The organism is Bradyrhizobium sp. USDA 372, assembly GCF_053629095.1.
This window is the reverse complement of the sequence record NZ_JBRJHR010000001.1, coordinates 4,963,485-5,020,834: the sequence shown is the minus strand read 5'-3', so window position 1 is coordinate 5,020,834 and position 57,350 is coordinate 4,963,485. Positions and strand designations below refer to the sequence as shown.

Annotated in this window: 47 protein-coding genes, 1 tRNA gene and 2 pseudogenes (1 of these 50 only partly in view); 25 read left to right on the top strand and 25 right to left on the bottom strand. The window is 62.3% G+C overall.

Annotated features, from left to right (window positions below; genetic code table 11):
- Positions 1-1,845: 1,845 nt before the first annotated feature.
- The 3 genes from AB7M16_RS23675 (at position 1,846) to AB7M16_RS23665 (ending at position 5,676) form a co-directional block, all read left to right on the top strand.
- The gene (locus AB7M16_RS23675; protein WP_453945371.1) at positions 1,846-3,528 is read left to right on the top strand and encodes a recombinase family protein; all 1,683 of its coding nucleotides are present in this window, start codon (positions 1,846-1,848) and stop codon (positions 3,526-3,528) included.
- 163 nt (positions 3,529-3,691) lie between these two features.
- Positions 3,692-4,663, top strand: a complete 972-nt coding sequence (locus tag AB7M16_RS23670) for a DGQHR domain-containing protein (protein ID WP_124163220.1) — start codon at positions 3,692-3,694, stop codon at positions 4,661-4,663.
- Positions 4,663-5,676: a hypothetical protein gene (locus AB7M16_RS23665; protein WP_124163221.1), complete on the top strand. Its 1,014-nt coding sequence runs from the start codon at positions 4,663-4,665 to the stop codon at positions 5,674-5,676. Before AB7M16_RS23670 ends, AB7M16_RS23665 begins: the two co-directional genes overlap by 1 nt.
- Before the next feature lie 380 nt (positions 5,677-6,056).
- Here the strand turns inward: AB7M16_RS23665 and AB7M16_RS23660 are convergent, their stop codons facing one another.
- Together AB7M16_RS23660 and AB7M16_RS23655 are read right to left on the bottom strand one after the other, a co-directional pair.
- Positions 6,057-6,323: a hypothetical protein gene (locus AB7M16_RS23660; protein ID WP_124163222.1), complete on the bottom strand. Its 267-nt coding sequence runs from the start codon at positions 6,321-6,323 to the stop codon at positions 6,057-6,059.
- Positions 6,324-6,679: 356 nt separating this feature from the next.
- Positions 6,680-6,787 (bottom strand): CsbD family protein, encoded by a 108-nt coding sequence (locus AB7M16_RS23655; RefSeq protein ID WP_370137847.1) that lies wholly within the window; start codon positions 6,785-6,787, stop codon positions 6,680-6,682.
- A gap of 370 nt (positions 6,788-7,157) precedes the next feature.
- Between AB7M16_RS23655 and AB7M16_RS23650 the strand changes: the two genes are divergently transcribed.
- Entirely contained in the window at positions 7,158-7,358 is a 201-nt protein-coding gene (locus AB7M16_RS23650; RefSeq protein ID WP_124163223.1) for a hypothetical protein, read from the top strand.
- An 18-nt stretch (positions 7,359-7,376) separates the two neighbouring features.
- On the opposite strand, the gene AB7M16_RS23645 is transcribed toward AB7M16_RS23650, so the two are convergent.
- On the bottom strand, positions 7,377-7,589 hold the full coding sequence (locus tag AB7M16_RS23645; protein ID WP_158670231.1) for a hypothetical protein: 213 nt from the start codon (positions 7,587-7,589) through the stop codon (positions 7,377-7,379).
- A 2,644-nt stretch (positions 7,590-10,233) separates the two neighbouring features.
- Here AB7M16_RS23645 and AB7M16_RS23640 point away from each other — a divergent pair.
- Complete coding sequence (locus AB7M16_RS23640) at positions 10,234-10,881, top strand: tetratricopeptide repeat protein (RefSeq protein ID WP_124163225.1); 648 nt, start codon at positions 10,234-10,236, stop codon at positions 10,879-10,881.
- A gap of 191 nt (positions 10,882-11,072) precedes the next feature.
- Here the strand turns inward: AB7M16_RS23640 and AB7M16_RS23635 are convergent.
- The 3 genes and pseudogenes from AB7M16_RS23635 to AB7M16_RS23625 form a co-directional block, all read right to left on the bottom strand.
- A pseudogene (locus AB7M16_RS23635) lies at positions 11,073-12,513 on the bottom strand (IS1182 family transposase).
- 225 nt (positions 12,514-12,738) lie between these two features.
- Positions 12,739-13,428, bottom strand: coding sequence for a GDSL-type esterase/lipase family protein (locus AB7M16_RS23630; RefSeq protein WP_124163226.1), 690 nt, complete (start codon positions 13,426-13,428; stop codon positions 12,739-12,741).
- 18 nt (positions 13,429-13,446) lie between these two features.
- Positions 13,447-13,893, bottom strand: a complete 447-nt coding sequence (locus AB7M16_RS23625; protein ID WP_199752273.1) for a hypothetical protein — start codon at positions 13,891-13,893, stop codon at positions 13,447-13,449.
- Between the two features lie 956 nt (positions 13,894-14,849).
- Between AB7M16_RS23625 and AB7M16_RS23620 the strand changes: the two genes are divergently transcribed.
- The 3 genes from AB7M16_RS23620 (at position 14,850) to AB7M16_RS23610 (ending at position 16,414) form a co-directional block, all read left to right on the top strand.
- Positions 14,850-15,404: an SDR family oxidoreductase gene (locus AB7M16_RS23620; RefSeq protein WP_124163227.1), complete on the top strand. Its 555-nt coding sequence runs from the start codon at positions 14,850-14,852 to the stop codon at positions 15,402-15,404.
- A gap of 115 nt (positions 15,405-15,519) precedes the next feature.
- Complete coding sequence (locus tag AB7M16_RS23615) at positions 15,520-15,801, top strand: response regulator (RefSeq protein WP_124163228.1); 282 nt, start codon at positions 15,520-15,522, stop codon at positions 15,799-15,801.
- Positions 15,802-15,811: 10 nt separating this feature from the next.
- Complete coding sequence (locus AB7M16_RS23610) at positions 15,812-16,414, top strand: LuxR C-terminal-related transcriptional regulator (protein ID WP_124163229.1); 603 nt, start codon at positions 15,812-15,814, stop codon at positions 16,412-16,414.
- A 10-nt stretch (positions 16,415-16,424) separates the two neighbouring features.
- Here the strand turns inward: AB7M16_RS23610 and AB7M16_RS23605 are convergent, their stop codons facing one another.
- Positions 16,425-16,658: a helix-turn-helix domain-containing protein gene (locus AB7M16_RS23605; RefSeq protein ID WP_124163230.1), complete on the bottom strand. Its 234-nt coding sequence runs from the start codon at positions 16,656-16,658 to the stop codon at positions 16,425-16,427.
- A gap of 92 nt (positions 16,659-16,750) precedes the next feature.
- On the opposite strand from AB7M16_RS23605, the gene AB7M16_RS23600 reads away from it, so the two are divergent.
- From AB7M16_RS23600 to AB7M16_RS23585, 4 genes are all read left to right on the top strand, one after another.
- On the top strand, positions 16,751-17,611 hold the full coding sequence (locus tag AB7M16_RS23600; protein WP_124163231.1) for a hypothetical protein: 861 nt from the start codon (positions 16,751-16,753) through the stop codon (positions 17,609-17,611).
- A gap of 23 nt (positions 17,612-17,634) precedes the next feature.
- Complete coding sequence (locus AB7M16_RS23595) at positions 17,635-18,135, top strand: hypothetical protein (RefSeq protein ID WP_148090218.1); 501 nt, start codon at positions 17,635-17,637, stop codon at positions 18,133-18,135.
- Complete coding sequence (locus AB7M16_RS23590) at positions 18,132-19,709, top strand: AAA family ATPase (RefSeq protein ID WP_245333864.1); 1,578 nt, start codon at positions 18,132-18,134, stop codon at positions 19,707-19,709. The genes AB7M16_RS23595 and AB7M16_RS23590 overlap by 4 nt, the downstream gene beginning before the upstream one ends.
- A gap of 140 nt (positions 19,710-19,849) precedes the next feature.
- Positions 19,850-21,124: a DUF2130 domain-containing protein gene (locus AB7M16_RS23585; protein WP_453947253.1), complete on the top strand. Its 1,275-nt coding sequence runs from the start codon at positions 19,850-19,852 to the stop codon at positions 21,122-21,124.
- Positions 21,125-21,244: 120 nt separating this feature from the next.
- On the opposite strand, the pseudogene AB7M16_RS23580 reads toward AB7M16_RS23585, so the two are convergent.
- From AB7M16_RS23580 to cpdR, 4 genes and pseudogenes are all read right to left on the bottom strand, one after another.
- A pseudogene (locus AB7M16_RS23580) lies at positions 21,245-21,994 on the bottom strand (ABC-three component system protein); the annotation flags it as partial.
- An 897-nt stretch (positions 21,995-22,891) separates the two neighbouring features.
- Positions 22,892-23,458 (bottom strand): hypothetical protein, encoded by a 567-nt coding sequence (locus AB7M16_RS23575; protein ID WP_453945370.1) that lies wholly within the window; start codon positions 23,456-23,458, stop codon positions 22,892-22,894.
- Positions 23,459-23,886: 428 nt separating this feature from the next.
- Positions 23,887-23,961, bottom strand: a tRNA-Val gene (locus AB7M16_RS23570).
- 72 nt (positions 23,962-24,033) lie between these two features.
- Positions 24,034-24,393: a cell cycle two-component system response regulator CpdR gene (gene cpdR / locus AB7M16_RS23565; protein ID WP_007597092.1), complete on the bottom strand. Its 360-nt coding sequence runs from the start codon at positions 24,391-24,393 to the stop codon at positions 24,034-24,036.
- A gap of 333 nt (positions 24,394-24,726) precedes the next feature.
- Here cpdR and AB7M16_RS23560 point away from each other — a divergent pair, with 333 nt between their 5' ends.
- The 3 genes from AB7M16_RS23560 (at position 24,727) to AB7M16_RS23550 (ending at position 27,925) form a co-directional block, all read left to right on the top strand.
- A complete protein-coding gene (locus AB7M16_RS23560; RefSeq protein WP_172784984.1) occupies positions 24,727-25,617 on the top strand; it encodes an N-formylglutamate amidohydrolase in 891 nt (296 codons plus the stop codon).
- 526 nt (positions 25,618-26,143) lie between these two features.
- Positions 26,144-26,926: a histidinol-phosphatase gene (gene hisN / locus AB7M16_RS23555; protein ID WP_172784985.1), complete on the top strand. Its 783-nt coding sequence runs from the start codon at positions 26,144-26,146 to the stop codon at positions 26,924-26,926.
- Between the two features lie 21 nt (positions 26,927-26,947).
- Positions 26,948-27,925 (top strand): Bug family tripartite tricarboxylate transporter substrate binding protein, encoded by a 978-nt coding sequence (locus tag AB7M16_RS23550; protein WP_453945369.1) that lies wholly within the window; start codon positions 26,948-26,950, stop codon positions 27,923-27,925.
- Positions 27,926-28,103: 178 nt separating this feature from the next.
- On the opposite strand, the gene AB7M16_RS23545 is transcribed toward AB7M16_RS23550, so the two are convergent.
- Positions 28,104-28,994 (bottom strand): LysR substrate-binding domain-containing protein, encoded by an 891-nt coding sequence (locus AB7M16_RS23545; protein WP_212254094.1) that lies wholly within the window; start codon positions 28,992-28,994, stop codon positions 28,104-28,106.
- A gap of 149 nt (positions 28,995-29,143) precedes the next feature.
- Here AB7M16_RS23545 and AB7M16_RS23540 point away from each other — a divergent pair, with 149 nt between their 5' ends.
- Positions 29,144-29,896, top strand: a complete 753-nt coding sequence (locus AB7M16_RS23540) for a sulfite exporter TauE/SafE family protein (protein ID WP_212254093.1) — start codon at positions 29,144-29,146, stop codon at positions 29,894-29,896.
- Between the two features lie 152 nt (positions 29,897-30,048).
- Here AB7M16_RS23540 and AB7M16_RS23535 read toward each other — a convergent pair whose 3' ends face one another.
- Positions 30,049-30,681, bottom strand: a complete 633-nt coding sequence (locus tag AB7M16_RS23535) for a LysE family translocator (RefSeq protein WP_453945368.1) — start codon at positions 30,679-30,681, stop codon at positions 30,049-30,051.
- A gap of 234 nt (positions 30,682-30,915) precedes the next feature.
- Between AB7M16_RS23535 and AB7M16_RS23530 the strand changes: the two genes are divergently transcribed.
- Positions 30,916-32,712 carry an adenylate/guanylate cyclase domain-containing protein gene (locus AB7M16_RS23530; protein ID WP_453945367.1) on the top strand — a complete coding sequence of 599 codons (1,797 nt, stop codon included), beginning with the start codon at positions 30,916-30,918 and terminating at the stop codon, positions 32,710-32,712.
- A gap of 150 nt (positions 32,713-32,862) precedes the next feature.
- On the top strand, positions 32,863-35,637 hold the full coding sequence (locus tag AB7M16_RS23525) for a di-heme-cytochrome C peroxidase (protein ID WP_453945366.1): 2,775 nt from the start codon (positions 32,863-32,865) through the stop codon (positions 35,635-35,637).
- 133 nt (positions 35,638-35,770) lie between these two features.
- On the opposite strand, the gene AB7M16_RS23520 is transcribed toward AB7M16_RS23525, so the two are convergent.
- Positions 35,771-36,718: an alpha/beta fold hydrolase gene (locus tag AB7M16_RS23520; RefSeq protein WP_172784992.1), complete on the bottom strand. Its 948-nt coding sequence runs from the start codon at positions 36,716-36,718 to the stop codon at positions 35,771-35,773.
- A 217-nt stretch (positions 36,719-36,935) separates the two neighbouring features.
- On the opposite strand from AB7M16_RS23520, the gene AB7M16_RS23515 reads away from it, so the two are divergent.
- Both AB7M16_RS23515 and AB7M16_RS23510 read left to right on the top strand, forming a co-directional pair.
- Positions 36,936-37,400, top strand: coding sequence for an Hsp20 family protein (locus AB7M16_RS23515; RefSeq protein WP_035997846.1), 465 nt, complete (start codon positions 36,936-36,938; stop codon positions 37,398-37,400).
- 156 nt (positions 37,401-37,556) lie between these two features.
- A complete protein-coding gene (locus AB7M16_RS23510; RefSeq protein ID WP_453945365.1) occupies positions 37,557-38,327 on the top strand; it encodes an alpha/beta fold hydrolase in 771 nt (256 codons plus the stop codon).
- Between the two features lie 62 nt (positions 38,328-38,389).
- On the opposite strand, the gene AB7M16_RS23505 is transcribed toward AB7M16_RS23510, so the two are convergent.
- Entirely contained in the window at positions 38,390-39,106 is a 717-nt protein-coding gene (locus AB7M16_RS23505; protein WP_453945364.1) for a hypothetical protein, read from the bottom strand.
- A 488-nt stretch (positions 39,107-39,594) separates the two neighbouring features.
- On the opposite strand from AB7M16_RS23505, the gene gltB reads away from it, so the two are divergent.
- Entirely contained in the window at positions 39,595-44,340 is a 4,746-nt protein-coding gene (gltB, locus tag AB7M16_RS23500; RefSeq protein ID WP_453945363.1) for a glutamate synthase large subunit, read from the top strand.
- 146 nt (positions 44,341-44,486) lie between these two features.
- Positions 44,487-45,938: a glutamate synthase subunit beta gene (locus AB7M16_RS23495; protein ID WP_453945361.1), complete on the top strand. Its 1,452-nt coding sequence runs from the start codon at positions 44,487-44,489 to the stop codon at positions 45,936-45,938.
- A gap of 187 nt (positions 45,939-46,125) precedes the next feature.
- On the opposite strand, the gene AB7M16_RS23490 is transcribed toward AB7M16_RS23495, so the two are convergent.
- A complete protein-coding gene (locus AB7M16_RS23490) occupies positions 46,126-47,868 on the bottom strand; it encodes an outer membrane beta-barrel protein (protein ID WP_453945360.1) in 1,743 nt (580 codons plus the stop codon).
- Positions 47,869-48,059: 191 nt separating this feature from the next.
- Between AB7M16_RS23490 and AB7M16_RS23485 the strand changes: the two genes are divergently transcribed.
- Positions 48,060-49,067 carry a KpsF/GutQ family sugar-phosphate isomerase gene (locus tag AB7M16_RS23485; protein ID WP_439365628.1) on the top strand — a complete coding sequence of 336 codons (1,008 nt, stop codon included), beginning with the start codon at positions 48,060-48,062 and terminating at the stop codon, positions 49,065-49,067.
- Between the two features lie 116 nt (positions 49,068-49,183).
- Here the strand turns inward: AB7M16_RS23485 and AB7M16_RS23480 are convergent, their stop codons facing one another.
- Positions 49,184-49,735 (bottom strand): carboxymuconolactone decarboxylase family protein, encoded by a 552-nt coding sequence (locus AB7M16_RS23480; RefSeq protein WP_453945359.1) that lies wholly within the window; start codon positions 49,733-49,735, stop codon positions 49,184-49,186.
- Positions 49,736-49,807: 72 nt separating this feature from the next.
- Between AB7M16_RS23480 and AB7M16_RS23475 the strand changes: the two genes are divergently transcribed.
- Complete coding sequence (locus AB7M16_RS23475) at positions 49,808-50,146, top strand: winged helix-turn-helix transcriptional regulator (RefSeq protein WP_212254081.1); 339 nt, start codon at positions 49,808-49,810, stop codon at positions 50,144-50,146.
- A gap of 117 nt (positions 50,147-50,263) precedes the next feature.
- Here AB7M16_RS23475 and AB7M16_RS23470 read toward each other — a convergent pair whose 3' ends face one another.
- From AB7M16_RS23470 to hemH, 4 genes are all read right to left on the bottom strand, one after another.
- A complete protein-coding gene (locus tag AB7M16_RS23470) occupies positions 50,264-50,707 on the bottom strand; it encodes an NfeD family protein (protein WP_172785001.1) in 444 nt (147 codons plus the stop codon).
- Between the two features lie 25 nt (positions 50,708-50,732).
- On the bottom strand, positions 50,733-51,731 hold the full coding sequence (locus tag AB7M16_RS23465) for an SPFH domain-containing protein (protein WP_453945358.1): 999 nt from the start codon (positions 51,729-51,731) through the stop codon (positions 50,733-50,735).
- A gap of 229 nt (positions 51,732-51,960) precedes the next feature.
- Positions 51,961-52,938: an ABC transporter substrate binding protein gene (locus AB7M16_RS23460; RefSeq protein WP_439365626.1), complete on the bottom strand. Its 978-nt coding sequence runs from the start codon at positions 52,936-52,938 to the stop codon at positions 51,961-51,963.
- A 10-nt stretch (positions 52,939-52,948) separates the two neighbouring features.
- Complete coding sequence (gene hemH, locus AB7M16_RS23455) at positions 52,949-53,986, bottom strand: ferrochelatase (RefSeq protein ID WP_172785004.1); 1,038 nt, start codon at positions 53,984-53,986, stop codon at positions 52,949-52,951.
- An 80-nt stretch (positions 53,987-54,066) separates the two neighbouring features.
- Here hemH and AB7M16_RS23450 point away from each other — a divergent pair, with 80 nt between their 5' ends.
- Positions 54,067-54,465 (top strand): MAPEG family protein, encoded by a 399-nt coding sequence (locus AB7M16_RS23450; RefSeq protein ID WP_172785005.1) that lies wholly within the window; start codon positions 54,067-54,069, stop codon positions 54,463-54,465.
- Positions 54,466-54,472: 7 nt separating this feature from the next.
- Here AB7M16_RS23450 and AB7M16_RS23445 read toward each other — a convergent pair whose 3' ends face one another.
- From AB7M16_RS23445 to AB7M16_RS23430, 4 genes are all read right to left on the bottom strand, one after another.
- Positions 54,473-54,910, bottom strand: a complete 438-nt coding sequence (locus AB7M16_RS23445) for a YbgC/FadM family acyl-CoA thioesterase (RefSeq protein ID WP_439402175.1) — start codon at positions 54,908-54,910, stop codon at positions 54,473-54,475.
- Between the two features lie 171 nt (positions 54,911-55,081).
- Entirely contained in the window at positions 55,082-56,203 is a 1,122-nt protein-coding gene (locus AB7M16_RS23440) for a nickel/cobalt transporter (protein ID WP_453945357.1), read from the bottom strand.
- On the bottom strand, positions 56,200-56,838 hold the full coding sequence (locus AB7M16_RS23435; RefSeq protein ID WP_453945356.1) for a DUF1007 family protein: 639 nt from the start codon (positions 56,836-56,838) through the stop codon (positions 56,200-56,202). Before AB7M16_RS23435 ends, AB7M16_RS23440 begins: the two co-directional genes overlap by 4 nt.
- On the bottom strand, positions 56,838-57,350 hold the 3' end of the coding sequence (locus AB7M16_RS23430; RefSeq protein ID WP_453945355.1) for a M3 family metallopeptidase. It continues 1,569 nt past the right edge of the window; the window shows 513 of its 2,082 coding nt (coding positions 1,570-2,082); the start codon falls outside the window, past its right edge — the gene reads right to left on this strand; the stop codon is at positions 56,838-56,840. Before AB7M16_RS23430 ends, AB7M16_RS23435 begins: the two co-directional genes overlap by 1 nt.

Here is a 57,350-nt window from a genome sequence, read left to right as displayed (position 1 = left end):
AAGAGAAGTGCTGCCGCCGTCGTCGAGCGACCTGCCATGATCTGTTCGGCGAGGACGATCGGAAAGGACCTTGTAGCTGCGCAATGCTCAGGTAGACCATCTGATTTGCGCGTTTGCCTCTTCGCTCTCGCCAAAAATCTCGACTCATCTGCGATATCTAGTACGCGCGGCAAAGATTCCTCGCCTGCCGAACCGCAATGGGCGGCGTTTGGCGCACCAGCATTGGGCCTCCTCTGCAGCTTAAGCGAGGTCAAGGAAGCTATGACCTATCGGATCTAAGAGGGCGCAAAAGACGTCGCTGATCGAGATCAGAGAAACCGTCCATGGTGACAAAAGCGATCTCAGCGGCGCTCCGGCATGGGCAGCCGCCTCGACTCATGCTGACGCTTGCCAAGGAACGTGTCCGTCCGCTATGCAGCAGATCGCGAAAGCATCTCAAGGTTCTGGCTAACTGCAATCGACGAGCAGGATCGGGCATGGCTCACCCGTTAGTGTGTCGAAGTATTCCGAGGCCCAGAAGGTCTAGAATTAGAGGGGAGGCAGCGCGGGCCGGGCGTCCGCGCTGTTCAAAGCTCTGAAACTACCAACTCCGCGCTGCCAGCGGAGTTAAATGACGTGTGACTCGGCGCTCGTCGGAGAGGCCCTTGGAAAGCGCTGTCCCTATCACGTGCGCCACTAACTTCGCTCGCCAGCGTCGCGGTACTGCAACGCTGCCGCCTCGCACCCTTGGGGCGGCTGCCCCGAGGGCGCCCTGCCTTCTATCGTCGAGACGTCCCGCAAGGCACCTGCCAGATTTGGTAGGTTGAGCTGTCTTACATGGGAGAAACTGAAGCGTTGTGCCGACCACTCCTGCCCCCCGCGCCCAATCCTGAAGCCGCTTATCGCGAGGGAGCAATTATGAGCTTCTGGCTTGTGCACCGTAGCAACGCATCTGATTCCCGACCCCGCATCATTGGAGCGCGCGTGAAAACACCGGCCATCTCACGGGAATATCAAAATGTCAGAACCTGAAGGCATTTCGCAGAATTCGCTACGTATGCGCGTCCTTCATCTGAGACAAAATTCGGCAGACGATCGTACCTGGCCATATGCTTATTGCGGTTGCGCCAATGCCGTATGAGAGTCTTTCTAAATGGATCTTCGAAACCGGTTCCACATGGCAGCTGACAGATTTGATGGGTAGGCTCCCCGTCACACGACGTTAGCCATCAGGAGTCGCAGCAACATGCGCACGAGGGTCGTGCGCCAGCGAAGCGCATCGATTTCGTCAAAGATGCAATATCCAGGCCATAGGTCGAGCCATAGCAGTCTGTCTGATGGTTGCGAGAACCGCGAAGGCTATTTCCGCTCGCTGGGTAGACCTGCCTAAGGACGATTGAACCATCCACCGCCTCCTCGCCCACGGTCTAGCTAACGGCTCCAATCAGGCCGAACTGGTGGCGAATTCGACAGCTGGAATAGAGTCCTTTGGCGAGGCCCGGAGTTTCCACTTCGGTATTCGCTAGATGGGAGAGGTTGTGCGCTTCCCAGCAGTATCAATTCCATGCACGCAAAGCCGTTCGCTCCTTGTCCTTTTCTTCGCCTAGGCATCCAATTTCACGACGAGTTCATAGCGGCCGTTGCACTTAGTCATCATCCGAGCAGGATGCTCGAGATGATCAGTTCCCCCCACGTCGTCTTGTCGACTGACGCCAGCGTAGGTGCGTGCACCTCGTTGAGCTGCGCGATTGCCTAGAGGTTCGATCGTGCGGGAAGCCGATCGCAAATTTTCCTTGCAGGCGAATCCAGATAGGGCGATCTTACGCCTCGCGCGAGTACTTGCCCGTGTGGCCGCGAGGGAAGATCATGAAAGACAGCTCATCGAGCGAAGCGGGGAAAAGAGCGACGATCTATGCTCGATTCTCAACCGATCTTCAGAACGAGCGATCGATTGAGGATCAGCTTTCACTTTGTCAGAGCTATGCCGAGCGCGAAGGATTAATTGTTGTCAGTACCCATGAAGATCGGGCTCGTTCGGGCGGGTCTGTCATGGGCCGCGAAGGCCTTCTACGGATGTTGGACCAAGCGCGGGAGAGATCCTTTGACGTGGTGATCGTCGAAGCGCTCGATCGCCTCTCTCGCGACATGGAAGATCTGGCTGGCATTCATCAGCGGCTGTCATTTCTCGGGATCGAGATCCGGGCGGTCCACGAGGGCGTCGTTAACACCGTGCTGGTGGGCCTTCGCGGCTCGGTCGGACAACTTTATCGCGAGGACAATGCGCACAAAGTGCGTCGCGGCCAAGCGGGGCGGGTCAAGCAAGGTTTGGCTGGCGGGGGCCTGACGTACGGATACGCAGCGGTACCTGGAAGAAGTGGTGAACGAGTGGTTGTCGAGGCCGAGGCACAAGTGATCCGGCGCATCTTTCAGGAATACGTGGACGGTCGTACGCCTCGGGAAATCGCGCATGATCTCAACAACGAGGGCGTACCACCTCCGCGGGGGCGAGGCTGGAATGCGTCAACAATCAATGGCAATCATGAGAGGCGCGCCGGCATTCTGCCAAACGAACTTTATGTGGGGCGCCTTGTCTGGAACAAAGTCAGGATGGTGAAGGACCCCGACTCGGGAAAACGCCTGTCACGACCAAATCCGAAGAGTGGCTGGCAGGTGGCTGAAGTGCCGCATCTTGCAATTGTCAATCCAGAGCTATTCACGGCTGCTCAGCAACGCAAGGAAGAGCGCGGTCACATCCACCCCAGCCACCAACGTCGGCCTCGTCGGATGCTATCCGGACTGCTCCGGTGCGGCTCATGCGGTTCGGGTATGGCAACTAATGGACGCCACAAGTCAGGCCGCATTCGTATTCGCTGCTCTGCGGCGAAAGAGAGCGCCACATGTTCTGATGCCAAGACCTTTTATTTAGACGCGGTCGAAAGTGCGGTCCTCAGCGGGCTCAGGGCCGAACTGCGTGCACCGACGGTTTTTTCGGAATACGTACGAACGTATCTGGAGGAGCGGAAGCGCCTCCTAGCTACATCACAGGCAAAGCGGCACCGCCTTGAGCAGCAGCTAGGGCAGTTGAGTCGAGAAATCGAACGACTGGTGGATGCGATCGCAAAGGGACATGGCGATCCGTCCGTGCTCGGGCCGCGATCGACTGCCTTAGATGCCGAACGAAAGCGGATATCTGAGGAGTTACAAAGCGAACCACCCGCTCCGATCGAAATTGCGCTGCATCCGGCCATCCTCAAACGATATGAGGAGCAACTCGGTCGGCTTGAAGAAGCACTGGGTAAAGGTGTCAGTGCGGGCGACGGAGAGGCCGCAGAAGCCATTAGAGACTTGGTCGAGACGGTCACCGTGTTCCGCAAACCGGAACGCCCAGGTGGTTTAGCCGTCGAGATAGCAGGCCGGCTAAACGCCCCGCTCGGAGAAAAGGCCTATCCAAACAGAGTCAAGGGAGTGTGGGGAAAGGTGGTAGCGGGGGAGCGCTACCTACGTTCCCCCCGACACCTTTCCGCTGAGTTTATGGTTTCCGTGGCCTAGCCTTCGCTTGAGCAAGTTACTTCAATTGCTTAACGATGGTCCCGAGTGCTTTTGGAACTCTTCTGCTGCATAGCACCCTGAACAAGATCGCGGATAAGTTGCATCACTTCTATTCACCGGCCAGAGGAGATGTATGATCTCGGGGGTTGGCTGTGGGGCTTGAATGACACGCAAATCTTATCCCGGACTTTTGCTCAATCAAAATAAGCATCGATTTTATTTTGCAACCATTCCGGTAGACGACCTTTTTCCTAGCTGTTTTGTCGCGAGAAGGGATGACGACCCGCTAACTGGATTTCAGCGGTCCCTCAATGAAGCACGAGCCGACGATATTGCTAAGTATCTCGCCGATGGCTCCGGATCAATTCCAAGCAACATCGTTTTGTCTGCCCAAACGGGTGCAGCTTTTCGATACATGCGCCGAACGAAATCTATTTCGTTCGAGCCAATCAAGAAGGCTTTCTTAGTTCTTGATGGACAGCACCGGCTTTGGGGTTATCACAAGTGTCGGGTTCGGCACCGTGTGCCTGTTGCTATCTATTCGGACCTTTCGCCCGCCGAGGAAGCAAAACTATTTGTGGACATCAATACAACACAGCGAGGTGTGCCAGCGGCGCTGCTGCTTGATATTAAGCACATCGCTCAGTTGGAGTCCGACAAAGAGCAAATCCTTAGAAGCATCTTTGACCGTCTAAATCGGGATGCTGAAAGTCCACTTGCTGGACGGCTTAGTCCTGCCAAGAGCGCGACCGGAAAAATCTCCCGCGTCACCTTCAATCGTGCAATCGGGTCGAGTTTAACCGGAGGTGTGATGTCCGAGACAGGAGACGACCAGCGGTACAAGCTCATCCGAAATTATCTAAACGCATTCGATGCGGAACTGGAGGATAGCTCTCTCCTGACCCGGTCAACTTTCTTCGAAGCGATTTTCAACATCTTCGATCAAGTCATTCAGACCGCGATTTCCACCTCGAAAAGCGCGAAGCCAGAAGCCATTCGCAAAATCATAAGACCGCTTGCGCGTTTGAGCTATCGGGGCTCGGGCGGGCAGTCGCTCCTTGACAAGAAGGCGATGACAGAGCTGATGCAATCTACGTTGAGAGCTAAGACGCCTATTAGCAACGAGATGCTTTAATGCTTCCTCAAGGCCCTGCTTGGCAGAGCCTTCGGCAGCAAGCGCTGATGGTTGTGCCCGAGAGAACGGTAGTACTAAAAACTAGACCGACGACGGTGCGGGAATGGCTATCAACCGGAGCCTTCGTTACGGCTGCAACCTCGCGCCGAGAGTTCCTCCTTTCAGCTTCCCATGTCGAGATAGCCGCTGCCCTTCATTCGGAAGTAGCGTTCTACCTAGATCACGCTGCGGAACATTCGGTTACGCTGCGAAACCAATTGGGTTCAGGGCGTTGGTTTAGCACCGGTTGGGTATGCGTAACTTTCTACTATTGGGCGTTTTTTCTCGCTCTTAGCCTAACGCGCATGCTCGGGCGAACCGCGGTATTTTTGGAAAAGCCACAAGTTCAGTCGCTTCATACGTTATCTGCGATGGCATCCCCCTCACCCGGAGCAGGCGCGTTTGTCATGGAGTGCTCGCCATCCAACACGTTAGCCTATGCCGATGTGAAGCTGACGAAATCCAGCCAGACCAGGGTACACAATCTCGTTTGGCAGTTAGTCGCCGAAGAAATCGCTAAACTAGCAAAACTCACGATTTCCGGCGATGACGAAGATCGCCTTTACCTTGCGCTTTTGACCGCTTTTGATTTTCTCGGAAGCGCATGGCCGTCGGACCTAAGGAATGCGGTGAACTACAGGCCGGGTGAAGGCTATTCCGCTGGTCGCGTCGCAGGCAAGATAAAGGCGTTCGCAGCAGTCAAGGTTGATCCGCCCACTAGCTTCGACGCAAGCTTAGGACGACTAGAAGACGCAATCTCCTCGATCTCAAAATCTTCGACCGTCGTCGATGACCTAAACCTGTCGTCAAAAATTCTTCTTGAAACGACGATCGTGCTCGATGCTCTCTGCCATACACTTCATTCCGAAGTGATAGCGCGAAGGCGTCTTGACATTAGATGGCAAAATGCCCGCAGCACATTTCTTAACCGCCAATTTTCTTTGTATAACGAGCCTAAGTGGCCTTTTGCCTGATCCAAGGGCTTCGGCCTCTCATTGAGAGCAAGGAGCTGCACTCAAGGGTAATTAACCAAGCCGCCATCCTCGCGCCCTACTGGCGTGGTCGGTGTCCACATCGGCAACTTGCAGCCGAGCCGGCGACTTCCCGGACTATCCCGCGCCCGCGACGCGCAACATCGAAGGTGGGAGAGATGATAGCGCTGATGCACTTGGGGCATGCCACCGTCGCCGCGGACACCCGGCCAGTTCGCTAACTTCAGCAATCATCGTCGCCGCAGAGGCACGCGCCAGAAATCCACTGGTCGAATGCCGGCATGGCAAACAAAAAGTCGCGCCGACAGGATGGGCGCGACTTTTCTCGAATAGCCAAAGACGTTCAGGAATGATGCCCTCGACTATTTCTCTTTGATGACAGTCGTGCTGCCGCTACTGCCAACCGTCCCTTCCTCGCAGACTTTGGTCTGCTTGATGCGATCTTCGGCTTCCACGCGGCTCTTGAAAGCCAGCGGACCGATCTGTGTTACGACCTCCTTGTCCGCCGGACGTGTGGTGGTAACGGTGCATTGGCGGTTCGGACCCTGCACGACATAGTACTCATCGGCCAGTGCCGGGGCGGCGCATCCGATGATTAATGCGCCAGCAAGAAGAAGTCTTGCCTTCATTGTCGCCTCTCTCTGTTCAAGTGCTGCCGGCCGGCGCGATCAAGCAACCGTCACGTGCTACCGCGCACGCGACCGCTCATGCTCCTCCTGTCGGCGGCTCTGTAACTCATTGCGGACTGCAAGAGTTCCGAAAGGCCACGTCCTCAGAACGAAGCCTTGGAACGAGGTGAAGGTGCCGCAACGGCCAGTTGTTGGATGATGTGCTCAGGTTCTGATGGCCGCTGCATTTGCGCGCGCTTTCTTTCTAGAAGCACAAACAAAAGCCCCCCGGAAGGAGCGGCGAGCGCTAAACCTAGATAATGAGCGGAACTCACTTCTTCATGGCGTCTGCTGCGTCTCTCGCCGCATCCTTAACGTCACCTGCGGCATTGTGCCTTGCCTTCCATTTGCAGGTCCTTATCGCCGCTTAGCTTACCGGCGCCTTCCTTAATGCTGCCCTTGGCCTTATCAGCAGCACCTTTCACATGCTCGCGCGATCCATAACGCGCTCCTTAGATCTGGATGACACCCAACGCACCAGAAAGTGCAACGTTCCGAATAGTGCTGGTGAGCAAAGCCAATCGGCTGAGTGGACCTCTTATGCGGCAATAGACTTGACCCACGAATGTTCGTCCTCGGTGGCTACTTTTGTAGCGCCGTGGCACTGAGGGTGTGCAATCCCGAGGCGAGCGGTCAGGCGCAAAGGACGTTCCACCGCATCTTTGCTGGTGAAGCAGAAGTCGCGGGGCGTTGCACATTTGCAACCCGCACGGCCATTCGAGGTAGTAAGCTGACCGAGCAGAATGACTGAAACATACTTCGTGTTTACTTCGATACAATCAGCGGGGGCGGAAAGTGTTTGATGTCTATCGCAATGGCAAGCGGGACTTGCTCGTTCTAAGCACAGGGGCCGCGATACCCGGCGCTTACTCTGCAAATAATTGGCGCAAGAGCAGAAAACGAGTTCTCAAAGTCAGCGACGAGATCAAGTCAGCCGTTCAAAGACAGGGCTATTACGTTCGCAGCTTGCGGGTCACCAAGGAGCGGATGATCTAGGTCGAGCAGGTCGGCGGCTTAGCTCGTCGCCGCACCATCCAGCTGCGCCAGCCCAGCCTCGATCACGAGGATATCTTCCTCGATCTGCTGAATGGTTGTCCGGCAGTCAAAGTCGGTGCGTGCCTTCAGGTCCACGGCCAGCTTCCGGCGCTGTATGCGCAGATCGTCGAGAGCTCTCCTGTCATTGAGGCGAACGTAAGCGTCTACAATAAGTTCGATTGCGCTTGGCATCCCCGATCCTAGTCTCAATGAACACCCGCAACGCTTAGCCCGCGGCACTCTTCACAACGGCATCTCTTCGCAGATTGTGTCCAGCGGCGGTCAAATGCGACCCTATGACCAGACCGAGCCGCCTTAGCGTCAGGAGGGCAAGAGGGTCGCACAGTTCAATGGAAAGTCCGGCTCCCAATATCGCAATGGTGCGCTGCTCATCGCTATCGAGATCAGCCCATGAGATGTCCATCACGCGCCTCCGCGTCCAATAATATTCAAAAACCAAACGAGCGCCCAATTTGCCGCAGCATAGCTATAGCCGCGTCGGTGTACCGACCGTTGGTTAGGTATCGATCCAGCTGCGCTGTGCTAATCAACGCCACAACTGCCACCGTGAAGCCCTTAAACATTGGGCCTCTCCTTCAAGAAACCGCCAACCGGGCGTGTCGAAGTATTAAACCGTTCTCGGAATGCACTGCCGCATATCGCGGCCTAATACAGCAAAGGTGACAGTGACTAGTAACCAGTTCCTTAACGGCGCAATGTCTGGATGCGAGCGCCATGGGATGAGCGGAGACGCTGCAACGGCCGTCGCCCGATTGACGCGCCGTGATGGTAGCTCCGAAGGAAGATCGAGCATTAGCGCCAGCGTCATGCCTTCCTGACTAAGTTCGCTTTCAAGACATTTAGGCCAACCTTGCTCAGGCGCATACGGACTGTGGTGAGTGAAGCCGTCGTAACGGTTGTCTGCGGTTCGTCCTCCATCAGGAGATTCGCGAGCAGCTTCCAGAGTGTGCGCGGCGAGACACCATCGCGCTCGCACTTCCAGACGCTCCCATTTGGACCGTAAAGCGCGAAACGCTTTCTGGTCGTTGATCGCAATCATCGCGCGACGTATCGCAGGCGAGACGATGAGTTCTATGTGCCCTGGCTGTCCCATTGGAGCGAAAGCGCTAGCGGCTCCAACTGTCGTCGATCTCGATCAGCATTGTAACAACCGCGTCGCGATGCCGACCGGCATCAGGTAGCCGTCCAGGGCTTGAAAATACGAAGGCGAAAAAGCAGATCACAATACCTTTCAGCATGCGAACAAGGATGACAGCAGATTGTAAACAATGATTTAGGATTGGGAAAAAATGGTAACAACTCTGCGGCCCAGTGAAGTTCGCTCCTCTCTCGGGGATCAGATCGCTCTCTCGGGCCGCGTCGGAAGCGGCTTTCAGTCGCTATGGACGTAGTCACCCATCCAGCTGAGGACCACGGCTGCGCAGACTAAACAGTTGAAACGATTTTGTCCTGTTCACAGACGATTGGGCTTGAACTGCGCTGTACGCTTCTCCGCATTTCGAGCATGCAAGTATAACTTGCGTCGGTGCAGTCTCGATCATGTCGGCCTCCTATGCTCGAGAAATGGGCCGGTTCCTAGAGCCGATCAATTCCGGGGCGAGGACGTGGTCTTTCCTATCGAGTGCCGTTCTTATCCTTTCCCTCAACAGAAGCATCTCCGCATATTCCTTCTCAATCGCGGGGCTGACGCGAAGAGCTTCAATATGTTGGTCGTGCAGCTTGATCAACGCAGCAATGTACTCACATTGAGTTGGGCACATGGATCAAAAACCCCCTAAAAACGGAAATTCAGATGCAACTGGTGGCTCTGGGCGGGAATGCGGTAGCTGCTTCCATTTGTTCGTAAATGCGGCGGGTCGGCAAGTGTTTCAGCTGCTTTTTTTAGCGCTGCGTAGTGCTCAGCCCGCTCAAGGAATTCGGCAACTTTCGCTGACGGTACTGCGAAACCTAGCTGCTCTTGTTTGCCCGGGTGTGGATAAAACCCGGCGGCTCGCGTAGCATTCGCAAGGGTTCAACGTCTCACCGGGATCAGACAAATGAGCCGTTTCCTGCTGTGCTGTGTAGCCGCTACCTGCTTCGCCGGAGCTCTGGTCTTCCATTCCTCCGAAGCGAATGCTGTCTTTTGGCGCGGATCACCGCGCCAACAAACATCGATATTCACGGGTGGCCGATCATCAAAGAGCCCCGCCGAGCCATGTCAGTGGATACGGGTGAGCGGTGGCTACTGGGTCAGACAGTGCGTTTACTAGGCGAGCAATTGGCCCATCGCTCAATTCAAGCTTAAGGCCGAGGCCGACCACACACCGCTGCGTCGTCGCCCGCCTCGGCGCAGTGGAGGCTGCGGCCACTGCCGCCACTGGGGCCGGGCGTTGCGGCGAAGTTGGCGTCGAACAATCACCACCTGCTGCGGCGCCCAGCGGCGCTGGCTCCTCGACCCCGGCGGGAGGCAGACGGTCTCTTGTTCGATCAGTGAGGAGACACGATTGCGGCCACACTGAACGCCACCACGCAGACGGCGGCAAGTGACCAGAGCGCTATTGCGAGTTCTCAGGCATTGAGATTTCAACACCGCGACCTCGAAGGTACATCATTTTTGGGGTTAGATCCTACGAAATCCTCCGCCCCAATGCGCTAAATGCTCAGCTGACAGAATTCGAGGCCCAGCGGTCAGAACGATCTGTGCATCGCGGTTCAATGGATCTGTGCTTCCAAGGTAAAGCTTCGTGGAACAAGGGGTGGACGCCTGAACATATGGAACAAGCGCGGGCTTTTTTTTGAACGGGCGCTATTCCTCGATCCTGGAAATATCGAAGCGATGGTGGGCATTGCGTTTGTCGATCTTGTGGTTGGAAGTAGCTTCTTTACCGACGAACGAACCGCGCATCTTGTGGCGGCCGAGGCCGCGCTGGGAAGGGTGCTGTCCCTCGCGCCTAATCATGCGTTTGCCCATTTAGCTTTGGGCGGCGTGCTCATGTGTAGTTGCCGAGCCGCTCAGGGCCTTGCTGAGTGCGAACGAGCATTGGCGCTGGATCGAAACATAGCTGAGGCGCACGCGCTGATCGGCTGGGCCAAGTATTTTATGGGGCGCGGAGCAGAGACCGAGACTCATATCAGTGAAGCATTTCGTCTCTCTCCTCGCGATATCCTGAGCTTCCAATGGTCAATGATGGTAGGCTTCGCCAAGTTGCAGGTTAGCGCGGACGACGAAGCACTCAGCTGGTTCCGTCGCAGCATCGAGACCAACCGTAATCATCCCACCTCGCATTTTGGGCTGGCTGCTGCGCTCGCGCTTCTCGGTAAGCAGGAGGAGGCGTGGGCTGCCGTGCAAGCGGGGCTTGCGCTAAATCCGACGTTTGCTATCAAACGCTTCAAAAGCTTTTCAGTAAGCGACAATCCGGCGTTTCTCGCAGGTGCCAAGCGCGCCGTAAAAGGGTTTCACTTGGCCGGAGTGCCGAAGGAGTGATGTCGGCTCTGGGTCTTGGCCGTGTGATAACGCGGCGGATGGGGTATCGGCGAGCCGCTCCAGGCTGGATGCGCTGCAAGGTGACGGTTTCGAGCATATTTTTCCGATTTCGGGTCTGGGAGGCAAGCTGGTTCATCATCAGGTAAACCTGACCGGCTCTCAGGCTGTGCAGAGCCTGCAGTGGGGCCGTCTCAGGCCGCGATCGCCGCCAGCAGCGGCTTGACGCCGACGATATTCAGCACGCGCGTCATGTTGTAGCCGAGCACGCAGAGCGCCATCTCGGTCGCAACCTTGGGCAGCGTCTTGCACAAGAAGTGCGTCGCGCCCATGCGCATCTTCAGTGTGCCAAACGGATGCTCGACCGTCTCGCGCCGCGTGCGCATCGCCTCGGGGTTCTTGTCGAGCCGCTCCTGCACAGCCTCGACCACCTGCTCGTGCTCCCAGCGGGTGATCCGCCGCTCCGAGCCTTTCGTGCATTTCGCCTTGAGCGGACATGCTCGGCACGCATTTGTCCAATACCGGCGCATGTTCTGGCCGTTTTCCACGGTCGTCATTCGATAGGTGAGTTGCTCCCCGGCCGGGCAGCGATAAACATCCTCCTCAGCCAGATAAACAAAATCCTGCTTGCCGAAACGGCCTTCCGCTTTGGCACCAGATGTCATCGGCTTCGGCAACGTCACGGTGACGCCGGCGTCCTCGCACGCCTTGATCTCCTCGCCGTTGAAGTAACCGCGATCGGCGACGGCCTCAAGTTTCTCGACCTTCAACGCTTCTTTGGCCGCCTGCGCCGTATTCGCAAGTTGCGAGCGATCCGAGCCCACATTCGTAACCTCGTGCGCGACGATCAGATGGTTCTCAGTGTCGACCGCCGTCTGCACATTGTAGCCGACGACGCCGGAGCCGCGCCCCGCTGGTCGCCATCGAGCGGCTGTCGGGATCGGTGAACGAAACCTGCTTATCGGGCGCGGCCAGAACCTGCTTCTCGATAGCCGCCAGCTTCGCCATTTCGGATTTCAACTTCTCGAGTTTCTCTTTGTAACGCATCTTCTTCAGCGTGACGACTTCCGACGGATCCTGCCGGTCTGCGGAGTCGAGTCGTGCCAGATAGCGTGCCACGCTCTCCTCCAACTGCTTCCGCCGGCGCTCGACTTTCGCCTGCGTGAAGTTCTTGTCGCGGTTATTCACTGCCTTGAACTTGCTGCCATCGATCGCGACGCTGGCCTTCGCGAGCAATCCCATCTCGCGGCACACCTCGACGAAGCGCGCGCAGACTTTTTTGATCGCCGGCCCATTGTCCTTGCGGAAATCGGCGATCGTCTTGAAGTCCGGCGCCAGCCGGCCCAAGAGCCACATGACCTCCACGTTGCGGCCCGCCTCGCGCTCGAGCCGCCGGCTCGAATGCACGCGGTTGAGATAGCCGTAGATGTAGAGCTTCAGATGGATCGAGGGGTGATAAGCCGGACGACCGGTGTCGGCCGGATTGACGCTGGTGAAGCCAAGAGCGCGCAGATCCAGCATCTCGACGAACGCATCGATCACGCGAACAGGATGGCTGTCGTCGACCCAGTCGTCGAGGCATTCCGGCAACAGCGTCGCTTGCCCCCGGTCCATCCCCGCAACAAAGCCCGGCATCATGTCCCCCACCGATTCAGCAGGAGAACTATAGCAGGCCGAGACTTTTCACACAGCCAGGGTCACAAGCGGCGGTTTCGACCACTCAGCTCGTCAGGTCCGGCTTTCCTTCGAAAGGGGCCTTTGCGGCCGTTCATAGGCAATTCGGCTGAGGGCCATTGTCGGAATTGCCCGCGCTAACGACGTAGCAGCCTTCTTCATGCCAATCGTGAGTCTCAACGGTCCCTAGCGGCGCGCGCTCGCGATCAGGGCCTCGACTTGTGGTAGGATGCGCGTTACGACCGCCTCGATTCCGGCCGGGGTCGGGTGTAGACCATCGAGCGCTTTGAGTTGGGCATCATCGACAAACGCATCATCGAAAGCTGGGTAGAACAGCACGTTGTGCTCGCTGGCAAGACCAGAAAACATCGCCGCAAAAGCATTCTTGTATTCTTCTCCAAATTTTGATTGCGTCCGCACGCCGCAAAGAAGCACGGCAATCCGCCGCGCTTCGAGTTTACGTAAAATTTCCGCCAGCGCGGCACGAGTAGCATTTGGATCGATTCCCCAGACCATGTCATTCGCACCGAGCACCACAATGACCGCATCGGGTTGGTCGGTGATCACTCGGTCCAATCTGGCGAGACCTTTTGCGGCTGTGTCACCAGCCCAGCCGGCATTGGTTACGGCGACTGATTGACCTCTGGCTTTCAGTGCAAATTCAAGTTTGTCCGGGAAACGATGGGCAACGGGTACACCTTTATTTTCGATGAGAGAATCCCCGAGCACCGTGATCTTGATCACCCTTTCTTCGGCGCGAACGCTGTGGATCGTGGCCCACGTCAGTACAGTACAAACCGTGGCGACAATGACTATCGCGCGAAGAGCGAGCGTGGCGATAAATGGCGTAATGAACCTTCCAAGTCTTGATTTCATCGTGCTGCCTCGTTGCGATCAACGTGATCGTTTCGCGTGCCTGAGCTGGCAGCGCTCAGTGAGAGACCGGCACAAAGGGACTGTCGGTTCTGTTGTGTATCGTGGCGCCCGCCGATGGCAGTTCGCGCGGCTCATTCGCTCGGACGGCTTGCGCTGCGCGAGATTAACGTAGGAATCGGGCCAGTCGACCTCTCTCCTGGATGCCGGAAGATATTGCTTCCGGTCCGCGTACTCGTAGTACAGCGTCCCGTGGATACCTTGCGCATCGCGCTTCAAGATAGGGCGCTCCCATACGGGCGACAATATTCGCAAAGCCTGCTCTTCCCCTACGCGTTCGGTAAAGTCCTCGATCAACTCTAAGTCTTGGCCCGCCCCAGGAAAGATGGCAGCAAACTCATCATCAGTCGCTTGAAACAAGCTGAACGTCGCGTTGACGGCGGGATCGATGATCTGAATGTTCTTCAAGCTCTGCTCCCCGGAATCCACGATGATAGGGTTCTCTAGTACCGATATCCAAAAGTCCGCAACGGGTCAAAATGCGAAGACCTCTAGTCCTTGACGGAATCCGGTCTGGTAGTACACGTCCGTCCCGCGAGCGCCGCTCCAGACGTAGCCGACCCGCGGCACCGCTGGTTGCTGCGCGTGGGCTGCGAGGGGCAAGGCGACTACCGCAGCGCTGAGAAGAGCGACAAAATCGCGGCGTTTCATTAAGTCACCTCGCGGCGCCCTATCGCTACAATATGCGCCCGCAACTCGGAATTTTGAATGGGTGAGCCGGTGAAATAACCGTCAGCCCGAGATGAGTCCAAAGGCGTATCCGGGGGCATATTTCGTTGATCGTGGGCCCCCTCGGTAGAGGCTGCGCAGCCCCTGATGTCCGGGTTGGGTCAAAATGCGAAGAACTGCGGTTGAGCAAATCTGGTCCGCTGTGGCGTGATGAGGGGACCTCCGTCAGATGCGGTGCAACTTCGCAGATGGGCCATAAGGCGACGTTCACTAGCTTTTGCTCCTCTCAGGGAGCTCCCGCTCTTGGTGTTCGGCCCGCGCGCGATACTCTTCGGCGATCTCAAGCAGCGCTGCCTTAGCTCGCGCCTCTTCCGTCATTGCCGCTTGACGACGTGCAGGTGTGCGGCTTCTACCTCAACCGGCGTAGTGGCCGAACCGAATGCGTTCTCGTTCGTGGGGTACATCCAGCTACTCTGCTCGCTCATTATCCCGGCGTGCGTTGGGCCAACGAGAGCAAAGCGAAGTCACGTCTTCGCGCGCATGTAACTTCGCGAACCCGACTTCCGAATTGGCAAGCTGTGAGGTCGCGTTTCAAGCGAGCTGCCCCCAAGCGGCACAGCACATTCAGCGATCGAGTTCCACGGCGATAAGAAACTAATCATCGCCACTGCCCGGCTAGAGCAAGGAGACCTAGCGTGACTCAAGGATCAAAGACCGTGATTGTCACCGGCGGCTTGCAGGGGATCGGCTTAAGTGCGGTACGGACATTCATTGAACGAGGTTACAACGTCGTCGCGACCTCGCGCAGAGTGACGCGATCCCTCCTCTCCGAGCTTGGCCCTGGTGGATGGGGACGTCGGCATGCCTCGACAGCCACCAGGGTTGCCGAGACAGCTGTTGGCAAGTTCAGCTCGATAGATGCGTTGGTGAACAATGCTGAGATCTTCGTGGTCAACCCGTTCACCGACTACCCGGGTGATGATTTGAAGCAGCTGCTCTCCACCAATCTCAACGGCTTCATCTACATGACCCAAGTCGCGATCAGACAGATACAGATCATGGCACAAACGTCAGGCGGCAGCATTGTCAGCATCACTGCAGCCCTCGCGGGCAAACCCGATTGGGACTTTCTTCGCAGACCGTCCCCGATGGGAAGCATTTCGAGCATTCAGGAGATTGTGATCGAGGCTCGCCGCATCACGCGAGAGATCCTGCGCGTCGACGGCGGCGCACATGTCGGCAAATGGTAATCGAAACGATCTCGCGCAGCCGCTCCGTAGCTCGATACCCGACCTTATCGTGATGAAAGTACACCGAGATGCGGAACGATGCCGTCCTCCATCAAGAGTGCCGACGATATAGCCGATGATCATTGACCGACCGCTAGTAGCAGTTATCGACAGCGACAGCTCCTCGCGAGCGAAGGCGCTGGATTGCCTCGTCGCGGCTGGCCTGACGGTCGAGGTATTCAATTCAGCCGAGGATTTCTTGATGAGAAGCGAGACCAATCCACTTCACTGCATCATATTGGATGTGCGGTTGCCTGGCATCGGCGGTCTCGATCTTCAATCCCACCAGACAAGGATTGGACGCAAGACACCATTGTTGTTTCTGACGGCTCAGGACGAGGCAAGGACCTGCGTCTAGGCGATGAAGAATGGCGCCATCGACTATCTCATCAAGCCGTTCCAGATTGAACAGCTTGTCGACGCGGTCAGACGCGGCATCGAACGCGATCTCACGCGGCACCGGCAAGAGCAGATCCAGGACGAACTGCGTGCGAGGCTTTGCGTCGCTATCGCCCCGCGAAAGAGAGACCATGGCGCTGCTCTCGGCAGGACTTGGACCCAAGCACATAGCTGGCCGGCTAGGGATCTGTACGCATACTGCCCGTGTTCACAGTGGCCGGATCATGACCAAAATGGGGGCACAGTCCATCGCGGATCTGGTTCGCATTGCGGACAAAATCGGACAGGCGCAGAACGGAAGAGCGATCCGCCCCGACGACATCTTGGCAACCAGCCACGACCACGCTGCCCAACGCGTTTCGGATGAGGGCTTACTGCCCGCCTACTGCAATCTGCATCGTGCAGCGCCGGATGGCTCATTGCAGCCACAGGCATATTCGTCGAGCACGAATTCGGTCGTGTCGACACACGCGGATCGAAGTCAAGGTAAAGCTCGCGAAACTGTCGAAACCCGCTTCCGTTGGCGCGATGGCCGCCTCGCGCCAAAAGCGGCCGCGAAGTCTCGGCGATGATAGTCTTACGTTAGCGCGCGCTTCGGGTTCGCAAACCGACCGGCTTGCTTCCGTCGAAAATGAACTCGAGGCCCCTCGCTTCGAAAGCCCGTCGGATTCTTTCCAGGGTTCGTTCCGTGGCTCCGCGAAAGCCTGTCTCGATCCGGTGAATAGTCTTCACCTCTACGCCGGCAGCGTCCGCAAGCTCCTGCTGCGAAATCCCTAACCAGCTACGCGCTGCGCGAATCTGTTCTACGGAAATCATGTCGGAAAGATTCTATTAAGGTTAATTTGTCAGATCAACTGACATTTGGTCCCGGCCATGAGAAAAGTTCTCCCGATACAGAGGAGAACAACGTGCCTATCGATCCACTCACCGAATTGCTGAAAACCAATGAGGACGCCGTCCGCGCGGCCAAGCAGGTCGTCGCAACGGCCCTTGAAGCCAACTTCTCGATCGACCCGATTATCGGCGACGAACTCTCCCAATCGTTCGCCGTCATTTCTTCTTGCGTGCGCCGCCACGGTCTTCTGATCCAGACGACGCTCGCAGACACGCTCGCCACCAGCGGTCGTTTCGAAGTTCTGAGCGAAATCCATGTGCCGATCACCGTGGCGGCCAACGATCTTCTGACCTCCCAGAACTCCAACGCAGCCCTGGCGAAGATCCAACTGAAGTCGGACTCGCCTGTCATCAGGATGGCGAAGCTCGACCTGATTGTCATCGATTCCGAACGCGGCTGGGCCGGCGCTTACGACGTGAAAAGGGGCAATGGCGAAACGGCTTGGAACAAGCGCAAACCGATCGAGAGGGATCTGCGCGCGACCCGCCTCGTGCTGGCCTCGCATCTCAAGAAGCTCGGACATGACGTCGATCGAGTGACGACCGCGGTCATCGACTACTACGGCGGTTCGGGGTTCTCGCGTGACATCAAGCTCGTGCGCGATGAATTGAACGCGCACTTCGGCGTCGCGGTGGTCGAGCGCATCGAGACCATGACCGCCGCGCTGCGGCAGGAGATGCACACGCGCCTCGGCGCAATCCTCGAGCCCGCCATTAGCAAGCTGAACGCAGCGCGGAAGCCCAAGGTAGTTAAGCCGGCACCCGAACCTGAGACTCCCATCGAACAGCACGATTGGCTGACCAGCGTTCTTCAGGCGCGCCCGCTCGGGCCCGGACAGTGGATAGCGCCCGCGGTGTCATCCAACGCGCGGTGAGGGCAATAGGAGAAGCTGCACACATGCGGCAAGTCCGCGAACTAAACTCCACCATCGCCGGCCGCAGCAATCCCTGGCCATACGCCTCGGATGACTCAAACCCGCTTGCGTGGTGGCGCATGCTGCCGCCCGACGCGTTCAGCGCGGCCGAACGCCTTGATCTCGGCGCCACTCTCGAAAGCCTAGCCGTCCTCCGCGTCACCGACAACGTCCCGGCCGCCCTCAAGGGCGATCCGGCTGCCGCCGTCGCCGCGGCACTGTCGCTGACGCCGCTAGGAGACGTCGATCTTCAAGTCGATATCGTCATGTCGGCTCTTCTGCATTGCGCGCTCAAGGATGACGCCACGGCGGCCCTCGTCTTGTCGCACATCCTTAGCAATGCCGAATTCGATCACCCCCTGAAGATCGAGCTCTCGACCCTTTGGCTCACCCACCATCTCGGTCGTACGAGGGATCCGCGCTGGTTTGCTCAGACAGAAGTGGCCGTCAAGCAAGCTCTCTCCGATGAGGAGGGCGACGCTTGAGTACCGATGGCGGTGATGACGGCGCCGATCACCAGGATCTGCCAACCGCGGAGGACGCGGTCACGACCGGCGCCGCCGCCGATTCGGCCGATTGGGACGAGCGGCTCAAAGGCCTGCCGCGGCTTCTGCGCTATGCCCTGCTCGCCGTCAATGGCGCCGAACACATTGAGGAACGGCTTATCGCGGAAGTCAACGAGCTTTGCCCGGGACTGCCACACAATGTCGCTTGGGCCACCAGCAGGTCGTTGGAGGCCGCAATGGCACTGGCGACTGAACTCGATCGCCGCGCTGCAGCCCATAGTGAGCCAGCTCTCAGGAGCCTTGCTGATAGCGTCCGGCTCGTGAGCTTGCCAACGCCGCGTGATGACGAACACTTCCAGCAGCACCGCAGGGTCGCCAAGGCGCTGGTCAAGGCCTTTCAGGTGAATTCGCTGCACGTCGAACAGAAGGTTCGCTGCGATCTCGAACGGTTTACCTATGGCTGGGCTGCGCTGCCGGCCTGCACGCATTTTCTGCCGAAGAAGTTCTCTGCTGCGATTAACGCCTCCCTGGTCGGGCACCGCTTGGCCGAGCACCGCATCACCGCGGCCAAGGCCACGTTACGGCTCCAACTCAAGGAGGAGGAGGACAGCCGGAAAAAGCGGGAAGCCGAGGACCGGACCGAAACCGTCAAGCAAGAAGCCGTCCCGGACCCTGAACTCATTCCCGACCGTCATCTCGTCGTTGCGCGTCTGTCCGAGGCCGAGTTGAAGAACATCAAACTCAAGGAAATCCTTGGCCCGCTGAAGAACGTCATTAACACTGCTTTGCCGCTCGTTGAGGTGCCGCCGCTCCACGAGGCGCGCAGCGTTCTGCAGTTCGAGTTCCCGTACGCCATCGACGTCATCGATTTCGCGCTGGCGGATCTTGTTGGGCGCACCACGGTCCGTTTGCGCCCGCTTCTGATTGTTGGCGAGCCCGGCGGCGGTAAGAGCCGATTTGCCCGCCGGCTCGGTGAGGTGCTGGGTCTCCACGTTTGGCGGACCGAAGCCAGTCGTTCCGACGGCGCGGTGTTCGGGGGGACCGACCGGCGCTGGTACTCTAGCGAGCCTTGCCATCCTTTTCTCGCCATCGCGCAAGGCAAAACGGCAAATGTGCTGGTCCTCCTCGATGAATTGGAGAAAGCGGCGACGAGGTCCGACTACGGCCGGCTATGGGACTGCCTGCTCGGCTTTCTCGAACCGGAAACGAGCGTCCGCTACCCCGACCCCGCGCTCCAGACCAATCTTGATCTGTCGCAGGTGTCGTACATCGCCACCGCCAACCGCCTCGAGCCGTTGCCAAGTCCAATCAGAGACCGTTTCCGCATCGTGACCTTTCCCAAGCCGACCGCGAATGACTTGGACGCGCTGCTGCCGGCCGTGATCGTTGACCTCGCCAAGGAGCGCGGCCTCGACCAGAGCTGGATGACACCGCTCGACGGCGTTGAGCGCGAAGCTGTCGCGAAGCACTGGGCCGGCGGCTCGGTGCGGCGCCTGCGCCGCATCGTCGAGGCCATCCTGCGCGAACGCGACGTCCGAGCATTGAGGAACTGATCATGGTGGAACAGAACAACGGAAAGACACGGCCGCCGCTGCCGCGGCCGCCGCAATTGCGCGGGATAACCCGCGCGCAGGGCTTAAACGGCGCACCCTCGCCCGGTACTATCGCGGACAATCATCCGAGGACCAATACCGTGACCGATCCCCAGATCGTCTGCCCGAGCTGCCGCACTGAAATCAAGCTGACAGAATCGCTCGCGGCGCCCCTGATTGCGGAGACGCGCCGCAAGTTCGACCAGCAGCTTGCCGCCAAGGAAGCGGACTTTGGCCGGCGCGAAGCGCTGCTCAAGCAGGCCAGCGAAGAAATCGCGAAAGCTCGCGAGGCCGTCGACGAACAGGTCGCCGCAAAGCTGAAGGCGGAGCGGTCCAATATCGTCGAAATGGAAGCAAAGCGAGCACGGCTGGCGATCGCCGATGAACTCGGCGAACGCGACCGGCAATTGGCGGATTTGCAGCAAATACTCGCAGCGAACAACGAGAAGTTGGCCGCAGCCCAGAAGATCCAGGCGGACATGCTCCGCAAGGAGCGCGAGCTCGACGATGCCAGGCGCGAAGTCGAGCTCACGATCGAGACGAAGGTCCAGCAGGCACTCGCCGCTGTGCGCGACAAGGCCAAGCTGGAGGCCGAGGACGGCTTCAAGGCGAAAGTCGCGGAGAAGGAAGCCCAGATCGCCGGCATGAACCGGCAGATCGAAGAACTCCGCCGCCGTGCTGAACAGGGCTCACAGCAGTTGCAAGGCGAAGCCCTGGAGCTCGAACTGGAATCCCTGCTCCGCAATCAGTTTCCGCGCGATCTCATCGAGCCGGTGCCGAAGGGCGATTTTGGTGGCGACGTCCTCCATCGCGTGTTCGGTCCCGGTGGGCAGACTTGCGGCACGATCCTGTGGGAATCCAAGCGAACCAAACGTTGGAGCGACGACTGGCTGACCAAGCTCAGAAGCGACCAGCGCGCTGCTAAAGCGGAGGTCGCCCTTATTGTCTCCAGCGCGTTGCCGAACGATATCGAAACCTTCGGTCTGCTCGACAATGTCTGGGTCGCAGAGCCCCGGTTCGCCGTTCCGCTGGCGATCGTACTCCGGCACGGGCTGATCGACCTCGCCGGCAGCCGTCAGTCCCAGGAAGGCCAGCAGACCAAGATGGAGATGATGTACGGCTATCTGACCGGTCCGCGCTTCCGTCACCGGATCGATGCGATCGTCGAGAAGTTCACCGACATGCAGGCCGACCTCGACCGCGAGCGCAAGACGATGATGCGGCTCTGGGCCAAGCGCGAGGAACAGCTCCGTGGGGTGCTCGACTCCACGGCCGGTCTCTATGGCGACCTCCAGGGAATCGCCGGCCGCGCGATGCAGGAGATCGAGAGTCTTGATATGCTGATGATTGAGGTGAAGGGCGAGGCGGCGGAGTAGATTGGCCCCCTCAGAGGTTAGAATTCTGCCATCTTGAAGAGGCGACCGTCGGCTCCGTCGTCGTGAAGGCGAAGTATAATTTCGTCCGGCGCAAACGTGGGGGGGTGACTTCTCTTCGATACGCGGCAGGTCTGAAGCAATTAGCGTCATTATGTATTGCATCTTCTTGGTACTCGTCTGTTCACGCACAACCTCTAACAGCGCCAGCTTCTTTCGGTCGTCCAGAGCTTCGAAGATTCCGTCGTGGTAGACAAAATGGAAGAAGCCTACGTCCTCATACACCTTCAGCAGAGCTAGATCGAACAGGGCACAGACCAGCTTTTTGTAACTCGTCCCTTCTCCCTGGCTAGAGGTCTTGCCGGTTTGCGTGGTTGATGGAAGTTTCTTCGAGCCGATGTCGCAGTTGGCGTACATATAGTGGAGCATGACGCTTATCATACGCCTCCTGCCCTTCAGTGCAGCGCGCCTCTTTTGGATCTCCTCGATCAAAAAGGCAAAAACATTATCGAACGTTGCAAACTCGGCACGGGCGGCCAGTATCTTTTGCTTTAGTTCGTCGGCGCTGTCGTGATAAAGGGCGGCAACCTGAGTATTGCGGGGATTCTTCAGGAAATGGTCGATCCGCGCAAAGTGAGGGAAAGAGTTGCTGACGATGATCTGGTTGTAGTACTCGTCTGACAATCCATTGATTTTGTTCTTCTCCTCTCGCAGCTTGAGCTTTTCAAAGTCTCTGGCGCTGTTGACCGCGCTCAGCGCTGACCCATCTGCGTAGTCGTGGACCGCGCCAATCACTTCGATGAGATCGTCCGGTTCGAAGCGGAACGGGATGGGATCTTTCCGGTTCGGAAGCCATTCCCGGATATGCTGCATATCATCCAGTGCGGCGTTGAGACGCTCAACCCCGATGATGTGAGCACGCTTGACGCCGAGTGCCATCAGGCTGGCGATTAACTTCTCGTCGGCACCTCCAGTATAGCGGCGGTTGGTGAACACTAGGTAGTGGTCACATAGGCCCTTCTTTGCGAGCCGCTTAATTTTTGCGTGCTCCTTTTTCAGGAGGCGCTCAAAATCCTTATCCGAGCATGATTTGTCGAATACGGCTACGTGCTTGGCCTGGAGGACAACCTGACCCTCAAGGGGCATGTTGGCGCTGGGAAAGCATTCGGCCTTGCCGTTGAACTTGCCATCACGACCGCCGTCGCGACCGGGCGCGAATGGCGTGACACCTTCACCCAGCCAGTTGATGCAAATCTTGACGACGAGCTCTTCAAACTCACCCTCGCTTAGTTCGTAGAGGCGATAATCGCGACGCATCCAGTGACCTTGTTCCAAATGGGCTTACGTGACGGCAATCTGACGCGGTTCTGGGCTCCAGTACGGCCCGCCGGGCAACAGAGGGGAATCACAGCAATAGCGTAATGGTTGTAATCTTGGCTCAATATCGCTTCGGCAATCAATTGGAAAATAGTGGGTGCGCTTTTGTCATGTTGGAGATCCCACCGACGTCTACTCCGCCGGACGTCGAGGTTACGAGAGTAGTGAGGGAAAGAACTTGCGCCGTTGTTGTGTCCCTATGCTTCCGACCCTAATAGAATAACGCGCTGCCGCATCTCTGGCCGCATCGCCCCTATCAATTTCCCGACGTCATCGTGCCATATCGAGGCGAAGACGAGGACCAGGTCATAAAGGGCTGTACCGGCGAGGATGTTGCGCAAGAACTCCCTTCGTTTCCTCGCGAACGAGGCAGTCGTCCCGCCGAGCGGTCGATCATTCATAGCGACGATGCGTCGGTCCTGCGAAAGAAGAATAACCACAACAGGATTCGCCTGGGAATCGAAGTACGGCCAATGCTCCAGACCCTGAAACGTAGCAAACACTGCATCGGATTGTTTGAGAACGCCTCGCGCCCTTAAGTGCCGCCAACGCCCGATTCTCCAGCGGCTCTTCTGGGTTTGCAATGCGCTGGCGCTTACGAGCAGCCCTGGTGCTCTTCTTGAGAAGCTCCCTGAGTTCAACGATGGTGAGCCTGCCCTCGGCAACGTCCTTGAGCAATTGCTGTCGTTTCTCGGGTTGGCGGGCTGCAATGCGAGCGACGCGCTCGACGGCAGCCACGGGCATCCGAACGCCAGACGGCAGTTTGGTGATGCCCTCGGCATCCAGATACTGGGCAGCCCAGATAAAACGCCGAAGTGTGTTATCGCTCAGCTTCACCCGCTTCGACAGCTTGGCGATGTAGTCGCGCCGATCGCCTCGGCCGAGCGCCTCGTAGGGGCGGACATGCGGCCGAATGTAAGCGAGCCACTCGCTGGCTATTCTTCCGGGAGATGGTGACATACGCGGAGGCGCCGAATCGAGATGCGTGAGGGCCCATTAGTATAAGCCAGCGCACTGGCTTAACAAAAGAAATGTGCTGTTGACGACAGAGGCGCTTCGCGTGACACTGTTGTCGCGCTCTCTCTCCAGTCGATACGATCTAGCGCGCTCGATGCGAGATAGAGAAGTGATGGCTCAGGCCGAAGGAATGACGGAGAAGATGACAGAGAAAGAGCACGCGGTCTTCTGCGTTACCTTCGGAGTAACGTGGGGGAAGCGAGGCTATGCTTCGGCATCCGTCTCCAGGGGCCTGGAAACCGAGCACCCGCATTGGGGCAGCCAGCCTCATCTGGACGGGGCGGCCCGCGCGGAAATGGGCCTTCGTCGAAATTTCGTGGAAACCACCCCTTCAGGCCTCGGGCGCGGGGCGCCTAAGTCATTGAAGAGGATGGTGGGCACGACAGGGATCGAACCTGTGACCCCTACCATGTCAAGGTAGTGCTCTCCCGCTGAGCTACGTGCCCTAGAGGTCATTTCATCGGTGGGGTCCCTATAACGGCTCAGGGGACCCGGCGCAAGGACGGAACGGGGCCGATTTAGGCCGCCAGCATCTTGTTCACTTCGCTGACCAATTCGCGCAGATGCACGGGCTTGGACAGCACCTTGGCGTTCTTGGGGGCGTCCGAATCCGAGTTCAGGGCGACCGCGGCAAAGCCGGTGATGAACATGATCTTGATGTCGGGATCGAGTTCCGAGGCCCGGCGGGCCAGCTCGATGCCGTCCATTTCCGGCATCACGATGTCGGTCAGCAGCATCTCGAACGGCTCTTCCCGCAGCCGCTGATAGGCGGCCATGCCGTTGTCGTGGGACGAGACCTGAAAACCGGCGTTTTCCAGCGCCTTGACCAGGAAACGGCGCATGTCGTTGTCGTCTTCGGCGAGCAGGATCTTTGGCATGGCAGGAAACGTCGAATCCCCAGAGGATATCAGCAGAGGTCAATAAGCCCGACAGAGGGTAAATTTGGGGTGAAAATCTTAACCCTGCGGCGGCCCCGCTTCGGGCTCTTTGTGGACCGTAACGAACTCCGAATCAATCGAGCCGGATCTGCGGGTCCACATCCCGATGCCCGCACGGTTAAGACCTGTTCCAATCGGCCAATACATCTTTTCGCTTGGCAGAATGGTTGCGATTCCGGACAATGACGACACATAAGAGCCGCGTGATCGGCCGAATCATTGAATCCGGAGCTTGTCCGGATCGTGCGGCACGAAGGGACGAAGCCTGAGAAGATGACCCGGTTTGACGGCGACATGTCGCCAGCCTTCGAGATCTTCGAGCCCGCCGAATGGCGTGCGCCTGTCATCTTCAACTCGCCGCATTCCGGCTCGACCTATCCTGAGGAATTCCTGGCGGCCTCGCGGATCGACCTGCCGACGCTGCGGCGGTCGGAAGATTCGTTCATGGACGAACTGATCGGCCATCTGAGCGCGCGCGGCTTTCCGACGGTGCGGGTCAACTTTCCCCGCTCCTATGTCGACGTCAACCGCGAGCCCTATGAGCTCGACCCGCGCATGTTCACGGGCCGTCTGCCGAGCTTTGCCAACACCCGCTCGATGCGGGTCGCCGGCGGCCTCGGCACCATTCCGCGCGTGGTTGGCGACGGCCAGGAAATCTATCGCGACCGCATCCTGGTCGACGATGCGCTGGGGCGGATCGAGACGCTGTACAAGCCCTACCATCGCGCGCTGCGCCGGCTGATCAACAAGGTGCATCAGATGTTCGGCACGGTGGTGCTGGTGGACTGCCACTCGATGCCCTCGGTCGGCGTCAGCAGGGACGAGCCGCGCCGGCCCGACGTCGTGATCGGCGATCGCTACGGCACCAGCTGTACGCCGCTCTTGCCCGATCGCGTCGAGGAGACCATGAGCGGGCTCGGCTATTCGATCGGCCGCAACAAGCCCTATGCCGGCGGCTTCATCACCGAGCATTACGGCAATCCCGCAAGCGGCCTGCACGCCGTGCAGCTCGAGCTCAACCGCGCGATCTACATGGATGAGCGGCGGCGCGAGCGCAGTGCTCGCTTTGCGCAAGTGGCCTCCGACTTCGGCGTTCTCGCCGACGTGCTGGCGACCACGATTCCGTTCGCCGACCTTGGCCCGTTCCAGGCCGCGGCGGAATAGGACTCAGCTTCTCTCTCCAACGACGAGGCCTTGCGCGCGAGTGCGCTTTCACTTCGCAAGCTTGCGCGCCCCAAAATGAAAACGGCGGCGGCAAGAAAAAAGGGCCGCTCGCGAATGACGCAAGCGGCCCAAGTCTAGGGAGGAAACGCCCAAGGAGGGCAGCGGTAACGCAGAGCGCTACCGCACCGCAACAATATGCGGCCGCGCCGCACAAAGTGCAAGGGCTTTTGCGCCGTTTCCCATGCAAATCGCACATGGCTCAGTTGCTTCCATGGAAACCCAGATTCAGTTTCTTTGATAAGGAAATTCAATGGGTTGATAGTCGTTTGCATACGAACAAGGCAACCTCGGAACTAAGTTTTCAACTCCGTGATCGATATTTGGCCAGCAGATGACTGGAATGGGGCAGCGCGCTTCGGCATCCAAAATACCAGGGCGCAACATCAAGACAGCGCTGCACGCGGCAGGCGAATTGAGTTAGGCAGGAGGCAAGCTTCATCCAACCTTCGCTTCGAGGATTTCGCCTGTGACGGTGATCGACTTCTCCGCCTTCATCGGTCGGCTTGCCACCGCCTCCGGCGAAACCATCCTGCCGTTCTTCCGCACCTCGCTGTCGATCGACGACAAGAGCAAGACCAAGGATTTCGATCCCGTGACGGAGGCCGACCGCGCCGCCGAGGCGGTGATGCGGCGGCTGATCAAGGCCAACTTCCCCCAGCACGGCATCGTCGGCGAGGAATTCGGCAGCGAGCGCGAGGACGCCGACTACGTCTGGGTGCTCGATCCCATCGACGGCACCAAATCCTTCATCGGCGGCTTTCCGATCTGGGGCACGCTGATCGCGCTGTTGCACAAGGGCACGCCGGTTTTCGGCATGATGCACCAGCCCTTCATCGGCGAGCGCTTTTCCGGCGACAACGGTTCGGCCAATTATAAGGGGCCGTCGGGCGAGCGCCGGCTCCAGGTCCGCCGCTGCGCTTCGCTGTCGGAGGCCACGACCTACACCACCAGCCCGCTGCTGATGAACGAGAGCGACCGCGCCATCTTCGGCCGCATCGAGAGGAGCGCGCGGCTGTCGCGTTATGGCGGCGACTGCTACTCCTATTGCATGCTTGCCGCCGGCCACGTCGACCTCGTGGTCGAGACCGAGCTGAAGCCCTACGACATCGCGGCGCTGATCCCGATCGTAACCGGCGCCGGGGGCGTCGTCACCACCTGGGAAGGCAAGCCGGCCCAGGGCGGCGGCCGCATCATCGCGGCCGGCGACGCGCGGGTTCACGAGGAAGCGTTGAAGCTGTTGAACCAGTAGCAAGCGAAGCGGAGGGCTTGCATGATTCTCTCAAGCAGGCTGCTCGTTACATTGTTCTTGGGATTGTTCCTGCTGCTGCCAGCGCTGGCATCGGCGCAGAACTTTCCGACCAAGCCGATCAAGCTGATCGTGCCGTTTTCCGCCGGCGGGCCCAACGACATCATCGCCCGGGTCGTCGGCCAGCGCATGTCGGAACTGTGCGGTCAGCCGGTGCTGATCGACAATCGCGGCGGACAGGGCGGCGTGCTCGGCACCGACGCCGTAGCGAAGAGCCCGCCCGACGGCTACACCATCGCGATCACTTCGGCTGGCGCCCTCGCGATCAGCGCGAGCATGGAGAAGGTCGCCTACGACACCCTCACCGACCTCACCCCGGTGACGCTGGTCGCGATCGTGCCGGAAATGCTCGTCGTCGCCGCCAACGTCCCCGCAAAGGACGCCGGCGAGTTGATCGCGCTGGCCAGGGCGCAGCCGGGCAAGCTCAACTTCGCCTCAACCGGCGCCGGCAGCCTGCCGCATCTCGCCGGTGAATTGTTCAAGCTGACGGCCAGGATCGACATCGTCCACGTGCCCTATCGCGGCGCCGCGCCTGCGGTGAACGACCTCCTGGGGCAGCAGGTGCAGATGGCGTTCCTCGATCTCCCGGCGCTGCTGCCGCAGGTCAAGACGGGCGCCCTGCGCCCCATTGCCGTCGGCTCGGCCGAACGTGCGCCGACCGCGCCTGACGTCCCGACTACCGCGGAAGCGGGCTTTCCCGATCTGCGCATCGAGAACTGGTACGGCATGGTCGCGCCCAAGGGCACGCCGAAGGAGATCATCGCCGCGCTGCATGGCCTCGTCACGAAGGCAATGGCGGATCCCGCGGTGAAGGAAAAGCTGAGCCAGCAAGGCGCGACGCTGATCGGCGATGAGCCGGAGCATTTTCGTCAATTCATCGCCGACGAAACCAAGAAGTGGGCGAAGGTGATCAAGGACGCCGGCGTGGAGACGGCGAAGTAGGCTTGCTGACCCTCCCCTGGAGGGGGAGGGTCGATCGCGCGAAGCGCGAGCGGGGTGGGGTGATCTCTCCACGCGGGCACTGTTGGATGTGGAGAGACCGTCACCCCACCCCGTCTCACATTTCGCTCCGCTCAATGTGAGCCGACCCTCCCCCTCCAGGGGAGGGTAAGAGCGCCCCTCACACCGCCTCGGCCCTGAGATGCTCCACCAGCATCTTGGCCGGCCGCGGCAGCGTCTTGAAGCTGCGCGCGCAGATCACGAGGCGGCGGTTGGCCCAGGCATCGCGCAGGCGGACCATGGCAAGCGGCATGGTCTTGGCGCAGCGGCGGGCGGCGGCTTCGGGCACGAGTGCGACGCCGACATCGGCGGCGACCATCTGGCAGATCGCATCGAAATCGCGCAGGCGGGCGCGGACATGCTGGCGGATGCCGAGCCGCGCCGCGTGCCTGGAAATATGCATCTGGAGCGCGGTGGCGCTGGTCAGGCCGACAAAGTCGCAAGCCCCCGCCTCCTGAAAGTCGATCTGGCGGCGGCCGGCGAACGGACCGCGTTTCGAGGTCACCAGCGTCAGGCGATCCTTGCTGAAGGGGAAGCGCTCGATATGCTCGGGCAGCGCGTGCTCGGCGGCGAAGCCGAGGTCGGCAGCGCCTGCGGCGATCGCCGCCGCGATATCGGTGCTCTCGCGTTCCTCGATGTCGACGGCGACGTCGCGATGCTCGCGCAGGAAGCCGGCGAGCGCCTTCGGCAGATGCTCCGACAGGCCCGACGTGTTGGCGAGGAAATGCACGCTGGCGCGCACGCCGCTGGCAAAGCCGGCGAGATCGCCGCGCATGGCGTCGATCTGATGGATCACGAGCCTGGCATGATCGAGCAGGCTCTCGCCGGCCGCGGTCAACTCGATGCCGCGGCGCCCGCGCTTGAGCAGTACGACGCCGAGCGCATCCTCCAGGCCCTTGATGCGCGCGCTGGCCGAGGCCAGCGCCAGATGCGAGCGCTCCGCACCGCGCGTGATGCTGCGCTGGTCGGCGACCGCGATGAAGAGCTGGAGATCGACGAGGTCGAAGCGCATGAAATGTCTCTTCTTTGTTGTTGGAGTATGATCTTGTCCGAAAACCGCTTCGCACTTTTCCGGATCATGCTCCAGCCTTCGCTGACGACGAAGGCTGTCTCCGTAACCTCCAGATTGTGCGCCCGCGCGGCTTCGGTCAATGTATTGAGATGATCGACCCGCTGCTCATTCTCATCGCCGTCGTCTTCCTGCTCGCCGGATTCGTCAAAGGCGTGGTCGGGCTCGGCCTGCCGACGGTGTCCATGGGCCTGCTCGCCGTGAGCATGGCGCCGGGCCGCGCCATTGCCATCGTCATCGTTCCCGCCATCGTCACCAACATCTGGCAGACCTTCGTCGGTCCGTATTTGCGCGACATCCTGCGGCGGCTGTGGCCGCTGATGATCGGCACCGTGATCGGCTGCTGGCTCAATGCCGGCGCGCTGACCGGACCTCACGCGCGCTACGGCACGATCGTGCTCGGCGCCCTGCTGGTCGTCTACGCCGTGATCGGGCTGAACAAGTTCCACTTCCGCGTCGCGCCCGAGAACGAGAAATGGGTCGGCGGCGTGGTCGGCGTCATCACCGGCGTGATCTCGGCCTCGACCGGCGTGCAAGTGATCCCGTCGATGCCGTTCATGCAGGCGATCGGCATGGAGAAGGACGAGCTGGTGCAGGCGCTCGGCGTATTCTTCACTACCGCCACGCTGGCGCTCGCCTTCAACCTGACCGCGGTCGGATTGCTGACGCCGGCCAATGCCGTGCCGGGCGCGATCGGCCTCGCCATGGCCTTTGCCGGCATGTTTATCGGCCAATCGGTGCGGGCGCGGATGCCGGCCGAAGCGTTTCGCCGCTGGTTCCTGATCGCGATGATCCTGCTCGGCCTGTATCTCGCCGGCAGTGCGCTGGTGAAGGAGTTTGCCTGAGAGAAGATCGTAGTAGGGTGGGTTAGCGCAGCGTAACCCACCACTGTTCGTATCCGCAGAGACAGAAGAGGTGGGTTACGCCTAGCGACTGCGCTTCGCGCAGCCGCAAGGCTAACCCACCCTACGCAGCCCGCATCATTCGTTCGAGCGAGTTACCGGCTCTCCAGCATGGCGACACGGATGCCGAGATAGATGAAGAGGCCGCCGAGCGCGCGGTTGACCCAGGCAATCGCCGCCTCGGACTGACGCAGCCGGTGCGCGGCCCTGGCGGCGAACGCGGCGAGCACCAGGCACCACAGCGTCCCCGTAAAGATGAAGATCAGGCCGAGCGTCAGGAAGGCGAGCGGCTTGTGCGGCGCATCGGCTGCGACGAATTGCGGCAGGAAGGCCAGGAAGAACAGCGCGACCTTGGGATTGAGCGCATTGGTGAAGACGCCCTGGAGGAAGACCCGCGAGAGCGAGCTGCGCACCGGCTCATCGATGCTTGAAGCCAGCACAGGGCGCGACCACAGCATCTGGACGCCGGTCACGACCAGATAGGCCGCGCCGACCAGCTTCAGGATCGAGAAGGCGGTGGACGAGGCCATCAGCAGGGCCGAAAGCCCGATCGCCGCGCCCGCGACATGGACGAAGCAGCCGCAACCGATGCCCAGGGCGGCAGCGGCGCCGCCGCGCCAGCCCATCTGCATGCTGCGGCCGATCACATAGACCGAATCCGGCCCCGGCGTGATGTTGAGCAGCACGCCCGAGAGGATGAAAAGCCCGATTTCGTGAATACCCAGCATGAAGGTGCCCCGCTGCCGTCCTGGCGGTCCCAGTTCCGCTTAGTCGGTTCGCCCGTCCCCGTCCACCGCCGGGATTGCGTAGGATTTACCTCGAATTTGCAATGCGGATCATGCTTCCGCTCCGGCGCATCTGCTCTATAAAGGCGGGGTTCTTGAAATGCGGGATTCGCGGCAACCGCCACGCTGTGGCCGGTCCCGGATTCCTCACCCAAGTCCCCTTGGAGCTTTGCGGATATGGAAAGACGTCTGGCCGCCATCGTCTGCGCCGATGTCGCCGGCTATTCGCGCATGATGGGCAGCGACGAGGCCGGCACCCATGCCGCCTTCAAGGCCCATCGCGCCGCGATTCACCCCATCATCCTCAATCACGGCGGCCGCGTCGTGAAGAACACCGGCGACGGCTTCCTGCTGGAATTCCCCTCGATCGTCGGCGCCACCGAGGCAGCGATCGCAATGCAGACGCTGATGGCCGAGCGCAACCACCATCTGCCGGCCGATCGCGCCATGCAGTTCCGGCTCGGCATCCACATGGGCGACGTGATCGCCGACGAGGACGAGGTGTTCGGCGACGACGTCAACATCGCCGTCCGCCTGGAATCGGTGGCGAGCCCCGGCGGATTCGCGATCTCGGCCAAGGCCTATCGGGAGGCCAGCAAGCATCTCACCGTGCCGCTGACCGATGCCGGCAACCATCGCTTCAAGAACATCAAGGATGCGATCGAGGTCTTTACCTGGACACCCGAAGGCGCGCCGGCGCTTGCTCCCGAGCTCCGGGAGGCCTCGGTTCTCTCGCAGCAGTACCGTACCGCGATCGTCGGCGTGCTGCCCTTTGCCAATCTCAGCGACGCCCAGGACGAATATTTCTCCGATGGCCTCACCGAGGACCTGATCCATGCGCTGTCGCTGCAATCCTTCTATCGGGTGCTGAGCCGCAACTCGACATTCGCCTTCAAGGGCAAGAACGTCGGCACGCGGCTGATCGCGCGCGAGATCGATGCGACTTACCTGATCCAGGGCTCGGTTCGGCGCGCCGGCGCCAAGATCCGCGTCACCGCCGAACTGATCGCGCCGGAGACCGGCGAGCAGCTCTGGACCGGCCGCTACGATCGCGACATCGGCGACCTGTTCGCGATGCAGGACGAGATCACGACCAACCTGTCCGCCGCCATCGCCACCGAGATCGTCCGTGCCGAGGCTTCGGCGCCGGCGCGGCTCTCGACCGACGTCTCCGCCTGGGACCGCTTCCTCAAGGGGCTGTCACATTACTACCGGCAGACCAAGGAGGATCTGGCGGCCGCCGTCGAGCTGTTCCGCGAGGCCATCGGGCTCGATCCCAAACTGTCGATCGCGCACGCCTATCTCGCCACGATCCAGATCCAGAGCATCCAGTTCGGCTGGGTCAAGGGCACGCGCGAGATGTGGGCCGAGGCGATGAACCTCGCCGAAACCAGCGTGCGGCTCGACCCGCGCTCCTCCTTCGCGTTCTCGATCCTGTCCTGGGCGCATGCGATGGAGGGGCATCACGAGGCGGCGATGGACGCCGCCAAGCGCGCCGTCGCGCTCAATCCCTACGACAATGGCGCACGCGGCGTGCTCGGCATCTGCCATTTCATGATCGGCGAGCATCGCGAGGCGATCGAGCTGTTCTCGATGGCCGCGCAACGCGACAACAGCGACCCGCGCTACCAATGGGCGGCGCTGAACGCGTTCAGCCATTATCTGTTGCGCCAATATGACGCGACACTGTCATGGGCGCGCGAGCAGCTCTACATCAACCCGAATCACATGCAGGCGCTGGCGATCCGGGCCGCGGCGTTGGCGCAGCTGGGGCGAAACGACGAGGCCAGCGAAGCCGCCCGCGTGCTGATGGCAAATTATCCAACGCTGAACGTCGACAGGCACTTGCGCAACTTCCACTGGAAGCGGCCCGAGGACCTCGGCCATTATCGCGAGGGGCTGCTGAAGGCCGGCGTGCCGCTCGGCAAGCTGACGCTGGTTCAGAGCGACGTGAAGCGGGCCGCCGAATCCTGAGCGAAAGCCCGCTCTTGTTGACAGGACAGTGAAATCCGCCACACTTCGTCACACGCTGAAGTAGTATATCGTGCTGTCGGTTTGTTAGGACTTTCCGCGCTCTAACGGCGCGCCTGCTTTCCACGATTCGCTGTTTTCAGGATTTGGGCCATGCACGACCCCGCTTCGAAACCGCCCTTCGACCCCTCGATTCACGTCTCGCCGAACAATCCCTGTCCGTTCCTGCGCGGCCTCGTCGGCGAAGGCTTCGTCGAGGGCGGCACCGTCCCGCTCAACACGCTGTCGCAGACCATCGCCAATGCGAGCGGCGAGACCGGGCTGAAGAAGGTCTCGGCCCGCATCCAGGTCCGCGGCGTTGCGATGATCGCCAACGGCATCAAGCATATCCTGAAGAGCATCGTTTCGGGCGCGCAGCTCGACGCGCTGCGCGGGGGGCCACTGGACAAGCGCGGCGCCGGCTCGCGCATCCTCGGCGTCGACGGCAAGATCAACGAGGACGAGATCGCGCGCCTTGCCAGCTTCGGCCGGACCTACACCGACCCGAACACCGGCAACAGCGAGCCCGGCCTCAACGCCGCGGAAATCAAGACCTTCATGCGCGACAATCTCAAGCGCGCCGGCAGCGCCGCACGCTGGTACTACCCGCTGCTGATGAAGTTCGAATGGCCCGTCCTTTTGAAGATCATCGGCAAGGGCAAGCCGGGTGAAGAGCCTTATCTCAGCGTGGCCGACGTGCGCACGATGTTCGAACAACGCCAATTCCCCGACCGTATCAACCAGCGGATCGTGTCGCAGCCGCTGCTGTCGTCCTGTCAGCTCCGCTTTCGCTGGGCGGTCGCGCTCACGGCCGTTGTCATCGGCGTTGGCCTCATCGCCTTGGTCGCCGTCGCCGAATTTCCCAATCAGGTTCGCGCCATGCTGCCCCAGAAGGGCGTGCTGGTGAATCTCCTGCCGCCGCCCCTGCCCGCGATGCCCGAAACCAAGGCTGCCTATTGGCTCGAGCAGAACTGGTCGCTGAAGGACCGGCACTGGTTCCACCACGCCAGCCAGGGCACCGCGACGTTCCCGGTGCCCTATGAGTGGTTTGTGGCGCTGGAGCAGCCGCAGCTTCATCTGTTCTCGAAGCCCGGCATGATCAAGGACAGCGCTTATCTCGAGCGCTTCGGCTTCATCCCGAGCCCGCAATCGGTCCAGGTCGACACGGCGACGCTGCGCCGGTTCGGCTACGCCAATGTCTACGAGACAACGCAAGCGTCGGATTGGTCGACGCGGTGGACGCCGGTGGAGAACGTCGACGGCCTGCCCGTCGGCTTCGCGCGCATGACCGACGTCGCCGATCCCGCGACGGGTCGGCGCGAAGAGGACAAGATCGGGCTGACCTGCGCCGCCTGTCATACCGGCCAGATCCACTATCAGGGCGTCGACGTCCGCTTCGACGGCGGCCCGGCGATGACCGACCTGAAGAAGCTCGAGCTCGCAACGGGCCTGTCGATCGCCTACACGCTGTACGTCCCGTTCCGCTTCCAGCGTTTTGCCGATCGCGTGCTCGGCCCCGACGCCAGCAAGACAGACCGCGCCGCTCTCAAGCAAAGGCTCAGCGCGATCGGCAGCTTCCTGATCGACTGGGCCAAGAACTACGAAAAGACGATCGAGGCCAAGAAGACCTGGGACGGCAAGCAGCAGCAGGACACCGAGGAAGGGTTCGGCCGCCTCGATGCCCTCAACCGCATCGGCAACCAGGTGTTTTCGCAGGATCTCGCGCTGAGCGGCGTCAAGGGATTCGAGAAGAATTTGCACGCCCAGGACGCGCCCGTGAGCTACCCCGCGATCTGGACGGTGCCGTGGTTCAAGTTCGCCCAGTACGACGCCTCGATCGAGCAGCCGCTGATCCGCAACGCCGGCGAAGCCCTCGGCGTGACCGCCCTGCTCAACCTGTCCGACGCCTATCCGGCGGACAGGCTGTGGCGCTCCTCGGTCAACATCAGGACGCTCGGCTGGATCGAGGACATGCTGAGAGGCCCCGATCCATTCAAGGCGGCTGATACCACTACGGGTCCGAAGTTCGGCGGCCTGCTCGCACCGAAATGGCCCTCGCACATCCTCGGCGACGCCTGGAAGCTGAAGTCAGATCGGGTCGAGCGCGGCCGCGCCATCTACGCGGAGATGTGCTCCGGATGCCATCTGCCTGATATCAACAGTCCGGCCTTCTGGTCGTCGAAGCGCTGGGAGCCGAGCGGCGACAGCAAGGTGCTGAATGCGGTGACGATCCCGCTCGACGAGATCAAGACCGATCCCGAGCAGTCCCTCGTTCTCAGCAAGCGGACCGTCGACGTGCCCGGCTTCCTGAAGGTCAACACGGCCGACCTGCAGACATGGTGGCAGTGCCAGATCCCGACCGCGAGCGCTTCGCCCAACGAGATGGTCTACGCGCTCGGCCTGATGACGGTGGTCGATCTGGTCGCCCGCAAATGGATGGACGACGAGGACATCCCGGAGGCCGAACGGGCGCACATCTGGAATCTCGCGCGCAAGAACTGTCTCAATCCGGCGCCCGATCCGCGCTATCGCGCGCGGCCCTTGAACGGCATCTGGGCCACCGCGCCTTACCTGCACAACGGCTCGGTGCCGTCGCTGTACTGGCTGCTGAAGCCACAGAACGAGCGCCCGCAGAAGTTCTGCATGGGCCGCCGCGACTATGACCCCGACACCGTCGGTTTCGCAGTCACCGCCAACGAGCGCTGCAAGACCGGTGAAACGGAGTTCTCCGCGACGGGCTCCGACGGCAAGCCGATCCAGGGCAACAGCGTGCTCGGCCATTCCTTCGAGCGCAAGGACGGCGAGCCGAAGCGCCCCGGCGTCATCGGCCGCATGTTCAAGGACGACGCCGAGCGCTACGACCTGATCGAGTATCTGAAGACGCTGTAACGCACCCGTACTTCGTCATTTGCGAGCGAAGCGAAGCAATCCAGACTGTCTCCGCAGAAACAGCCTGGATTGCTTCGTCGCAAGAGCTCCTCGCAATGACGGAGAACGAGGATTCTCCCCCTCGTCGCCGCCCTCACTTGAACAGCGGCGTGCCCGGCACGAAGGCGTCGAAGGCGGCCCAGAACTGGGCGCGGTAGCGGTCCTGCTCCTGGAGGATCTCGTGCTTGGCGCCGGCGATCACGAGATGGGAGCCGGCGCGCAAGTGATAGGCGAACTCCTCGATCGCCGCGGTCGAGACCACGGCGTCGTTGGAGGCCGCCAGCATCAGGATCGGCTGGCGGATCTGCGAGGGGTAGTTCACGCGCTTGAAGGTGTGCATGGCCCGGAAGGCGGTATCAGCCCAGGCGACCGTCGGCGAGGCCAGTCCGAGCGTCGGGTCTTCCTCCAGGATCGCGGCGTTGCGCGCGTAGCGGACGGGATCGCTGGTCAGGGGATTGTTGATGAAGGGTTCGAGCCCCGTGAGGCGGTCGCTGCCGCCGGGAACGTAGCGGCCGCCCTGCCCGAGCAGGCGCATCGTCTTGAGCAGCGCACGCACCGGCAGCGAGGTGGTGCGCCCGGGCAGGTCGATCATCGGCGCGGACAGCACCATGCGGTCGAACCAGCGCTTGCCGGCATGGGCCACCCGCAGCAGCACTGTGCCGCCCATGGAATGGGCCAGCGCGAAGAACGGCGGCGGGCAATCCGGCAGCACCACCTGCTGCACGAAGGTCTCGACGTCGATCTCGAAATCGGCGAAGTCGCGCACATAGCCCTTGCGCGGATCGCGCAGGCGGCGCGACGAGTGCCCCTGCCCGCGCCAGTCGATCATCGCCACCGCAAAGCCGCGGTCGCGCAGGTCGCGCACGGTCTCGAAATACTTCTCGATCTGCTCGCTGCGCCCGGTGAAGACGCAGACCGTACCCTTGCGGTTCGCCGGCGGCGCCCAGCGCGCAAAGCGCAGCTCGACGCCATCAGGGGTCTTGATGGTGCCGCTGACGACGTTTTCGGGGACCGGATTGGCGGGAATCGAGACCAGCGTCATTTGGGCGTGCTTGGGCGGGAAGTGCTGCAATTCAAGGGGCCAAAGCGCCGAAAAGGCGCCTGTCCCGCCCTCTTGAACGCCGTCTCGTTCCACCCATATCACCTTCGTGCAGGCCGCTACCAGTGTTTCGGAACCGGAACATCAGGCTGCACACAGACTAAAGCCCGGCCCGATTGGCGGGCGGGTTACCAACAGTCGCTCAATGGAGGACTTGACCATGCGTAGCTACGATCTCACTCCGTTCTATCGTTCCACCGTCGGCTTCGACCGCCTCTTCAACCTGCTCGACCAGGCCAGCTCCGACGGCAGCCCCGGTTATCCCCCCTACAACATCGAGCGCACCGGCGAGAATGCCTACCGCATCACCGTTGCGGTCTCGGGCTTTGCCAAGGATGAGCTCTCCATCGTCGCGAAGGAAAACACGCTGACGATCAAGGGCGAGAAGGTCGCGAACGAGAACTCGAAATCCGAAGTGCTCTACCGCGGCATCGCCGCGCGTGCCTTCGAGCGCGCCTTCCAGCTTGCCGACTTCGTGCAGGTGAAGGACGCCTCGCTTGAGAACGGGCTGCTTCACGTCGACCTCGTCCGCGAGATTCCCGAGGCCAAGAAGCCGCGCCAGATCGCGATCAATGCCGGCGCCAAGGCGCAGGTGATCGAGAACTCGGCCGCGCAGGCCGCCTAACCGGGCAACCAACCCAAACGACTTCCAGGTTGCGAAAACGCCCCGGTGCCCCGGGGCGTTTTTTTGCACTGCATCACAGAACGGTGAAGGCGTAACGCTGCTGCCTCGCGCGCCGTCCTTTGGGCATCGACCCCAAACAAGACGGAGAAAGATCATATGTCACTCTGGCGCAGCCTTTTCGTCGCCGCGAGCCTTTTGGCGGCTCCCCTCAGCCTTGCTCATGCGCAGACACCGCAGACGGTGAAGGCGAAGAACGTCGTGCTGGTGCACGGTGCCTGGGCCGACGGCTCGAGCTGGTCGGAGGTGATCCCGATCCTGCAGGCTGCAGGCCTGCATGTGACGGCCGTGCAGAATCCGCTGTCCTCGCTCGAGGACTCCGTCGAAGCGACCAAGCGGGCGCTGGCCGAGCAGGACGGGCCGACCGTGCTGGTCGCGCATTCCTGGGGCGGCACCGTGATCAGCCAGGTCGGCACCGACCCGAAGGTCACCGGCCTCGTTTACGTCGCCGCACGCGCGCCTGATGCGAACGAGGATTTCGTCGCGCTGTCGAAGCAGTTTCCGGCCGGGCCGGCGCGCGCCGGCATCGTCGAGCGCGACGGCTACACCAAGCTCTCGGAAGAGGCCTTCCTGAAGTACTTCGCCAACGGCGTGAAGCCGGAGCAGGCCAAGGAGCTCTACGCCGTGCAATGGCCGACCGCGGCCTCGATCTTCGCCGGCCGCACCACGGAGGCGGCCTGGCGCTCCAAGCCGAGCTGGTACGCGGTGTCGAAGAACGACTACACCATCAACCCCGATTTCGAGCGCTTCCTCGCCAAGCGCATCAACGCCACCACGATCGAGCTCGATGCCGGCCACCTCTCGCTGGTGTCGCACCCGAAGGAGGTGGCGAATCTGATCCTGGATGCGGCGGGGTATCCGCGGAGCTGACGCGCAGTCATTTCATGCAAAAGCGCCCGAGGGGTTCTCGGGCGCTTTCCGTTTGCTGACGCCTAGTCCAGCCCCTGCGCGGCGGGCATGTCCTGCGTCGGCAGGATCGTTGGGGCCAGCTTGGCCTGACCGACGGTCGGCGCGGCAGCTTGCGGTGCGGCCTCGGCCGGCTTGGCTTGCACCACGGCAGCTTGCTGCGCGGGCTGGGCCTGCACTGCCTGCATCTCGGCGCGCCGCGGGGCGGGCTTGGGCAGCGGCACGGCGCGGCTTGCCACATGCGGGATCGAGGCCGGCGGGCGCGGCGGACCGCTGCGGATCGCGGTCGGCGGCGGCAGCGCGGTTTGCGGCCCGTAGGGCGCGACCCGGCGCTCGTCATAGGCCGGCGCCATGCCATAGGCATCAGCGGCGGGCATGAAGCGGATGATCCGCCCGTCGCGGGCGTCGATCACCAGCCGGCCATCGTCGCCGCTTCGGTCGATCACCGCGATGGTGTAGACGCTGCCGCGCAGGCGCGGAATGCCGAGCGGCGAGAAGCCGTTTTCGCGGAGCACGGCGTAGACCTCGGTCGGCGGCAACACGGCCAGCGCCGGGCCGCGTTCCTCGTAGCCGTAACCGTAGCGCGGCGGCGGGGCGGCCTCCGGCGGGGCGTAGGGCCCGTCGAAATCCGACACCGCGATGACGGCCCCTCTGGCAATACCGCTCGCGGGAACCTGGGCATGCCCCGCACCGGCAGCCAGCGCCAGCGCGGCGGCCGCCACACATCCTGTGAAAAACTTCATGATCGAGACGCTCCTGTCAGGCCCTCCGGCGGCCGCCCTCTTTCGCTTCTCGCGCCGTGGCGCGCCTTCCGAAGGGTTGATCCGAAGTTTCATTGGGGATTTCGGCGCCGCCGGGGCCGGATCAGGGCGCGTTTGCCTCAAAACCGGGGCCGCAACTTTTGGAAAGCGATTGATTGACTTTTGCGGAATCGGGACTTCCGCGCGCTTGTGTGCTAGACAAAAATTTGGCAAGGTGATGGTTAGGACAGGAAGACTGTCTCATTTTGCCTGCGGTTCCGGCATAGGGATTGCAGCGAGAACTGGTGCTCTCGAGCGCCGGCAAGGTACCAGGCAAAGCCGTTCTCGGGGACGAAGAACGCCTAGGCCTGAATTTAAGAAAATGCGGCTCGCAGAGGACGAGCGGTGGCCCAGGATCGGGTGCCGCGGGACGCCGAAGGTGCGCCGAAGATGGCGGTGAGGCAGCTTGCCGCATGGAGAGGACAGGAACAATGAACGGGTCGCAATTCGAGCGCGCAAACATCGTGGCAGAAGAGCTGTCGGCGACGGTCGCCTCGAAAACGACCGATCCGATCACCTCACCGCTTCAAGAGCACAATTCGCGCCCCAAAGCCGAAGGCCTGTATGATCCGAGCCTGGAGAAGGATTCTTGCGGCGTCGGCTTCATCGCCAACATCAAGGGCAAGAAGTCGCACGAGATCGTCTCGGACGCGCTGAGCATCCTCTGCAACCTCGAGCATCGCGGCGCCGTCGGCGCCGATCCGCGCGCCGGTGACGGCGCCGGCATTCTGGTGCAGATCCCGCACGCCTTCTTCAGCCGCAAGGCTGGGGAGCTCGGCTTTACGCTGCCGCCCCCCGGCGAATACGCCATCGGCGCGCTGTTCATGCCGCGCGACACCGCCTGGCGCAACGTCATCAAGAGCATCATCGCCGACCAGATCAAGGAAGAGGGCCTCACCCTGCTCGGCTGGCGCGACGTGCCGACCGACAATTCCTCGCTCGGCGTCACCGTGAAGCCGACCGAGCCCGCCTGCATGCAGGTGTTCATCGGCCGCAACGGCACCGCCAAGACCGAGGACGAGTTCGAGCGCCGGCTCTACATCCTGCGCAAGTCGATCTCGCAGGCGATCTACCAGCGCCGCGACCGCGGCCTTGCCGGCTATTACCCGTGCTCGATGTCCTGCCGCACCGTGATCTACAAGGGCATGTTCCTCGCCGACCAGCTCGGCAAGTACTATCCCGATCTGCACGAAAAGGATTTCGAGAGCGCGCTGGCGCTGGTGCATCAGCGCTTCTCGACCAACACCTTCCCGGCGTGGTCGCTGGCGCATCCCTACCGCATGATCGCGCATAACGGCGAGATCAACACGCTGCGCGGCAACGTCAACTGGATGGCGGCGCGCCAGGCCTCGGTGAGCTCCGAGCTCTACGGCAAGGACATCAACCGGCTGTGGCCGATCTCCTACGAGGGACAGTCGGACACCGCCTGCTTCGACAACGCGCTCGAATTCCTGGTGCAGGGCGGCTACTCGCTGCCGCATGCCGTGATGATGATGATTCCGGAGGCGTGGGCCGGCAATCCCTTGATGGATGAGAAGCGCCGCGCCTTCTACGAATATCATGCCGCGCTGATGGAGCCGTGGGACGGCCCCGCCGCGATCGCCTTCACCGACGGCCGTCAGATCGGCGCCACGCTCGACCGCAACGGCCTCAGGCCCGCGCGCTATCTCGTCACCAAGGACGATCGCATCGTCATGGCGTCCGAGATGGGCGTGCTGACGATCCCCGAGGACCAGATCATCACCAAGTGGCGGCTGCAGCCCGGCAAGATGCTGCTGGTCGACCTCGAGCAGGGCCGCCTGATCCCGGACGACGAGATCAAGGCCGAGCTCGCCAAGAGCCATCCCTACAAGGAGTGGCTGGAGCGGACCCAGATCGTGCTGGAAGAGCTGCCGAAGGTGCCGACCACCGGCGTGCGCTCGAACCTGTCGCTGCTCGATCGCCAGCAGGCATTCGGCTACAGCCAGGAAGACATCACCATCCTGATGACGCCGATGGCGGCCACCGGCGAGGAAGCCGCGGGCTCGATGGGCAACGACACGCCGATCTCGGCGCTGTCGGACAAGGCCAAGCCGCTGTTCACCTACTTCAAGCAGAACTTCGCGCAGGTCACCAACCCGCCGATCGACCCGATCCGCGAGGAGCTGGTGATGAGCCTCGTCTCGATCATCGGGCCGCGGCCGAACCTGTTCGACCTGCAGGGTATGGCCACCACCAAGCGCCTCGAAGTGCGCCAGCCGATCCTGACCGACGCGGACCTGGAAAAGATCCGCTCGATCTCGGAGGTGGCGGAGTCGCACTTCAAGTCGCGCACGCTGGACACCACCTTCCACGCCGGTCTCGGCGCGGCCGGCATGGACCAGGTGCTCGACGAGCTCTGCGCGCGCGCCGAAAGCGCGGTGCGCGAGGGAGTCAACATCATCATCCTGTCCGACCGCATGGTGGGCACCGACCGCGTGCCGATCCCGGCACTGCTGGCCTGCGCCGCCGTGCATCATCATTTGATCCGCGTCGGACTGCGCACCTCGGTCGGTCTCGTCGTCGAATCCGGCGAGCCGCGCGAAGTGCATCATTTCGCGTGCCTTGCCGGCTACGGCGCCGAAGCGATCAATCCGTACCTCGCGTTCGAAACCATCATTGCGATGAAGGACCGCCTGCCCGGCTCGCTCGACGACTATGAGATCGTCAAGCGCTACATCAAGTCGATCGGCAAGGGCCTGCTCAAGGTGATGTCCAAGATGGGCATCTCGACCTACCAGTCCTATTGCGGCGCGCAGATATTCGACGCCGTCGGCCTCAAGGCCGACTTCGTGTCGAAGTTCTTCGCCGGCACGCATACCCGCGTCGAAGGCGTCGGCCTCGCCGAGATCGCGGAAGAAGCCGTGCGCCGTCATGCCGACGCGTTCGGTGAGGCGCAGGTCTACAAGACCGCGCTCGACGTCGGCGGCGAATATGCCTATCGCAGCCGCGGCGAGGACCATGCCTGGACTGCCGAGTCGGTGTCGCTGCTGCAGCACGCCGCACGCGGCAATTCGCAGGAGCGTTACCGCGCCTTCGCCAAGATCCTGAACGAGCAGTCGGAGCGCCTGCTGACGCTGCGCGGCCTGTTCCGGATCAAGAGCGCGGAGGAGGAGAAGCGCAAGCCTGTGCCGCTCGACCAGGTCGAGCCGGCCAAGGACATCGTCAAGCGCTTCGCCACGGGTGCGATGAGCTTCGGCTCGATCTCGCGCGAGGCGCACACCACGCTCGCGATCGCCATGAACCGGATCGGCGGCAAGTCGAACACCGGCGAAGGCGGCGAGGAAGCCGACCGCTTCAAGCCGATGCCGAACGGCGATTCCATGCGCTCGGCGATCAAGCAGGTCGCCTCGGGCCGCTTCGGCGTCACCACGGAGTATCTCGTCAACTCCGACATGATGCAGATCAAGATGGCGCAGGGTGCCAAGCCCGGCGAAGGCGGCCAGCTGCCCGGCCACAAGGTCGATGCCACCATCGCCAGGGTGAGGCACTCGACGCCCGGCGTCGGCCTGATCTCGCCGCCGCCGCACCACGACATCTACTCGATCGAGGACCTGGCGCAGCTCATCTACGACCTCAAGAACGTCAACCCGACGGGCGACGTTTCGGTCAAGCTGGTCTCCGAGATCGGCGTCGGCACGGTGGCCGCGGGTGTCGCCAAGGCGCGCGCCGACCATGTCACCATCGCGGGCTTCGAGGGCGGCACTGGTGCATCGCCGCTGACCTCGATCAAGCACGCCGGATCGCCGTGGGAAATCGGGCTCGCCGAAACCCACCAGACCCTGGTGCGCGAGCGGCTGCGCAGCCGCATCGTGGTCCAGGTCGACGGCGGCTTCCGCACCGGCCGTGACGTCGTGATCGGCGCGCTGCTGGGCGCCGACGAGTTCGGCTTCGCCACCGCGCCGCTGATTGCGGCCGGCTGCATCATGATGCGCAAGTGCCACCTCAACACCTGCCCGGTCGGCGTCGCGACCCAGGATCCGGTGCTGCGCAAGCGCTTCACCGGTCAGCCCGAGCACGTGATCAACTACTTCTTCTTCGTCGCCGAAGAAGTCCGCGAGATCATGGCGAGCCTCGGCTTCCGCACCTTCAACGAGATGGTCGGCCAGGTTCAGCTGCTCGACCAGACCAAGCTGGTTGCGCATTGGAAGGCCAAGGGCCTCGATTTCTCCAAGCTCTTCGTCAAGCAGAAGGAGGAGAAGGGCCAGAAGATCTATCACTCCGAGCGCCAGAACCATCATCTGGAGGCGGTGCTCGACCGCTCGCTGATCGAGCAGGCAACGCCTGCGCTCGACCGCGGCGCGCCGGTGAAGATCGAGGCCGCGATCAACAGCACCAACCGCTCCGCAGGCGCGATGCTGTCCGGCGCGGTCGCCAAGATCTACGGCCATGCCGGCCTGCCGCACGACACCATCCATGTCAGCCTCAAGGGCACCGCCGGCCAGGCCTTCGGCGCCTGGCTCGCCCACGGCGTCACTTTCGAGCTCGAAGGTGAAGGCAACGACTATGTCGGCAAGGGCCTCTCGGGCGGCAAGATCATCGTCAAGCCGCCGAGGAACTCGGCCATCGTGCCGGAAGAGAGCATCATCGTCGGCAACACCGTGATGTACGGCGCGATCGAGGGCGAGTGCTACTTCCGCGGCATCGCCGGCGAGCGTTTTGCCGTGCGTAACTCGGGCGCGGTCGCCGTGGTCGAGGGCGCGGGCGATCATTGCTGCGAATACATGACCGGCGGCATCGTCGTCGTGCTCGGCAAGACCGGGCGCAACTTCGCGGCCGGCATGTCCGGCGGCATCGCCTACGTGCTCGACGAGGCCGGCGATTTCGACAAGCTGTGCAACCTCAGCATGGTCGAGCTCGAGCCGGTGCTGTCGGAGGAGCTGATCAACGCCGGCACCTACAACCATGCCGGCGACCTCGAGGCGCATGGCCGGGTCGACGTGTTCAAGAACCTGCTCGCCTCCGACGTCGAGCGGCTGCACGTCCTGATCTCGCGCCACGCCAAGGCGACCGGCTCCAAGCGCGCCGCCGAGATCCTCGCCAATTGGAAGGAATGGCTGCCCAAATTCCGCAAGGTGATGCCGGTCGAGTACCGGCGCGCGCTGCGCGAAATGGCGGCCAACGCGGACGCCGAGCCGAAAATCGCGATCGGGGCGTAGGGCATCACATCCCGTCATTGCGAGCACAGCGAAGCAATCCAGAAACTCTCCGCGGAATCAGGCTGGATTGCTTCGTCGCAAGAGCTCCTCGCAATGACGGCGAGTAAGAAACGGAACGAACTTAAGCGGCAGGGACTTCGGGTTTAATGGGCAAGATCACGGGTTTTCTGGAAATCGAACGGCACGACCGCAAGTACAGCCCGGTCGCCGAGCGCGTGAAGCATTACAAGGAATTCGTCGTTCCGCTCTCCGAGAAGGAGGTGCGCGACCAGGCCGCGCGCTGCATGAACTGCGGCATTCCCTATTGCCACGGCACCGGCTCGGTCGCGCCGGGCACGCCGGGCTGCCCGGTCAACAACCAGATTCCCGACTGGAACGATCTCGTTTACCAGGGCAATTGGGAAGAGGCCTCGCGCAACCTGCACTCGACCAACAATTTCCCGGAGTTCACGGGCCGCATTTGTCCGGCGCCGTGCGAAGCCTCCTGCACGCTCAACATCGACGACAACCCCGTCACCATCAAGACCATCGAATGCGCGATCGTCGACCGCGCCTGGGACAATGGCTGGCTCAAGCCTGAAGTCGCCGCGGAGAAGACCGGCAAGAAGGTCGCGGTGATCGGCTCGGGTCCGGCCGGCATGGCGTGCGCGCAGCAGCTGGCGCGCGCCGGCCACGACGTCCACCTCTACGAGAAGTACGCCAAGGCCGGCGGCCTGCTGCGCTACGGCATCCCCGACTTCAAGATGGAGAAGGGTGTCATCGACCGCCGCGTCAAGCAGATGGAAGCCGAAGGCGTCACCTTCCACTACAACAGCCACGTCGGCGCTGAAGGCAATGTCGATCCGCGCGAGCTGCTCAACGAGTACGACGCGGTCGCGCTGACCGGCGGCGCGGAGGCTCCGCGCGACCTGCCGATCCCCGGCCGCGAGCTCGCCGGCATCCACTACGCCATGGACTTCCTGCCGCAGCAGAACCGCCGCGTCTCCGAGGAGCCGCTCGGCGGCGTCCAGGAGATTTTGGCGGGTGGCAGGCACGTCGTCGTCATCGGCGGCGGCGACACCGGAAGCGATTGCATCGGCACCTCGCTGCGCCAGGGCGCGCTCTCGGTGACCCAGCTCGAGATCATGCCCGCTCCCCCTGAGCGCGAGAACAAAGCCCTCACCTGGCCGAACTGGCCGCTGAAAATGCGGACGTCCTCGAGCCAGGCCGAAGGCGCGGTGCGCGAATACGCCGTGCTGACCCAGAAATTCTCCGGCGAGAACGGCGAGGTCAAGAAGCTGCACTGCGTGCGCGTCGACGACAAGTTCAAGCCGATTGCCGGCACCGAGTTCGAGCTCGACGCCGAGCTCGTCCTGCTCGCGATGGGCTTCGTCCATCCCGTGCACGAGGGCCTCTTGAAGCTGCTCGCGGTCGACCTCGACCCGCGCGGCAACGTCAAGGCCAACACGCTGGACTACCAGACCTCGCGCCCCAACGTGTTCACCGCCGGCGACATGCGCCGCGGCCAGTCGCTGGTGGTCTGGGCGATCCGCGAGGGCCGGCTGTGCGCGCGGTCGATCGATACGTTTTTGATGGGGAAGACGGATCTGCCGCGCTGAGCTTTTGCTCCGCCGTCAGATCAGCAAACGGTGTCATCGCCCGGCTTGACCGGGCGATCCATTATTCCAGAGACAGCTTTAATTGAATCGATGGGCCGCGGCGTACTGGATGCCCCGGTCAAGCCGGGGCATGACGGCGGAGCAAGGGGCAAGACTGTGCGTCAATCCACGCGCACTCACGTCCCCCTCAATTCTGCAGCCTCACCCCCAGCATCACCACCGTGCCCTGCGAGCTCGATCCCGGCTGGTTCGAATCCAGGATGTCGTGGCGCAGCGTGCCCTTGACCCAGATGTTGCGGTTGAGCTTGTAGATCAGGCTGCTTTCGAGCGAGTAGGTCTTGTCGTTGCGGTTCTGGCCCTGGTAGTCGAGCGTGCCGTAGGTGAACTTGCCGACCGCGGTGAGCCAGCGGCGGAAGTCGTGGTCGACTTCGGCGGAGTAGGTGCGCACCAAGACGCCGGAGGAGCCGGGGACCGTGGTCTCCGAGATCTGCGTGTCGGTGAAGAACTTCACCGTGGTGAGGCCGCTCGCGCTCCAGATCAGGGAGCCCGTGGTGAGGAAGCCCGAGAGCTGGCTGAGGCGCGGGTCGGTGTAGCTGCGCGCGGAATAGCCGACCGAGATCTCGCCGGTGAGGATGCGCGAGAACTCGAACGACGAGCCGACCTTGGCATAGCCGCCGTTCGAATCGCGCAAGTAGCCGTTGCGGTCGGCGGCCTGGTCGTGGACACGGGTGTCGCCCTGGACCTCGACGAAGGGTTTCAGGCCGGGCTTGAGGTCGTAGGAGAAGCGGCCGACGCCGCCGTACTGGTTGAAGTTGCGGTCGTCGTTGCTGAAGGTCGAACCGTCGGTGAGCTTGGAATCGGTGTAGGCGGTGCGATCGATGGTGGCGCCGGCGGCGACCTGGAAGCGGTTGAAGGTCTGGTCGAAGCCGAGCGTCGTGCCGTAAGCAGCGTAGACAGGATATTTCTGCAGGCCGGCCTGCACGTTGGGGCTGCCGGGATTGTCGGTGGCGAGCCGCAGGCGCAGCTGCGAGGTCAGCTTGAAATCGCGGGTGACGTCGAGCCGGCCGTCGACATGGCCGTTGAAATCGGGACGGTTGGCCTCGACCGGCGACGGCGAGGCGAAGCCGTTGATCGTCGCCGGCATGTCGTTGGTGTAGCCCGAGAACGAGCCGCGCAGATCGGCGACCAGCGCGTGGCGCTCCCAATCGGACACCACGAGCAGATCGGGCGCGACCACATAGGCGGGCGAGCCGACCGGCTTGTTGAGGCGCGTCGGATTGCTGTCGTAGCCGGCGGAGAGCTCGAGCCCGCCCTTGATCAGGAAGCTGCCGGCATAATCGCCGACCGCGCCGAACGGATCGTCATCGGCCCTGAGACGGCGGCGCAGCGGCTGGCCGGGCGCGTTGCCCGCCATCGCTGCCGGCACCGGCACCTTGTGCGCGGTCTCGGACGGCGGCGGCGCAATGCGCGGTGGGCCGAGCGTCGTGGCCGGCGTTGTTGCGGGTGGCGGCGGCGAACCGGGACCGGCGCGCTTCGGCTTCGGCTGGCCCGGATGGAGCTTGGGCTGCTGCCGCTTGCGGTTGAGCGAATCGTAGCCGGAGCCGCTCGCGCCGGTGGCGGCGGGCAGGCCATAGGTCGGGACCTGACCGACACGCGAGCTCGCCGGCGTCTGCTGGCGCTGGCGCGGGTCGGCATTGGGATCGGGCAGTTTCGGCAACGCGTCGGAGGGCGCCTGCAGAACGCCGGCGGTGCGGCGGGTCGGCAGCGTATCGGGCGAGGCGAAGCCGCCGCGGTTGGGATTGAACAGGTCGGGCGTGAGGCTCTGGGCGGCCGCCGGGCTGCTTCCGAGGGCAGTCAGCGCGAGGCACGGCAAAGCGGCGCGCAGGAAATGCGCGACAGTGCTCCGGCCCCTGCCTGGAGACGACCCCACGATGGAATTACCCCAACGAAATCAAATACTTTCTCGATCATCCCCGCCGGCCGGCCGGAACCATCGTTAATGGAGTTAAAACAATTATGGTTAATGACCCGTTGAGGGCGTTGGGGCGCGCGTCGCCTCGCTGATCGGGGCGTGCTAAGCAGGCGCCAATGGGCGAACGCCCCTCCTCCCTGGACCAGACCATGCCGAGCTCGAAACCGCTGATGACCCAATCATCCGGCTCCATTCCCGATAGCATCGAATCCGCGCTCCGCACCCTGGAGACGGAGAGCGGCGGCATCAACGCGCTCGCCGCCGCGCTGCGCGGCCCGCTGGGCGAGCCCTTCGCCAAGGCGGTCGAACTGATCCGCAACGCCAAGGGTCGCGTCATCGTCACCGGCCTCGGCAAGTCGGGCCATATGGGTCGCAAGATCGCGGCGACCCTGGCCTCGACCGGCACGCCCGCCTTCTTCGTGCACGCCGCCGAAGCCGGCCATGGCGACCTCGGCATGATCACGCCCGACGACGTCATCATGGCGCTGTCCTGGTCCGGCGAGCAGCCGGAGATGAAGAACCTCGTGAACTATTCGGCGCGCTTCGCGATCCCCATGATCGCGGTGACTTCGAACGCTTCGTCGTCGCTCGGCCAGGCCGCCGATCTCGTCATCGAGCTGCCGAAGGCGCGCGAGGCCTGCCCGCACAATCTGGCGCCGACCACCTCGACGCTGATGCAGGCCGCGATCGGCGACGCGCTAGCGATCGCGCTGCTCGAGGGACGCGGCTTCACGGCGCTGGAATTCGCGCATTTCCACCCGGGCGGCAAGCTCGGCGCGATGCTGAAATTCGTCCGCGACTACATGCGCACCGGCGCGGAGATTCCGCTCAAGCCACTCGGCACCGAGATGTCGGAAGCCGTGGTCGAGATGTCGGCCAAGGGGCTCGGCTGCGTCTGCATCGTCAACGATGCGGGCGAGGCCGTCGGCATCATCACCGACGGCGATCTGCGCCGCCACATGCGGCCCGATCTTTTGACGGTGACCGTCGACGAGATCATGACCAAGCAGCCCAAGTCCGTTCCGCCCTCGATGCTCGCGACCGAGATGATCGAGGTGCTGAACACGCGCAAGATCACCACGCTGCTGGTGACGGAAGCGAACAAGGTGGTGGGGATCGTGCACCTGCACGATCTGCTGCGCGCGGGCGTGGCGTAGGGTTTGCGCCCTCTCACCTCGTCATTGCGAGCGCAGCGAAGCAATCCAGACTGCCTCCGCGGAGACAGTCTGGATTGCTTCGTCGCAAGGGCTCCTCGCAATGACGGTGGAGAGACCTACGCCGGAAACCGCGCCGCGTTCTCCTCCAGCGGCAAGCGCAGCCCGTTCGCCAGATACGACACCGTGCGATAGAAGCCGCCCAGCAGCATGATCTCCAGGATCTGCGCCTCGTCGTAATGCGCTGAGAGCGCGGCGAACTCCTCGTCCGTAAGTGTCGCGCGATGATGCAGCGCGTCCACGGCTGCGATCAGCGCCCGCTCGGCCGGCGACCAGCAGGCCGACGTCGCATCACCCAGCACCGTCGCATGCACCTCCTCCGCGGTGAGCTTCGCCGGCCCGGCAAAGATCGCGACATGCACGCCCCATTCGTATTCGCATCCGTTCAGCGCACAGGTGCGGTCGATGACGATCTCGCGCTGGCGCAGCGAGAGCGGCCCCGGATCAAGCAGGCCGCCGGCGCGAAACTTGTCCCAGGCCCGGCCATGGCCCGCCATCACCCGGAACAGCACCAGCGGCGGCGCACCGCGCATGATGCGGTCGAATTGCGCCTGGATCTCCGGGGGATAAGGCGGCGAGAGCGGGGCGATGCGCGGTGAGGCCTGGGACATGAGCGATTTCCATTGCTACATTTATCGTAGCACGACGCTACATTATCCGTAGCAATACGCAAGAGGGCGGCAATGGCGAAACGGCCGACAACAGCAGAACGCAGCGTCCGCGGCTCGCGCACCGGGCGGCCGATCATGGCTTTGCTCGACCTGCTCGGCCGCCGCTGGGCCTTGCGGATCCTGTGGGAGTTGCGCGAAGAGCCCCTCACCTCGCGCGCCCTGCGCAGCGCCTGCGACGAGGCCTCGCCCACGGTGCTGCAGGCACGGCTGACCGAGCTGCGCGAGGCGGGCTTCGTAGAACTGGGTGCCGGTGGAGGTTACGGACTGACGCCGCTGGGCCGGGAATTGTGCGAGACGTTCATGCCGCTGCACAGGTTTGCGGAGAAATGGCGCAACAAGAACGGCGCCTAAGTCCGGCGACGCCGTCTCAACAAACTCGTCATTGCGAGCGAAGCGAAGCAATCCAGACTGCCGCCGCGGAAAGATTCTGGATTGCTTCGTCGCAAGGGCTCCTCGCAATGACGGCGGTTAAGCCGCCGCCACGGTCAGATTCGCGCCGTCGACCTGCACCACTTTCACCCGCGTGCCGGCGGGCGTATCCGGCCCTGCGACACGCCAGACGGTGTCGCCGATCCGCACCGTGCCCGAACCGTCGATGATCGGCTTCTCCAGCGTGAACTCACGGCCGAGCAAGGCTTCGGTGCGCTTGTTGAGGAACGGGCTGGCGCTCGCATCCGGCTTCGGCTTGGCGAGGTGGCGCCAGACCGGCACGGCAGCGGCGGCAAAGATCGCGAACATCACGAGCTGGATCTGCCAGGAGATCGCAGCCGCGAACGAGATCAGGCCGACCAGCAGCGCAGCCAGCCCGAGCCAGAACAGGAAGATGCCCGGCGCCAGCACCTCCAGCGCCATCAGGATGAACCCGAAAATCAGCCAATTCCAGTTGCCGAGCGATACGAACATGTCGGTCATGACACGACCTCTGTAAAATACCTCGTTACTGCGGCGGCACTGCGGGCGGGGTCGGGCCCGACGACGGGACCGATCCGCCGCGGCGCGCGGCAGCGGCTGCGGATGCGGCACTCTCGCCGAACGTCGCCTTGGCGATCTCGCCGATACCGGCGAGCGAGCCAAGCATGCTCACGGCTTCCACCGGCAGCATGATGATCTTCTGGTTCGGCGCATCGGCGAACTGGCCGAACGCCTTGATATATTTGTCGGCGATGAAATAGTTCAACGCGGCGACGTCGCCCTTGGAGATGGCTTCCGACACCACTTGAGTCGCCTTGGCTTCGGCCTCGGCGAGACGCTCGCGCGCCTCGGCGTCGCGGAAGGCGGCCTCGCGGCGGCCTTCGGCCTGGAGGATCTGGCCCTGCTTGGCGCCCTCGGCGCGCAGGATCTCGGACTGGCGCTGGCCTTCGGCCGCGAGAATGTCGGCGCGCTTGACGCGCTCGGCCTTCATCTGCCGACCCATGGCTTCGACGAGGTCAGCGGGCGGCACGATGTCCTTGATCTCGATGCGGTTGACCTTGACGCCCCAGGGCGAGACCGCGGCATCGACCACGCGGAGCAGGCGCTCGTTGATCTCGTCGCGGTGCGACAGCACCTGGTCGAGGTCCATCGAGCCCATCACCGAGCGAATGTTGGTCATTGTGAGCACCGTGATCGCCTGGTTCAGGTTGGCGACCTCGTAGCTCGCCTTGGCGGCATCGAACACCTGGAAGAAGGCGACGCCGTCCACCGTCACGGTGGCGTTGTCCTTGGTGATCACCTCCTGCTCGGGAATGTCGATCACCTGCTCCATCATGTTGATCTTGCGCCCGACGCGATCGAAATAGGGCACGATCAGATTGAGCCCGGCGCTCAGCGTCTGGGTGTATTTGCCGAACCGCTCGATGGTCCAGTCATAGCCCTGCGGCACCGTCTTCACGCCGGCGACCAGCGTGACGATGACGAGCAACACCAGAACGATCGCGAAAATGTCGAAGCCGCTCATTTCTCCTCCAAGGCGGGCAAGACGCCGGGAAAGCCCTTTCCCGCGCTGTCATTGGTCGGGATCACGACCTTACCGGTTCAGCGGTCGCAAGTAACGTCGGTACCGGCGCGATTCTGCACAAGACGCACAGCAAGAGAACGGTCACGATATGTATTTGCGACAGGTTCTTGAAAGAGCGCGGGCGCAGACCTAGCGGCGAACGTTAGGACCTGCGCCGTCACGACGGGCTCTATTCGATGACGTCGTTCGCGATTGCGAGCAGGCCCGGGGCAAGCGTGACGCCAAGCGCCTTGGCCGTCTTCAGGTTGACCGCAAGCTCGAACTTGGTGGGATTTTGCACCGGCAGATCGGCCGGCCGTGCGCCCTTCAGGATCCGATCGATGTAGCCCGCAGCGCGGCGGAGCTGCTCGGCGCTGTCGGTGCTGTAGGACATCAGCCCACCTTCGTCGACGAAGGTGCGGCTCCAGAACACCGCGGGCACGCGCGCCTGTGCGACGGCGGCCAGAAGCTGCGCGCGGTTGGCCATGGTGAAGAAATCCGGCAGGACCAGCAGCCCATCGGCCTTGCGCGAGGCCAGCGCCGCGATCGAGGCCGTGTCATGTACCGGCGCGGGCTCGATCGTCATATGAAGCGCGCGGCCGGCGTCCTCGATGGTGCGCAGCATCAGGGGCGCGAACGGCGCGGTGGCGGGATTGTAGACGATCGCAACGCGGGACACCTTTGGCGTGACCTGCGTCAGCATCTCCAGCCATTTGCCGGCGAGCGGACCGTCGTAGTCGGTAAAGCCGGTGAGGTTGCCGCCGGGATGCGCGAGGTTTTCGACAAAGCCCTGGCTGACGGGATCGGTGACGACGGCGAACACGATCGGGATCGTCGTGGTGCGCCGGCGCAGCTCTTCGACCGAGGGTGTGCCGACCGCGAGCAGGATGTCGGGCTTGAGCGCGATCAGCTCGTCGGCGAGCTGCGCGATGCGGTCACGATTGCCGCCGCCGCTGCGCCAATCAACCTTGAGATTGTCGCGCTCCTTCCAGCCTTGGCCGGCGAGCGCTTCGACCAGGATCATGCTGCGCGTCCGGCCGATCGCATCATCGGCGGCCGTGACCGAGAGCACGCCGAGCCGCCGTATCGCGTTCGGCTGCTGCGCCAGGGTCGGGCCCGGCAGCGCTGTGAGCATTCCAAGAAGCGCCAGGCACCGGCGGCGGTTCATGGGACACCCATCAGATCCAGCCCTGAAGCTCGCGCAGCACCAGGGTGCGGATCACGTCCATGCCCGGTCCGCTGTCGTTGAGGCAGGGGATCGCGGAAAACTGCTCGCCGCCATTGTGCTTGAAGATCTCGGCGTTCTCCTGCGCGATCTCCTCCAGCGTCTCCAGGCAGTCGGCGGAAAAGCCCGGCGTCACCACCGCGATGCGGCGCACGCCTTCCTTGGCGAGCCGCTCCATGGTCTTGTCAGTATAGGGCTGCAGCCACTCGTCGTTGCCGAAGCGCGACTGGAAGGTCAACAGCAGCTTCGTCTCGTCCATGCCGAGCCGGCGGCGCAGCGCCTCGGTCGTTGCGATGCAGTGCTGCTGATAGGGATCGCCCTTGTCGACATAGGCCTTCGGCATGCCGTGGAATGACGCCACGATCAGCTCCGGCTTGAACGACAGCGTCGCCAAATGCCCCTCGATCGAGACGGCGAGCGCCTCGATATAGGCTTCGTCCACGTAATAGGGCGGCGTGATCCGCAGCGTCGGCTGGTTGCGCAGCTGCGCGAGCACCCGGAACACTTCGTCGCAGACCGTCGCCGAGGTCGAGGCCGAATATTGCGGATAAAGGGGGACGGCCAGGATGCGCTCGCAGCCTTTCGCGATCAGCGCGTCGATGCCCGACTTGATCGACGGATTGCCGTAGCGCATCGCCCAATCGACAACGACGTTGTCGCGGTCGGACAAGGCGGCTGCGAGCTTGTCGCGTTGCGACCGCGTGATGGTTTTCAGCGGCGACTCGTTCCGATCATTGTTCCAGATCTTCTGGTAATCGAGCGCCTTGGTACGGGGACGGCTGCGCAGGATGATCCCGTTCAGCACCAGCTTCCAGATCAGGCCCTGGTCCTCGATGACGCGGGCGTCGCTGAGGAACTCCTTGAGGTAGACCCGCACGCCGGGGGCATCGGCCGTATCAGGCGTTCCGAGATTGATCAGGAGCACGCCGACCCTCGGCAGGGCGGATCGGGTGGCCGGTTTCGCAGTCTCGAGGGGGACGACGCTGTTCATGGCTGGTTGGGTCGCGCGTTGGTCCGAACTTGTCAAGATGAGCCGGGGTTCGCTAGGGTCGCACCCAAGGGGGAGGGACGATGACGCTCGCGGAATGGTGTGTCTTCGGGGCGCTGCTGCTCTATCTGTCTACGATCGCCTCGGTCAAATGGATCAGGTTTCGCCGCTTCGACAATTCCCGGCCGCGCGATCCCGCCTTCTACGAGGACGCCTTGTCGCAACGCGCGCTCGGCGCGCACCAGAACGGCATCGAGACGTTTCCGTTCTTCGCGTTCGCGGTGCTGCTCGCCGAATACAGGGAATCGCCGCAGCGGCTGATCGACGAGCTCGCGGCGCTGTTCCTGATCGTCCGGATCGCCTATGTGCTGACCTATCTCGGCAATCGCCCGACGCTGCGCTCGATCCTCTGGAGCATCGGCTTTGCGATCAATCTCGGGATCTTCTTCATGCCGGCGTTGAAGCGGTTTCTGCCAGTGTGAGGCGGCTTCACGTCGAGAGGTGCCGCTCGCGCGTCGCGATCAGCGCCCGCATCGATGCGGGGATCGTGACCGGACGATGGGTCTTCTGGTCCGTGTAGACCCACACGATCTCGCCGGTCACCAGCGCGTCGGCGCCACCCTTCCGGAAGATGGCGAGCTCGAAGACGAGGCTCGAATTGCCGATCCGCGCCACGCGCGCGCCGACGTCGAGCTCCCAGTCGAACCGCACCGGCGCCTTGTACTCGATCAGCGATTTGACGACGTGGAAATCGATGCCGCTCGTCTGCGCATCCGCATATTGGTCAAAGCCCAGCGCACGGAAATATTCGGTGATGGTGGTATCGAAATAGGTCAAATAATGCGCGTTGAAGACAACGCCCTGGCCGTCGATCTCGGAATAGCGCACCCGGAACGGATGGAAGAACCAGAATTGTTCGCGCGACATGGCGTCTCCCGACCAAGATATTTCAGGCTCGTCATTGCGAGGAGCCCTTGCGACGAAGCAATCCAGACTGCCGCCGCGGAGACATTCTGGATTGCGTCGCTGCGCTCGCAATGACGGAGCTGGCGCTCGACCGTCTTTGCCCAATTAGCGCCGAGAAGTGCAGATGCACCCTCAAAAACACGTGGTCCGTTCGGCGGCGATGTAGCCGAACAGGAGGCCGACGCCGAACAGCAGGACCAGGCCCGCGGCGCCGAACTCGATGCCGCGCATGAACAGCGCGCCACCGCCGTCGCGGCCGGCGTTGAGACGGGCGGCGATGTCCTTGGCGGAGACGGCGATAACAGCGATGGCCGCCACCGTGATCGCGGTGCCCAATCCCATCAGGAAGGTGGCGGCGATGCCGGCCCAGAACAGGCCTTGGGCGAGCGCGAACACCAGGACCAGGATCGCGCCCGAGCAGGGGCGGATGCCGACGGTCAGGATCGCCGCGAGGCCGCGCCGCCAGCCGCCGGGACCGGCGAGTTCGCTCGGGGTGGGGCCGTGGGAATGCCCGCAGTGCTCGTCATGGACGTGATCGTGCCCGTGATGGACATGGGCATGGGCATGGGCATGACCGTCGTGATGATGATCGTGGTCATGATGGTCATGCGCATCGTGATGATGGTGATGGCCGTGATCATGGTCGTGCGGCACGCCCGCCATCACCGGCACCGGTTGGGCGGCCTGAAGTGCGCGGATGAACGCGCCGCCCTTGACCCAGACCAGGCGCAGGCCGAACAGCGCGATCAGGACGTAGCTCGCGATCTCGATCACGCCTTCCGCCTTGCACATCGTTTTGGCCGTCGCATTCAGCACCCAGGCCGAAATGCCGACGATGAGGATCGCGACCAGCGACTGCATCAGGGCCGAGGCAAACGACAGCGCGATGCCGCGCCGCGCCGTCTCGCGGTTGGCGACCAGATAGGAGGCGATCACCGCCTTGCCATGGCCGGGACCGGCAGCGTGGAAGATGCCATAGGCGAACGAGATGAAGAGCAGCGTCCACACCGCCGAACCGTCGGACTTGGCGGCGCGGATGGTTGCCGACATCTGGCGATAGAATTCCGACTGCTTGGCCAGGAGCCAGCCGATGAGACCGCTTGCTTCAGGCTCGGCCGCCTGCGCCGGTCGCGGCGCGCCGAACGGGTTTTGCGCAAGGAGATCATGAAGCGCGGCGTCAGTCACGCCGACCACCAGCAGCACAGCGGCAGAGGCGAGCAGACCGCGCGCGAGCGGAGAGAGTTGCGGCTTCAAGGGCAATCCACCGTGATCTTGTTGGCGAACATCATGCCGAAATTCGAGTTCTCGCCGTCCAGGAAGGTCTGCTCGTTCAGCTTCTGGGCGCTCGCGGTGCCGTCGTTCGGCCGCTCCAGCTTCATCTGGCAGCCCGCGGGCGCACCGACCAGCTTGACCGGACTGTCCTTGGCCATCTGGAAGTCGATGAAGAAGGAGCGGTCGAACACTTCGAGCACCAGCTGCTTGGGCTTGACCGGGTTCTTCAGCGGCAAGGTGAAGTGCAGGGTCAGCACCGTGTCCTTGTAGTCGAGGAAATAGTCGACCGGCTCCTGGAATCGCTCCTTCTTGCCGTCGGCTCGCGCAAAGGTGAAGTAGGCGTATTCCTTCAGCGACTCGACATTGGTCTGCGCCAGCGGCTTGAGCTCCTCGCGCGTGTAGGCGCCCTTGGTCTTGCTCTCGAGCCCCTGCACGGCATAGGCCGAGAACATGTCGTCGAAGGTCCAGGCGTAGCGCACGCCGGTGATGCTGCCGTCAGCGGCATAGAGCAATTCGCTGGTCGCGGTGATCCAGACATGTGGATGCGCATTTGCTGCCCCCGCCGCGAGCGTCATCGCGGCGGCGAACAGCATTCCGAACAGGGCCCGCATGCTCATCAGGCCGCCCTGGCGTCGTCGAGCAGACCGCGGCGGCGGAGCAGCGCATCCGGCTCCGGCGGACGGCCGCGGAACGCCTCATAGGCGGCTTCCGGATCGACCGACCCGCCCGACGAATAGATGTCGTCGTGCAGACGCTTGGCCACGGTAGGATCGAAGATGTCCCCGGCCTCCTCGAACGCGCCGAAGGCGTCGGCGTCCATCACCTCCGACCACATGTAGCTGTAATAGCCGGCAGCGTAGTGGTCGCCGGTGAAGATGTGGCCGAACTGCGTCGGACGATGACGCAGCGCGATCTCCTCGGGCATGCCGATCTTCTCCAGCTCGCGTCTTTCGAAGGCGCGGACATCCTCCGCGGCGGCTGCCGGCTGGGTGTGGAATTCCAGGTCCACCAGCGCCGACGAGACGAACTCGACCGTGGCAAAGCCCTGGTTGAATTTCCGCGCGGCGAGGAAGCGTTGCAGCAGGTCGTCCGGCAGCGGCTCGCCGGTCTGGTAGTGGCGGGCGAACTT

What these genes read in the sequence shown, in the direction of transcription:
- AB7M16_RS23675 (WP_453945371.1), top strand. Translation starts at nt 1,846, where the DNA reads ATGAAAGACAGCTCATCGAGCGAAGCGGGGAAAAGAGCGACGATCTAT.
- AB7M16_RS23670 (WP_124163220.1), top strand. Translation starts at nt 3,692, where the DNA reads ATGACACGCAAATCTTATCCCGGACTTTTGCTCAATCAAAATAAGCAT.
- AB7M16_RS23665 (WP_124163221.1), top strand. Translation starts at nt 4,663, where the DNA reads ATGCTTCCTCAAGGCCCTGCTTGGCAGAGCCTTCGGCAGCAAGCGCTG.
- AB7M16_RS23660 (WP_124163222.1), bottom strand. Translation starts at nt 6,323, where the DNA reads ATGAAGGCAAGACTTCTTCTTGCTGGCGCATTAATCATCGGATGCGCC.
- AB7M16_RS23645 (WP_158670231.1), bottom strand. Translation starts at nt 7,589, where the DNA reads ATGCCAAGCGCAATCGAACTTATTGTAGACGCTTACGTTCGCCTCAAT.
- AB7M16_RS23640 (WP_124163225.1), top strand. Translation starts at nt 10,234, where the DNA reads ATGGTGGGCATTGCGTTTGTCGATCTTGTGGTTGGAAGTAGCTTCTTT.
- AB7M16_RS23630 (WP_124163226.1), bottom strand. Translation starts at nt 13,428, where the DNA reads ATGAAATCAAGACTTGGAAGGTTCATTACGCCATTTATCGCCACGCTC.
- AB7M16_RS23615 (WP_124163228.1), top strand. Translation starts at nt 15,520, where the DNA reads ATGATCATTGACCGACCGCTAGTAGCAGTTATCGACAGCGACAGCTCC.
- AB7M16_RS23610 (WP_124163229.1), top strand. Translation starts at nt 15,812, where the DNA reads ATGGCGCCATCGACTATCTCATCAAGCCGTTCCAGATTGAACAGCTTG.
- AB7M16_RS23605 (WP_124163230.1), bottom strand. Translation starts at nt 16,658, where the DNA reads ATGATTTCCGTAGAACAGATTCGCGCAGCGCGTAGCTGGTTAGGGATT.
- AB7M16_RS23595 (WP_148090218.1), top strand. Translation starts at nt 17,635, where the DNA reads ATGCGGCAAGTCCGCGAACTAAACTCCACCATCGCCGGCCGCAGCAAT.
- AB7M16_RS23575 (WP_453945370.1), bottom strand. Translation starts at nt 23,458, where the DNA reads ATGTCACCATCTCCCGGAAGAATAGCCAGCGAGTGGCTCGCTTACATT.
- cpdR (WP_007597092.1), bottom strand. Translation starts at nt 24,393, where the DNA reads ATGCCAAAGATCCTGCTCGCCGAAGACGACAACGACATGCGCCGTTTC.
- AB7M16_RS23560 (WP_172784984.1), top strand. Translation starts at nt 24,727, where the DNA reads ATGACCCGGTTTGACGGCGACATGTCGCCAGCCTTCGAGATCTTCGAG.
- AB7M16_RS23550 (WP_453945369.1), top strand. Translation starts at nt 26,948, where the DNA reads ATGATTCTCTCAAGCAGGCTGCTCGTTACATTGTTCTTGGGATTGTTC.
- AB7M16_RS23545 (WP_212254094.1), bottom strand. Translation starts at nt 28,994, where the DNA reads ATGCGCTTCGACCTCGTCGATCTCCAGCTCTTCATCGCGGTCGCCGAC.
- AB7M16_RS23540 (WP_212254093.1), top strand. Translation starts at nt 29,144, where the DNA reads ATGATCGACCCGCTGCTCATTCTCATCGCCGTCGTCTTCCTGCTCGCC.
- AB7M16_RS23535 (WP_453945368.1), bottom strand. Translation starts at nt 30,681, where the DNA reads ATGCTGGGTATTCACGAAATCGGGCTTTTCATCCTCTCGGGCGTGCTG.
- AB7M16_RS23530 (WP_453945367.1), top strand. Translation starts at nt 30,916, where the DNA reads ATGGAAAGACGTCTGGCCGCCATCGTCTGCGCCGATGTCGCCGGCTAT.
- AB7M16_RS23525 (WP_453945366.1), top strand. Translation starts at nt 32,863, where the DNA reads ATGCACGACCCCGCTTCGAAACCGCCCTTCGACCCCTCGATTCACGTC.
- AB7M16_RS23520 (WP_172784992.1), bottom strand. Translation starts at nt 36,718, where the DNA reads ATGACGCTGGTCTCGATTCCCGCCAATCCGGTCCCCGAAAACGTCGTC.
- AB7M16_RS23515 (WP_035997846.1), top strand. Translation starts at nt 36,936, where the DNA reads ATGCGTAGCTACGATCTCACTCCGTTCTATCGTTCCACCGTCGGCTTC.
- AB7M16_RS23510 (WP_453945365.1), top strand. Translation starts at nt 37,557, where the DNA reads ATGTCACTCTGGCGCAGCCTTTTCGTCGCCGCGAGCCTTTTGGCGGCT.
- AB7M16_RS23505 (WP_453945364.1), bottom strand. Translation starts at nt 39,106, where the DNA reads ATGAAGTTTTTCACAGGATGTGTGGCGGCCGCCGCGCTGGCGCTGGCT.
- gltB (WP_453945363.1), top strand. Translation starts at nt 39,595, where the DNA reads ATGAACGGGTCGCAATTCGAGCGCGCAAACATCGTGGCAGAAGAGCTG.
- AB7M16_RS23495 (WP_453945361.1), top strand. Translation starts at nt 44,487, where the DNA reads ATGGGCAAGATCACGGGTTTTCTGGAAATCGAACGGCACGACCGCAAG.
- AB7M16_RS23485 (WP_439365628.1), top strand. Translation starts at nt 48,060, where the DNA reads ATGCCGAGCTCGAAACCGCTGATGACCCAATCATCCGGCTCCATTCCC.
- AB7M16_RS23480 (WP_453945359.1), bottom strand. Translation starts at nt 49,735, where the DNA reads ATGTCCCAGGCCTCACCGCGCATCGCCCCGCTCTCGCCGCCTTATCCC.
- AB7M16_RS23475 (WP_212254081.1), top strand. Translation starts at nt 49,808, where the DNA reads ATGGCGAAACGGCCGACAACAGCAGAACGCAGCGTCCGCGGCTCGCGC.
- AB7M16_RS23470 (WP_172785001.1), bottom strand. Translation starts at nt 50,707, where the DNA reads ATGACCGACATGTTCGTATCGCTCGGCAACTGGAATTGGCTGATTTTC.
- AB7M16_RS23465 (WP_453945358.1), bottom strand. Translation starts at nt 51,731, where the DNA reads ATGAGCGGCTTCGACATTTTCGCGATCGTTCTGGTGTTGCTCGTCATC.
- AB7M16_RS23460 (WP_439365626.1), bottom strand. Translation starts at nt 52,938, where the DNA reads ATGAACCGCCGCCGGTGCCTGGCGCTTCTTGGAATGCTCACAGCGCTG.
- hemH (WP_172785004.1), bottom strand. Translation starts at nt 53,986, where the DNA reads ATGAACAGCGTCGTCCCCCTCGAGACTGCGAAACCGGCCACCCGATCC.
- AB7M16_RS23450 (WP_172785005.1), top strand. Translation starts at nt 54,067, where the DNA reads ATGACGCTCGCGGAATGGTGTGTCTTCGGGGCGCTGCTGCTCTATCTG.
- AB7M16_RS23445 (WP_439402175.1), bottom strand. Translation starts at nt 54,910, where the DNA reads ATGTCGCGCGAACAATTCTGGTTCTTCCATCCGTTCCGGGTGCGCTAT.
- AB7M16_RS23435 (WP_453945356.1), bottom strand. Translation starts at nt 56,838, where the DNA reads ATGAGCATGCGGGCCCTGTTCGGAATGCTGTTCGCCGCCGCGATGACG.